Here is a 57,671-nt window from a genome sequence, read left to right as displayed (position 1 = left end):
CGATACCGATTTAGAGCTACTTCTTCAACTTGGTTTTCCTAATATTTATTTAGGAAGAAAGCAGGCACTTCAGTTTAAATTGAATTGGCCCAAGCTAAAGTTTTTTCATTAGTAAAACAATAAAAACCCTTTAGATACTCGATTGTTTGTTCTTCTATTTCTTTTTCATAAGCTTTGGTTTGTATTCAAAGGGGGATTGTAGGAATTTAAAGATATTAAAAACTTAGATAATCACTCTTCTAAATCTTGTTGTTTAAAACAAAGTAGAAATCGGGTTTATAATTTGTCTCATTTTGGTTAATTTCACACATTTAAAAAATTAAAGAGATTGGAATCTTATATAGCCGAATTAAATGATGCACAACGCGCACCTGTATTACAAAAGGATGGTGCCATGATTGTGATTGCAGGAGCAGGGTCTGGAAAAACTAGGGTACTTACATACCGTATTGCTTACCTAATGAGCCAGGGTGTAGATGCATTTAATATTTTGTCTTTAACCTTTACCAATAAAGCAGCTCGGGAAATGAAAACCCGTATTGCTAAAATTGTTGGAAACAGTGAAGCAAAAAATCTTTGGATGGGAACTTTTCACTCCATTTTTGCTAAAATCTTGCGTTTTGAAGCCGATAAATTAGGTTATCCTTCAAACTTTACGATTTACGATACCCAGGATTCACAAAGTGTAATTAGGTCTATTATAAAAGATATGCGCCTAGATAAAGACGTATATAAATATAAGCAGGTTTATAGCAGAATTTCTTCCTATAAAAACAGCTTAATTACCGTAAAGGCTTATTTTCAAAACCCCGAACTAAAGGAGGCCGATGCGATGGCTAAAAAGCCACGTTTGGGTGAAATCTACCAGGAATATGTAGAGCGTTGTTTTAAAGCCGGCGCTATGGATTTTGATGATTTATTGCTGAAAACAAACGAACTTTTAAATAGGTTTCCCGAAGTACTTCAGAAATACCAAAACAGGTTTAGATACATTTTGGTAGATGAGTACCAGGATACCAACCACTCACAATACCTTATTGTAAAGGCCCTTTCCGATAAGTTTCAGAATATATGTGTGGTGGGAGACGATGCTCAAAGTATTTATGCCTTCCGCGGAGCAAACATTAACAATATCCTGAATTTTCAGAAAGATTACGATAATGTGCAAATGTATAGGCTGGAACAAAATTACCGGTCTACCAAAAATATTGTGAATGCCGCCAACTCTATTATTGAAAAGAATAAAACCAAGCTGGAAAAAGTAGTTTGGACGGCGAATGATGAAGGACCTAAAATTGTAGTGAACAGGTTGCTTACCGATGGGGAAGAAGGCCGTTTTGTTGCAGGTTCTATCTTTGAAAATAAAATGCAAAATCAATTGAATAATGGCGATTTTGCTATTCTTTATCGAACCAACGCCCAAAGTAGGGCTATAGAAGATGCGCTTCGGAAAAAGGAAATTCCGTATAGAATTTATGGCGGGCTTTCATTCTACCAGCGAAAGGAGATTAAGGATGTGTTGGCCTATTTACGTTTACTTATAAATCCTAAAGATGAAGAAGCGCTAAAACGGGTAATAAATTATCCTGCCCGCGGAATTGGACAAACCACCATGGATAAATTAAGTATTGCCGGGAATCAATATGGAAAATCGATATTTGAAATCATTGAAAATATAGATCATCTTGATCTAAAGATCACTAAAAGTACTCGTGCCAAGCTTGATAATTTCGTGAATATGATTAAGAGTTTCACGATTCTTGCTGAAAATGCCGATGCTTTTACTGTGGCCGATACCGTGACCAAAAAAACCGGCTTGGTTCAGGAACTAAAGAAAGATGGTACCCCAGAGGGGATTGCCAGGATTGAAAATATTGAAGAATTATTAAACGGGATTAAAGATTTTGTAGAGGGACAAAAAGAATTGGCAGATGCCAATGGGTCTTTAGCAGAATTTCTGGAAGATGTAGCACTTGCTACCGATATGGATAAGGATACCGGTGATGACGATCGGGTTGCTTTAATGACCATTCACCTGGCAAAAGGCCTGGAGTTCCCGTATGTTTATATTGTTGGCCTGGAAGAAGATCTTTTTCCGTCAGGAATGAGTATGAACACCCGAAGTGAACTGGAGGAAGAAAGAAGATTGTTCTATGTGGCACTTACCCGCGCCGAAAAGCAGGCTTATTTAACCTATACGCAATCACGCTATCGTTGGGGAAAATTAATAGATGCAGAGCCCAGCAGGTTTATAGAAGAGGTAGATGAGCAGTATGTAGATTATATGATTCCGCAAGATGATTATAAATACAAACCGCTTATTGATACCGATATTTTTGGCGATGAGGTTGATAAAAGTAAATTACGACAAACTAAACCTAAAAAGGGAACCCCACCACCGGCCCATAAGCCCAGTGAATCTCAATTAAGAAAACTTAGAAAATTGAAGCCCGCCAGTCCCGAGCCTGAAAAAGCCAGAAATGAAATTAAACTGGAAGTTGGTAATGTTGTGGAACATATGCGATTTGGAAAAGGAAAAGTACTGGCTATAAGTGGTGTTGGACAGGATAAAAAAGCCGAGATTGATTTTGAAAATGGGGGGATTAAGAATTTGCTTTTAAGGTTTGCGAAATTAAAATTTATATCTTAAGCTTCGTTAAACTTCTGTTATATAAAGCCGCTTCAAGCGGCTTTCTTTTTATCTTCAAAAGAAAACTATGATTAGAGAAGGTAGTAAAGTTGAATGGAAATGGGGAAATGGTAAAGCGAGTGGAAAAGTGATTAAAACCTATACAGAAGAAATTACCAAAACCATAGATGGAAGTGAAATTACACGTAAAGGTGAGCCTGGGAATAAAGCCCTTTTTATTGAACAGGAAGATGGTAGTAAAGTACTGAAGCTTGAAACTGAAGTTTCTCAAGAAGATTAATTAAAACCAATTTTAGAAATATCTGCTCGAAAATTTGTAAATTTTCGAGCATTAAAATTTATAACTATGGCTGAATTACTTAGAATTTATAATGAAAATCCAAGTCAGAAACATATTAATAAAGTTGTGGAGACTTTAAGAAACGGCGGACTAATAATTTACCCTACAGATACCGTATATGGTTTGGGGTGTGATATTACCAACACCTCGGCATTGGAGAAAATTGCACAAATTAAGGGCGTAAAGCTGGAAAAAGCTAATTTCTCGTTTGTATGTGAAGATCTTAGTAATCTTTCAGATTATGTGAAGCAAATAGACTCTGCCACTTTTAAAGTGCTTAAAAGGAACCTTCCCGGTCCTTTTACCTTTATTCTGCCTGGAAACAGTAACCTGCCAAATGTTTTTAAAAAGAAGAAAACCGTGGGAATTAGAGTTCCCGATAATGCTATTTGTAAAAGTATTGTTTCTACTTTAGGAAATCCTATTGTTTCTACCTCAATCTACGACGAAGATGAGGTACTTGAGTATACCACAGATCCCGAATTGATTAAAGAAAAATGGGATCATTTAGTAGATCTTGTTATAGACGGTGGTTATGGAGATAATATTCCTTCTACAGTGGTAGATTTAACTTCTTCCCAACCTGAAGTGATAAGAGAGGGAAAAGGTAGTACCGAAAACTTATAGTTTAAATATATTTTTTAGTAAGTATAAAAAAAGGCCCTCTAAATTTTTAGAGGGCCTTTTCATATTTATTAGAAATTAGGTCTTATTTAGCAGACTTCATTCCTTCTTCGATCATTCCGTAGAATTGGTCTAACTTAGGAAGAACTACAATTCTTGTTCTTCTGTTTTTAGCACGACCTTCAGCAGTTTCATTTGTAGCAACAGGAACATAGTAACTTCTACCAGCGGCAGTCATTCTTGCTGGCTCTACACCAAATTCGTCCTGAAGAACTCTAACTACAGAGGTAGCTCTTTTTACACTAAGATCCCAGTTGTCTTCAAACATAGCTGTTTTGATAGACTTATCGTCTGTATGGCCTTCTACCATAAACTCGATGTCTGGCTTGTTTTTAACTACAGTAGCAACTTTACCAAGTACTTCTTTGGCACGGCTGGTAACATTGTATCTACCACTATCAAATAAAAGCTTATCTGAAATAGAAACATAAACCACACCTTTTTCAACATTAATTTCAATGTCTTCATCGGCCATATTACCTAAAGCACCTTTTAAGCTGGTTACTAAAGCTAATGTTACAGAATCTTTTTTGCTAATGGCATCACGCATAGATTGGATAGCCAAATCTTTTTCTTTAATGCTTTCTAAAGAACGTTCAAGGTTTTCTGCTTCTTTCTTAGAAAGAGTTGCCAGATCGCCCACGTTATTAAGCAGTGCCGCATTGGTGTTATTAAGTCTTGAAATTTGTTGGTTAAGGTCTTGTTTGTCCTCTAAACATGCATTTAACTTAATAGTAGCAGTGTTTAACTCATCTTGAGTTTGTTTTTGTTTTTCTTCAAGCTCTGCATATTTCTTGTTAGATACGCAAGAGGAGAACAAAAGAACGGCAGTAGCCGATAAAAGCATAATTCGTTTCATAATCTTGTAATTGTAATTAATGTTAGATGTTTCAAAAGTATCAAAAAAAGTAAAGCAGAAAAAGAAGCTTTAGCATAAGTTTGATTCCTTTTATTTTAATTTTAAAAATTCTTTTCTACGTAAGCAAAAATAAGACCAAATAATGGATTTTGTAAGGAAATAATGCTTGTTTTTTATAAGGTTCTTTCGTTTTGATCGAATTTTATTAAAGTTTGAATAGAATCCTGCATGGGCCTTAAGGATAGCGTAAAAATGAGAGAACTTACCTTCTGCAATAAATTTGATTCCTGCTACTCCATCAAGAACCATTCTAATAAACAATATACCATACACATTTGGTGCCGGTATGTTTTTTAAAAGCATATACAGGCTATTTCTAAAATTGAAAAAGGTTTTTTGGGGATTCATGCTGTCTAAGGTTGCACCACCCACATGGTAAACGGCAGAATTGCCACAAGATTTTATTTGATAGCCTAAATTATGAATACGCCAGCATAAATCAATTTCTTCCTGATGCGCAAAAAAATCCTCATCTAGTGCACCGACTTCCCAATAAACATTTTTACGTATTACCAGGCAGGCACCACTGGCCCAAAAAATAGATGCATCGTCATTGTATTGCCCATGGTCTTTTTCCAAACTGTCAAAGATCCTGCCCCTGCAAAAGGGATAGCCGTATTTATCTATATATCCTCCCGCAGCCCCGGCATATTCAAAATAATTTTTTCTTTTAAAATCCAGGATTTTAGGTTGAACAGCCGCGGTTTTAGGCTGATTTTTAAAAATTTCTATAATAGGTTTTAGCCAGTTTTCGGTAACTTCTACATCGCTGTTTAGCAATACAAAAATATCTTCATTTAATTTAGAAAGTGCCTCGTTATAGCCTTTGGCAAATCCGCCATTTTCTTTGTTCTGAATAATTTTTACCCCAGGAAATTTTTCCTTTAAAAGTTCTATAGAGTCATCTGTAGAAGCATTATCGGCTACGTATATATTGGCTTCTTCTGAAAAGCGAATTACCGAAGGCAGGAATTGTTCTAGCAAAGCGCGTCCATTCCAATTTAAAACCACTACCGCTATTGTCATTGTTTTTTATCTTTTTCAGCTGTAAAATAATCTGGGATTTCGGGCAGAAATTGATACTTTTCTTCTTTGTAGTCCAGTTTGCAAAAATAATGTTGCAGGCCGTTGGTAAGCATTAAATAGTCTGCTTTTAAACTTAAATTGTACCGGGCAATTTGGTCAAAAACTTCCTGTGTAATTTTTATATGTGGAGCTTTGCACTCTACCACTACTTTTATTTTTCCGTTAGGATAAAAAACTACGGCATCATAACGTTTGCTTAGCTTCCCCAGTTTAAGCTGCTTTTCAACATTAATATGGTTTTTAGGATATTTCTTTTCTAAAATAAGGAATCTTACCACGTGTTGTCTCACCCATTCTTCAGGGGTTAGAATCACAAATTTTTTCCTGAGTTCATCAAAAACGGCTACTTTATTTTCACTATTTTTGAACCGAAACGAATATTTGGGAAAATTAAGCGCTAACATAGGCCAAAAGTAAAAAAGAAAATCACAGCGCCGCAAGCTTCAGTATAATTTAAAATTAAAAAATCCTTCACCTACATGGAAGAAGCAAAAGAGATTGTAAATAATATTCAAAAAGGAACTGTATCTCCGCTTTATTTTTTAATGGGCGAAGAACCCTACTATATAGATAAGATCTCAGATTTTATAGCACAAAATTTACTGGCGGAGGAAGAAAAGGGTTTTAATCAAATTATTATGTATGGTCGAGATACCAACATAGATGAAATTGTAAGTAATGCCAAGCGCTATCCCATGATGGCCGAAAGACAGGTAATTATTGTAAAGGAAGCGCAAGACCTATCGAGAAGCATAGAAAAACTGGTAGATTACGCTGAAAACCCGCAGGCTACCACTACGTTGGTTTTTTGTTATAAATACAAAAGCCTTGATAAGCGTAAAAAGCTTTCTAAGGTTTTAAAGAAAAATGCAGTTTTATTTGAGAGTAAACGTCTTTACGAAAACCAGGTGGCCGATTGGATTATGAAGACTTTAAAGTCAAGAAATTATACTATTTCGCCCAAAGCCGCGCAAATGCTGGTAGAGTTTTTAGGAATTGATCTTGGGAAAATTGATAATGAACTTAATAAACTTCAACTTATTACCCCTGAAGGTACCCAAATAACTCCAGAGCTTATAGAGCAGAATATAGGAATAAGCAAAGACTTTAATAATTTTGAATTGCGAAAAGCTATTGGAATGCGAGATTCTTTAAAGGCACATCGCATTGTAAATTATTTTGCACAGAATCCTAAAGACAATCCAATGGTGGTAACCATTTCCTTGTTATTTTCCTATTTTTCTCAAATTATGCAGTATCATGGGCTCCCCGATAAATCTAAAGCGAATGTGGCCAGGCAGCTTAAAGTGCATCCTTATTTTGTAGGCGATTATATAGCTGCGGCAAAAAATTATCCTATGAAAAAAGTAAGCCAGGTAATTGGACTTTTGCACGAAAGCGATGTGAAGGGAAAAGGTGTGGGAGCGGTGAATATTTCTCACGGCGATTTGCTCAAGGAATTAATGGTAAAGATCTTAAACTAATATGAGCAAAATAAATACGTGGATTAGTGCTGCCAGGTTAAGAACATTGCCACTTTCTATATCAGGGATTATTGTGGGAACCACTATTGCAGTTAGTGAAGGTGTTTTTAACCTTGTTATTTTTAGCCTTGCACTGGCAACAACACTGGGTTTGCAGGTGCTTTCCAATTTTGCGAACGATTATGGAGACGGTGTTAAAGGAACCGATAATGAGGATAGGGTGGGGCCACAACGTGCTTTACAAAGTGGCTTAATTACTCAAAAAGAAATGCTTCAGGGAATTATTATCACTACTGTTGTTACCCTGCTTTTTGCTGTACTACTTATCTATGCCGCTTTTGGAAAGGAAAATTTAGGCTATGCTTTGTTTTTTTTCTTTTTGGGAATAGCTGCAATAGCTGCCGCCATAAAGTACACCGTTGGTAAATCGGCATACGGATATCGTGGATTGGGCGATGTTTTTGTTTTTCTTTTTTTTGGAGTTGTGGCCGTGTATGGTTCTTATTTTTTATATGCACACCATTGGAATTGGTTGGTATTGTTACCTGCTTTTAGCATAGGGCTTTTAAGCGTGGGTGTTTTAAACCTTAATAATATGCGCGATCGCGTATCAGATGAAAAGGCAGGAAAGATTACACTAGTTGTAAAATTAGGCGCGAAAAAAGCCAGGAACTATCACTATTCGCTTATACTGGTCGCTATCTTATGTCTAATTTTATTTACTGTGCTTAGTTTAGAAAGTATAAACGATTTTCTTTATATCCCGGCTCTCGTTCCATTAATCCTTCATCTTAAAAGAGTGGTGGAGAATGAAAATGCCGTACTCCTGGATCCCGAGTTAAAAATCTTGGCAATTTCTACTTTTGCCACTTCCATACTTTTTGGGCTGGGACAGGTTTGGTAGCAAGTTTAACAAAATTATATATTTGGTAATTTGAAGTAATTTTTATTGAATGCTTAAATTAGAAAAAACCATAAAAACGAAGTTATGAAAATCACTTTTTACGGACAGAGTTGTTTGGGAATTAAAATTGGGGATATCCATGTATTGGTAGATCCGTTTATTACCGGTAATGAGTTGGCAAAGGATAAAATTAATATCAAGAATATAAAGGCCGATTATATCTTATTAACGCACGCCCATCAGGATCATACCTTAGATGCAGAGGAAATTGCAAAAAACACCGGAGCTGTAATTGTAAGTAATTTTGAAATTGCCAATCATTACGAAGAAAAAGGTATAGAAGTTCACCCTATGAACCACGGAGGTAATTGGGAATTTGAATTTGGAAAAGTAAAATATGTAAATGCTGTACATACCAGTTCTTTTCCAGATGGTAAATACGGTGGCCAACCCGGAGGTTTTGTGATAGAAGGGGAGCATAAAAATATCTATATTGCCGGAGATACGGCCCTAACCATGGATATGCAATTAATACCCCAACATACCACCCTGGACTTAGCAATTCTCCCTATTGGAGATAATTTCACCATGGGAGTAGAAGACGCTATTATTGCCAGTGATTTTGTAGAATGTGATAAAGTTCTAGGCTGCCATTACGATACTTTTGGCTACATTGAGATTAATCACGAAGAAGCTAAAAGAAAATTCTTTGATGAAGGTAAAGACTTAATGCTGCTGGAAATTGGAGAAAGTTTGGAGCTTTAGTTACAACTTAGCTAAACAATAAAAATATATGCAGGCAGAATACAAGAAGTATGTCTTAAAATTTAAACGCCCCAGCGGAACTTCGCGGGGCGTTCTTACTACTAAAGAAACCTGGTTCCTAAAAATTACCGATGCCGGTAAAACCGGGTATGGAGAATGTGGAATTCTTAGAAGCCTTAGCGTAGACGACAGGCCAGATTATGAAGAGAAACTACAATGGGTTTGTAACAATATTAATTTAGGCGAAACTATGCTTTGGGAAGAATTAAAAGAATTTCCCAGCATTCAAATTGGGGTAGAAATGGCTTTTAGGTCTTTACATTCGGCCAATCCTTTTGAGATATACCCTTCTGAATTTACCCGGGGGAAATCGGCAATACCAATTAACGGATTGATATGGATGGGTGAAAAGTCGTTTATGAAGTCGCAAATCCAGGAAAAAATTGAAGCCGGTTTTGATTGTATTAAAATGAAGATTGGCGCCATAGATTTTGAGGCCGAATTGGAACTTTTAAAATATATAAGAACCGAATTTTCTCCTGAAGAAATAGAGTTACGCGTAGATGCTAATGGAGCTTTTAAACCAACCGAAGCTTTGGAGAAGCTAAAACGCTTAAGTGAATTCCAGTTACACAGTATAGAACAGCCCATTAAACAGGGGCAAACGGAAGAAATGGCTCAATTATGCGAAGAGACTCCGCTTCCTATAGCTTTAGACGAAGAATTAATTGGTGTTTTTGATGTAACGAAGAAGAAAGAATTGTTACAAACAATAAAACCGCAGTATATTATTTTAAAACCTAGCTTAATTGGAGGTTTTAAAGGTGCCCAAGAGTGGATTGATCTTGCCGGAAAACAAAATATTGGCTGGTGGATTACCAGTGCCCTGGAAAGCAATCTGGGGTTAAATGCAATTTCTCAATTTACCTTTAGCAAAAATAATAAAATGCCGCAGGGCCTGGGAACGGGGAGTTTGTATACTAATAATATAGCATGTCCGTTAGAGGTCACTAAAGGAAATATTCAATATAACCCAACAAAAAATTGGGATTTTAATTTTTAAACCATGTATATAGCTGAAGCTTTTAAATATCGCCACGAATTTTGGCGATACATCATTGGAACAATATTGGTTGTTGGTGGAGTTCTTATAGGCCAAATACCTTTAGGTGTAGCTATTTTTCTGGAGCGGGGAATGGAAATAGCATCGATGACTGAGGGAGAACTTATGCGGGTTTTAGATTCTAACTTTACCTTATTTCTAATCCTATTAACTTTTGCTGCAGGATTGGGAGTCCTGGTTTTGGTAGTAAAGTTATTGCATAACCAAACCTTAAAGTCGCTTACCACCAGCCGTAAAAAAGTTGACTGGGGACGCGTTTGGTTTGGTTTTGGGCTTGTAGCTGCTTTTACAATTAGTGTTACTTTGATAGAGTATATGCTAAGCCCTGAAGACTTTTTGGTGAATTTTAAACCGGTTCCTTTTGCTATTCTTGTGGCAGTTGCTTTAGTAATGATTCCGTTACAAACCAGCTTTGAAGAATATTTATTCCGGGGATATTTTATGCAGGGCCTGGGGGTATTGGTCAAAAATCGTTGGGTACCTTTACTGGTAACTTCAGTTTGCTTTGGAGGCTTACATTTTTTTAATCCTGAAGTAACCCAAATGGGAAACTTAATCATGGTTTATTACATAGGTACAGGATTTTTACTGGGAATTATGACATTAATGGATGAAGGTATGGAATTGGCTTTAGGCTTTCACGCCGGAAACAACCTTACCGCGGCCTTGTTAATTACCGCCGATTGGACTGCATTCCAAACCGAATCTATTTTTAAGGATATTTCCGATCCAACTGCCGGTCTTGACGTGTTGGTGCCGGTATTTATAATATACCCTCTTTTCCTTTATATCATGGCCAAAAAATACGGTTGGAGTGATTGGAAAAATAAACTTTTTGGTCGCGTAGAAAAGCCTGAAGTAATAAAACCTATTGAAGAAGTTTAAATTTATCATTACAATTTATTAACTTTCAGTATAGAGGAATGTAACATATTTGGTTTTAAATATGGCAGATAATTATAAATTACCGGAAACGCATCCAGATTTTAGGCTGAATAAGCGACATTTTACCAATGCCGAATTACATTCTATTGCTTATAGTTTTATAAAGGAAGGAGAAGCTTTTGAAGAAAAAGTAGGAAGTTTCCTGTTAGATTGGATTAAGCCTTCTAAGTATGTAGAAGTAAAAACATCGGGTTCTACCGGAACTCCAAAAGTGATAAGAATTAAAAAGGAGTTTATGATTAATTCGGCCATAGCTACTTCCCGGTTCTTCGACCTACCCGAAAAGACAACTGCTTTATTGTGTTTACCCGCTAGCTATATTGCCGGAAAGATGATGCTGGTGAGGGCAATGGTATTAGGTTGGCATTTAGATATGGTACCGCCTTCCTCCAACCCCTTAGATCAGGTTTTTAAGCGATATGACTTTTGTGCCATGACCCCGTTTCAATTAGATAATTCGGTGGGGCGGTTACATCTTATAAAAAAATTAATTGTGGGAGGTGGGGCAGTTTCCCCAAGATTGCAAAAAATGGTAAAAGATGTAGATACTAAAGTTTACGAAACTTATGGAATGACAGAGACGGTTACCCATATTGCCGCCAAAAGATTAAATCCGTCAAAAAACAAGAAAAAGTCACGCGTATTTAAGGTTTTACCTAATATTAATATTTCTAAAGACGATAGGGGTTGCCTGGTAATTAAAGCTCCTAAACTTTCAGATGATATTATCGTTACAAATGATGTAGTTGATATTCTTACCTATAAAAAGTTTAGATGGCAAGGCAGGTTAGACAATGTAATTAACTCGGGAGGAATAAAACTGCACCCTGAGCAAATAGAGAAAAAGCTTTCAAAAATTATAGATCAGCGCTTATTTGTAATTGGGATGCCCGATGATTCTTTGGGAGAAAAATTGGTGTTATTTGTTGAAAACGAATTTTCTGAAGCTCTTTTGGCTCAATTACAGCAAGAGATTAAAGCTTTAAAAAGCCTGGAGAAATATGAACGACCAAAAAAGATTTATCTTATCGAAAAATTTGAAGAAACTCACACCGGGAAAATACATAGAGAAAATACGTTTAAAAGTAAGATGAATTAAGTATCCTAATTTAATACCAAACAAAATCTTCTTATTGCTGCATTTTCATTGAATAGTCCATAGAATGCTTACCAGAGCCATAAAATAGAAAAAACAGGCTTAAAATTAGTACGATGCTAGCTTCCAACAATCTGCCGGGCTGCATAACACCTATAAAGTTTATGGCAATGGCACCAAGAATAATAGGTAATTGAACGATAATGGCCCAACGTGTAAGTAGGCCAACCGCTATAAGTACACCGCCAATTAAATGGGCAAAAGCTACATAATGCACCGTAAACATGGTGCCTCCGTAACCTTCAAGAGGCTTTATAAGGGCTATAAGGGTTTCTGTTTGAGAAATAAAGTTGATTCCTTTTATAAAAAGAAAAACTCCCAGGGCAATTCTTAAAATATCAATGAAATAATAAGTGTGCGCATTTGCCCACTTATTGAGGGATTTTACGCTTGTCATATCTCTAGCTTTAAAGTTATATTGACTTAAGTTACTGAAAATTAATGATTTGTTGTGATAATTATTTGTTATTATTTTATTTTTAGGCACAAAAAAATGGCTGATTAAGAAGGAATTAGTATCAATTTTTGAATTTAATTACTTCCTAAACAGCCATATTATAAGGCTCTAGCTTCTCTATTTTTTAAAACTGGTTTGAATATAAAATTCCAGTTCGTTTACTTTTATTTTATCTATCGCAACATTCTGCTTTATGTTTTGCCATTGGTTAGTAGGATTAATCCTTATTTCTTTTCCATCTATAAAAATATCGACAGGCATTTTGAAACCTTCAACATCTGTCACCCATTTAACCTGTGTTTTCCCATCTTTTTTTCTGAACTGCAAATTAGGTAGGGCAGCATGTCTTAGATATTGGTCAAATATTGGTTGTAAATCTACTTCAGTTGCTTCATTAAAGAAATTTTCGGTAGTTCGGGTATCAATAATTTGATGCTTATAGGTTTCAGTATAATCCTTTAAGGTCTTCCACCATAATTCATCGTTATCATAAATACTACGAATGGTATTTAGCAAATTAGCTCCTTTAAAATACATGTCTCCGGAGCCTTCGCTATTTACGCCGTAATCGCCAATAATTTTTGAGGTATTCCCAAGTCCGCTGCGGGTGCCTTTAAGGTATTCCTGCGCTTCTTTTTTACCCCAACGGCACTCTATATACACTGCTTCAGAATAAGAAGTGAAGCCTTCATGAATCCACATATCGGCAATATCTCTAGCGGTAATACTGTTGCCATACCATTCGTGACCCGATTCGTGAATAATAATAAAATCCCATTTTAGACCAATCCCGGTCCCCGAAAGATCATTGCCTTTGTAGCCCATTTTATATTCATTTCCGTAGGCCACAGCACTTTGGTGTTCCATACCCAGGTAAGGGGTTTCTATTAGCTTAAAACCATCTTCCACAAAAGGATATTCACCAAATTTTTCGTAGAAGCAATCCATCATGGGTTTTACCTCTTTAAATTGCTTTTTAGCTTTTTCCAGGTTGTAGGGTAACACGTAATAGTCTAAATCTAGATCTCCGTAGGAATCTGAAAAATGCTCGTAATTTGCGATGTTAATCATCACGTTGTAGTTATTAATAGGGTTTACGGTTTTCCAGCTCCATTCGGTAAAGCCGTTATCCAAATCTTTTTCGCCTAAAAATTGACCGTTAGAAACATTCATTAGTCCGTTTGGAACGGCTATATCCAGTTGCACTTCCTCTGGTTCGTCACTTTGATGATCTTTATTTGGATACCAAAGGCTTGCCCCGGTTCCCTGCACGGCTACGCCAATCCAGGGATTGCCATTTTTATCTTTGTCCCATACAAAACCACCATCCCAGGGTGCATTTTTTGCCACAATAGGCTTTCCGGAATAATAGAACTGAATTTCGCCCTGTTCATCTGCTTCTACCAATTCATCTAATTCGATAAAAACCGCATTATGTTTACGTTTAAAATCTAAGGCTTTATTGTTTTGAAGAATAGAATCTACGTCCATGTTCTCAAAAAGATCTATTTGAATGCTAGAAAGATTTTCTTCAGCAATAAAGCTAATGGTGTTTGAGCCCGAAATAAATTGTTTTTCGGGTTCTACTTTAAGCTTTAAATGGTATTTCTGAACATCAAAAGCGCGTTCAGGCCTTAAAGAGCCCCTTAAGGAATCGGCTTCGGTATATTTACCGTCTTTGTTGCTTAAAACCTGGGCACTTAAATTGAGTGTAAGTATTAAAAGTATAAAAGTTAATAGGCTTGGTTTCATTATTTGTTTATTATGATTTGAAATAAAAAAAGGAACTAATCTGTGTAAATTCGAAATCTGATTTTTGAATGATTAAAATTTGAATTCCTCTTTAACTCTTCAATAATTAGAAGTTTTTTTATCTCTTACTTTTCAGAAGCATTCCAGAAATATATTCCCCCTTTGGAGCCTGTCCTGAATTCACTTCGGGAGGGCAGGGGGCTTGTAATTTCATGTTTGTATCACTCCTAAGTTAAAATCCTTTTCAATAGGCGCATGGTTGGCGGCTTCAATCCCCATAGAGATCCATTTTCTGGTGTCTAAAGGATCTATTACAGCGTCTGTCCATAGTCTTGCGGCTGCATAGTAAGGAGAAGTTTGTTCGTCGTAACGTGATTTTATCGCATCAAAAACTTCTTTTTCCTTTTCCTCATCAACTTTTTCGCCTTTTTTCTCCATGGCAGCGGTTTCAATTTGTGCTAAAACCTTTGCTGCTTGTGTGCCGCCCATTACAGCAAGCTCGGCACTGGGCCAGGCTACGATAAGTCTAGGATCGTAAGCTTTTCCACACATCGCATAATTTCCTGCACCGTAAGAATTGCCCATAATAATAGTGAATTTTGGTACTACCGAATTACTAACCGCATTTACCATTTTGGCCCCATCTTTAATAATTCCGCCGTGCTCACTTTTACTGCCTACCATAAAACCGGTTACATCCTGAAGGAAAACCAATGGAATTTTTTTCTGGTTGCAGTTTGCAATAAAACGGGTGGCCTTATCGGCAGAATCGGAATAAATCACTCCACCAAACTGCATTTCTCCTTTTTTGGTCTTTACAATTTTACGCTGATTGGCGACTATACCAACGGCCCAACCATCTATACGGGCGTAACCGGTAATAATAGTTTGCCCATATCCTTCTTTATATTCCTCAAATTCAGAACCGTCTACCAGTCGGGAGATAATTTCCCTAACATCGTATTGATCGCTTCGCTTTTTAGGCAAAATTCCATAGATTTCTTCTTGCTTCTCTTTGGGTGCTGCGGCTTTTTTATGGTTAAATCCGGCTTTATCAAAATTGCCCATTTTATCCATGATGTTTTTTATGCGGGTAAGAGCATCCTTATCGTCTGTAGCTTTATAATCTGTAACGCCGCTAATTTCACTATGTGTCGTGGCTCCTCCCAGGGTTTCATTGTCTATAGATTCTCCAATGGCAGCTTTTACAAGGTAACTTCCGGCAAGGAAAATACTTCCGGTTTTTTCTACAATAAGGGCTTCATCGCTCATAATAGGAAGGTAAGCACCTCCGGCAACACAACTTCCCATTACGGCTGCAATTTGAGTGATTCCCATACTGCTCATTACTGCATTATTTCTAAAAATCCTTCCGAAGTGTTCCTTATCAGGGAAAATTTCGTCTTGCATGGGAAGGTAAACCCCGGCGCTATCTACCAGGTAAATGATGGGGAGTTTATTTTCAATGGCTATTTCCTGGGCTCTCAGGTTTTTCTTTCCGGTAATAGGGAACCAGGCACCTGCTTTTACAGTAGCATCATTAGCGACTACAATACATTGCTTCCCCGATACATAGCCAATCTTTACCACTACGCCTCCTGAAGGACAGCCACCGTGTTCTTTGTACATACCTTCACCGGCAAATGCACCAATTTCTATAGCCTTCGATTTATCGTCCAGTAAAAAATCAATACGTTCACGGGCTGTCATTTTCCCCTTGGCGTGGTGTTTTTCAATACGTTTTTCACCTCCTCCCAGCTTTACGCGTTTAAGTTTATGATTTAATGAAGAAACCAAAAGTTTGTTATGATCTTCATTCTTATTGAATTTCATATTCATATATTGTAAGTTTCGAGCTTTATTGTTATTAAATAAACTTGAATACTGCTAAAATTTTTATCAATTTTTCAGTAAAAAGCGAAAACTTCGTTCTCTTTTGGCTAAAATACAAAATAGGCTTTATTCTTAAAGTGGATTTTGAGGCTAAAATGTTCGATATTTGTACAAAACCTTTTATTATGGGAATGAATAAAAATACCATCTTCGCCTGGGCATCTTTTGCTTTGTTTTTAATTGGAGCCGCAATTATTTTATTAGGCGTACTTAAATATAGGGATTATGCTATTGGATTCTCGGTGGTGGGAATTGGTTTTTTTGCAATTTCCTGGGCTTTTAATGCTCTAAAAGGCAGGATTTAAGTTGAAATTATAAGCTATGAGTGCTGCAAAAGATCAACTGCTTAAGCATTTAAAAGGTGGAGAAGCTTTTGCTTCTTTAGAGAGTTTTATAGATAAAATTCCTTTTGAGAAACTGGGGGAGCGTCCCTATCAATTACCATATTCATTCTATGAACTTTTTTACCATGTGGTTTTTGCCCAAAAAGACATCGTAGATTATGCTATTTCAAGTGAGTACAAAGCTCCTAATTGGCCCGATGATTATTGGCCTGAACGGTTGGCGCCTGAAAGCATGGAAGCCTGGGATAACCTCAAGAAGGAATATTTTAATAATAGGGTGTTGCTGGAAAAATTCCTGCTAGATCCCAAAAACGAGCTTAATAATCCGGTTATTAATTCTGAAGAGCATAGCTTGTTTCGGGAGGTGCTTCTGGTTATAGAACATACGGCCTATCACACGGGCCAAATGCTCATTATTTTACGTCTACTGGGACTTTATAAATAGTGGGGTGGTGTGAGTTTTATTTTAGATATTTGCAAACTTAAACAGATTAAAAAAATAGTATATGGCAGATGATAAAAAAGTGATTTTTTCAATGTCTGGGGTAACCAAAACTTTTAAAAATGCGAATACTCCTGTTTTGAAAAATATATACCTTAGTTTTTTCTATGGTGCAAAAATTGGAATTTTAGGTTTAAACGGTTCCGGTAAATCTACTTTGCTTAGAATTATAGCAGGCGAGGATAAAAATTACCAGGGCGATGTGGTTTTTTCTCCCGGATATTCTGTTGGTTACCTGGAACAGGAACCAAAATTAGATGAAGATAAAACAGTTCTTGAAGTAGTAAAAGAAGGTGTGGCCGAAACGGTTGCTATTCTGGATGAATATAATAAAATAAACGACCAGTTTGGTTTGCCTGAAGTATATGAGGATGCTGAAAAAATGCAGAAACTTATGGATAAGCAGGCGGCACTTCAGGATAAAATTGATTCTTCTAATGCCTGGGAGCTGGATACTAAGCTGGAAATTGCGATGGATGCACTTCGCACACCCGAGGCCGATAAAAAAATTGCGGTGCTTTCTGGGGGAGAAAGAAGACGTGTAGCCCTGTGTAGGTTATTGCTGCAGGAACCGGATATTTTACTGCTTGATGAGCCTACAAACCACCTTGATGCCGAATCTGTACATTGGTTAGAACATCATTTAGCCCAGTACAAAGGAACCGTGATTGCTGTAACGCACGACCGTTATTTCCTTGATAACGTTGCCGGTTGGATTTTAGAGTTAGATAGGGGTGAAGGTATTCCGTGGAAAGGAAATTACTCGTCCTGGCTAGACCAGAAGTCTAAACGAATGGCACAGGAACAAAAGCAAGCCAGCAAACGTCAAAAAACGCTTGAACGTGAGTTGGAGTGGGCAAAAATGAACCCTAAAGGTCGCCAAAGCAAGCAAAAAGCCAGGCTTAAAAATTACGATAAGCTATTGAGCCAGGATCAAAAGCAAATGGACGAACAGCTGGAAATTTATATTCCAAATGGTCCAAGACTGGGCACCAATGTGATTGAAGCCAATGGCGTGAGTAAAGCTTTTGGTGATAAATTGCTATATGAAGATTTAAATTTTAAACTTCCGCAGGCTGGAATTGTAGGGGTTATCGGTCCTAACGGTGCCGGTAAAACCACAATTTTTAAAATGATTATGGGAGAAGAGCAGCCAGATAAAGGAAGTTTTGAAGTTGGTGAGACTGCAAAAATCGCTTATGTAGACCAGGCACATTCTAACATTGATCCTGAAAAAACTATTTGGCAAAACTTTAGCGACGAGCAGGAATTAGTTATGATGGGTGGCCGCCAGGTAAACTCAAGAGCTTATTTGAGCCGATTTAACTTTAGCGGAAGCGAACAAAATAAGAAAGTAAATATGCTTTCTGGTGGAGAACGCAACCGACTTCATTTAGCGATGACGCTTAAAGAAGAAGGTAACGTGTTACTGCTTGATGAGCCTACCAACGATTTAGATGTGAATACCCTTAGGGCACTGGAAGAAGGTTTAGAGAATTTTGCCGGATGTGCAGTAGTTATATCTCACGACCGTTGGTTCCTGGATAGAATTTGTACACATATTTTAGCCTTTGAAGGAGACTCTCAGGTTTATTTCTTTGAAGGAAGTTTCTCTGATTATGAGGAGAATAAGAAAAAACGTTTAGGTGGCGATATTATGCCGAAACGTATTAAATATAAGAAATTGGTGAGATAAGCCAATTTCACCCTGAGTTTATTTTAAGGTTTAAAATGCTTATTAACAATAACTTTGATCCTGAAACAAGTTCAGAATGACGTTAATTTGATTTATAAATAAAAGCCTCACAGTTTTTTAAATCTGTGAGGCTTTTTTATACTATTCTTTCTCTGGTTTCTTTTTCTTCTTTGGAGGCATTGGACCACGAAGGTGAATTATGAGTCCGTTAAGGAAATTCCGAAGAAATTGATCGCCACATTCTACATATTTTGGGTGGTCTTCGGCTCTAAAAATTGCACCCAATTCACTTTTGGTAACTTTAAAATCTACCAAAGCACAAATTTTTACAATATCGTCGTCTCTTAATTTGTGAGCGACCCGTAATTTTTTAAAAATATCGTTGTTTGTTAATCCCATAGTGCAAAAATAGTTTTTTCCCAGGTTTAGTTTTTAGTTTTTCAGGTTTAATTGGTTTTCAATGGCAGTAATTTTAGCTATATCGGCTTTGTTCTCTATTGTTGATTTGGCGTCTGTAAGAAAATTTTTAGCCTCATTATCAATTATTTTATAATAGTCTTTATGAATAGCTTTTTGATTTTTCAGGTAATAAAAGAGCATCCCCACTTTTTGTACGATAATAATATCATGTTTGCAATACGCTCTTATGGGAGCCAGAACCTGGTATAATAATTCTTTGAAATCTACACTTCGCATCTTTATTAGCACCTGGTCTTCAGTTTTTAAAAATTCGGTATCTTTCTTTTGCATTCTTAACGCAAGTAGCTCGGTTAAATAGTCTATGGCGTTTAAGGCGGTTCCGGGATCGTTAATGCCCGGCGACATAGCTTTTACTATAACTTCGGTAATTTGTTTAAATGCCAAAACGTAGTTTGTACTAACCAACTCGCCGCGTGCAAGGCTAAAATTAGACAGTACTTTTTTTACGGTTTCTTCGTCTAACTCTTTTTTTGATTTAAAAAGGGGGATTCCGTTTAAAATAAAAATTCCTTTTACGGGTAAGATTTCAATTTGAGTTTCTTTTTCCTTGCAAATATCCAGGAGGTTTTTTGAAGATAAATTTTGAAAATATCCGCTTTCCTGTGAATGATACTCGTGCCAGTTCTTGGTTTCTGGAAAATCCTGAACTTCTTTTTTTTCATTCTTCACTAACAAATTTAATCGGCTCTTAGCCTGACGAAAAATGCGATCCAGGATATTGTTAATTTGAATACTTTGCGAAATATTGTGAATAAAATAGATAAAAGATCCTATACAAATAACAGTAAAAATAATTCCTACCAATACTGAAAAACCTGGTATTTGATGTGAATCTCCTTCGGGCTGAATTGAAACGGCCACAAAAATACAATAGAGTATTGTAGCCAGGTAGATCCCCAGGATAATTTGGTGATTTTTATCAGAGATAAGTCCGGGTAGTAGTCTGGGCGAATAATTACTGGAGGCCTGGTTTAGTAAAACCATTACCATAGAAAAGCTAAAAACCATCATAGAAATAAGTCCGGTAATACAAGCGGTTAATATACTTAATGCTGTATTTCCATTATTTACTACCAGCATTGGGATATGTTCTATCAGGTATTTTGAAATGCCTTTATTTTCGATATAGATGAGTATAAAAGCGAATAAAAAACCTAGAATAGCAAATACACTGGGGTAAAATGCAATTTTGCTTTGCAGGTTGAAAAGGATGATATAAATGCGATTAAAAAAATGCTTCATAGAATTTTTTGGAAAGGTACTTAAATATGCTTTAAGATATGTTTCTTTATTCATTTTGTCAAAATGACATTTATTTTCACCGTATAGGTGTCAAAAAGACATGTTGTTTGAATTGGAATTTAATTTGCTAATAGATTATCAGAAGAAGTAAAAAAATAAAGTTTAACAAAAATTATAAAGCTATGAGTTTAATTAAAAGAAATGAGGCCAACTGGCTGCCATCTGTTTTTGACGATATGTTTAAAACCGATTGGTTAGGAGGAACTACAAATGTGAACAGTATTGGAACCAGCATTCCTGCTGTAAATATTCAGGAAACCGACGACCATTTTAAAGTAGAGGTTGCCGTACCTGGTAAAACCAAGGAAGATTTCAACATTGAATTAGATAATGATGTTTTAACCATTTCTTCTGAAGAGAAAAAAGAAAGTGAAACTTCAGAAAAAAATGGAAGATACACCAGAAAGGAGTTTAGTTACAGTACTTTTAAAAGAGCATTTGGCTTACCAGATTCTGTGAATAGCGAAAAAATATCAGCTTCTTATGAAGATGGAGTTTTGGCGATAGAACTTCCAAAACGAGAGGAAGCTAAAGTGCAACCTAAACGAATGATTGATATTTCGTAATTTTAATAGTTGATTTAGTTAGTTAAAAAAACGTCCCTTAGCGGACGTTTTTTTTATGCGGGTATTTTACGTATTTAAAAATGCTTTAATCAAAGCCGGAAAAGGGATTTATGGGGTAAAGATATACGCAATTGTATTTTTATTCGTTAAAAAGAAACCGGGAACTCTATAATTATTTTATATAATATGATATATTTACCCACAAGAACAGACCTACTAAATCTATTTTTATGAATAAATATTTTGTACTAATTTTTATTAGCATTTTTTGTGTCTCTGTCTCTCAGGCACAGGAATATAGTTTTGGAATAAAAGGAGGTGCCAATTACTCTATGACCGGCGAAATTGACGGTAGTTCCTCGGGAGGTGCAGGTTTTTTTGATGGAGTTGTTGAAGGGCAACCCAAAGTTGGTTTCCATGCAGGGGTATTTTTTGAATTGAATTTTGGGAAGTTTTTTGTGCGTCCTGAGGTGATATTCAATTCTATGGAGATGGAATTCGAATTTCCCGCGCAAAATTCAATATACGCGGTAGAAAAGTTAAGTATTCCCCTCTTATTTGGATATAATGTTTGGGGGCCTATAGATGTTTATGCGGGGCCTGCTTATCAAAACATTATGAATGCCACCATTGAAGGTACCGAGCCGGTGAACCAAACTATAATTGTGCAAAACACCCCTCTTGCTGTGCAGGCCGGAATTAAAGCTAGCATAGGAAGGTTTGAATTGGGCGTGAGATACGATAGGTCTTTGGCAAGTCAGGAATCACAAGGCCTTGACTTTAATAATGGACAGTATGGTATTAATTTGACCGAATATGATGATTTAAGGGTAAACCAATTTCTATTAAGCCTTAGTTTTAAGATTGGCGACAGCGAATCTAATACAGGCCGAAGGAGAGGAAGAGGCTGTTATTTCTAAATAACATGTCTTAAGATAAAAAAAAGCCTTAATTGTTAATTTTTCAATTAAGGCTTTTTTTGTTGGTGTTTTTTATAAATATAACGCTTAAAATTATTAAATTGATAGGTGTATTTACATGCTTAATTTATTAAAATGAAAGATTTGTATTCCATAAAGCCAAAAAAGCGGAAACGCCTTATTTTAATATTAAGTATATTCTTTGCTCTTTTATTAATTACAGAATTTATAGAAAAACAGAGTTTAAAAAGTATAGACCAGGATTTTTCTTCCCTTTATCAAGATAGGCTTTTACCTGCCTCCCAAATGTATGAACTCTCCAGGATACTCCACGAAAAAAGAATGTTTTTTGAAAATATTGAAGATGGTGGTGATTTTGTGGCCAAATTAAACTTAGAGGAAATTGAAGCTTATAATGCCCGGATTAATCAGCTAGTAGAAGAATATGGGAACACTTATTTAGTAGATAGGGAAGCTATTTATTTTGAAGAGTTTAATAAACATTACCAGGAATATCTAATACTGGAAAATACCATACTTAAAAATCTACAGGAGAACGATTATAATACGGCGCGTTATCTTATTAAAAAGAATACCAACGAATATTTTAAAATATTGGATTTAGATTTGCATAATATGGCGCGCATTCAGCCAGAGGTAGGAGAAGAACTTTTGGCTCACTACAAATCTAACTCAGGTATGCATACACTCCTAAACTATTTTAAAATTGCTTTAACCATTCTAATTGGCATTTTTATCCTGCGACTTCTTGGTTTAGAAGAACTGCTTCGCCGTCCCAAACAGAAGTTTGAATTAAATTAGGCGTTTTTATTAGAGTAAATTGTAGGAATTTTCTTTAAAATTTTCAAAATTGTCAAGTTTTTTAATTTTTTTTCTTTTGTTTTTCTTTAATTAAAATGCTTTCTTTTTTTGGATAAAGATTGATTTTTATCAATAAAACGTTTCGTTTTTACGTATGCTTTTTTAGGGAGTGCTTATTTTTATTTTGAATGATAATGCTGATTAACAATGTTTTAGGTATTATATCGAAAAAACATCAAGTGGATGCTAATTATATGTAAATTTATGTAGGAATAAGATGCCTCCACCTTCTATTCCTATTTCCCCCCAGCTACCCTTAATTTTAAAATATTAAAATTTACTATCCCAATAGAATAGCAATAAAGCTGTGCTAACGGTATAAAATATAGAAGTCCCCATTTTCTATTTTATCTAAAATTGAACTTATTATTTCAGAATTAAAGTGAACCCCCGGTATCATTATAAATGGGACTCACTGTGACGAAGTCATGATAAATTTTGAAGATTTAAAATACTCTTACCACCCCCCGCAATAGATGAATTTTGAGCATTTTACAAAATGTTCTTCATCTAAACAATTACACTATTAATCTAATATTAAAATTGTGAAGGGGTCTTATTTTATTATTCCATTATCAGTTGTTATTCATTTAATGATTATCAATCTGAGTTTGTATTTTCTAACACCCGAAACTTATACCGAAACCTTGGCTATAAGTATCAATATTTCCTGGTTGTTAATAGGTGTTGGGCTAAATTTTTACAGCATTGATAGAAAAGAGAAATTTAGACATAAATTTCACAAGTTTTTACGGCACTTTTTTGTTTTTGTGCTTTCTTACTTTAGTGTATTAGCTTTCCTAAAGATTGACTTTGATCCGAAAAAACAAATTTTAGTTTTATTGTCGTTGTTGTTTTTCCTGTTGTTTTACAGGTGGTTCTTTTTTGAGATTAGAAAATTCTATCGTCAGGGTGGTGGTAACTCATTGAAAGTGATAATTCTAGGAAATGACTCGAATCTAACTCGGCTTGAGAATATTTTTAATGATCCGGATTATGGGTATAGATACCTGGGGTATTTCCACAATAAAAAAGAAAAGCGGGCTGTAGGTAATTATCTTGGTAGTTTTGAAGATTGTTTTCGTTTTATAATAAATCAGGAGGTAGATGAGATTTATTGTTCAGTTAGCCGATTTTCTAAAGAAGAACTGCTTAGAATTAGAGCGTTTTCAGACAATCACTTAGCTAAATTAAAATTAATTCCAGATAATAAAGGGGTTTATTCAAGTTCTATGGAATTTGAAATTTTTGAAAACTTGCCCATTCTTAATTTAAGAAAATCCCCACTTGAAAAAAACTATGCAAAATATGGTAAGCGCATTTTTGATATAGTCTTTTCATCTTTTGTAATTATATGTATTCTTTCATGGTTAATACCACTGCTTTTTATACTAAACCTTTTTGAGTCTAAAGGGCCGGTTATCTTTAAGCAATTACGTCACGGGAAAGACAAAAAGATTTTTTGGTGCTATAAGTTTAGGTCTATGGCCGTAAATACTGAGGCTAATAGTAAAATGTGTACACGTAATGATTTAAGAGTAACTAAAATTGGAAAATTTCTGAGAAAGACCAGCATAGACGAATTACCACAATTTATAAACGTGTTTCTTGGCGATATGAGTGTGGTTGGTCCCAGGCCCCATATGGAGCTTCATACCATAGAGTACGAGCATAATGTAGATAAATACCTGGTAAGGCATTTTGCAAAACCCGGTATAACCGGCTTAGCCCAGGTAAGGGGATATCGGGGCGAAATTATAAGAAAATCAGATATTATTAATAGAACCCGAATGGATATTTTTTACCTGGAAAAATGGACGGCATTATTAGACCTGAAAATTATTTACCAAACTATTTATAATTGTTTTTACGGCGAAGAAAAAGCTTATTAAATGTTAGCAATCCTTTTTATAAAATTAGTCACCTCCTATGAAAAATTCAACTTCACCCTTAGCGCTTGTCCCTAAAAAAAGCTTTCAATTGAAGATATTAATCTTTATCTCCATAATTTCACTAAGCTCTTGCGTGAATGTTAAGAAAGCCACCTATTTTAATGATATTCCCGATACCGAATTCAGGTCTAGATTTGAAAATATGGAACCTGTAATTCAGGAAAACGATTTGCTTAGTATCTCGGTTAGTAGTTTAAACCCTGAAGCTACCGAAGTTTTTAATGCATCTAATGTTTCGGTAACGCAAACTTCAACAGCTACAGGAACTACTACTCAGGCTTCAGGTTACCTGGTAGACCACGAGGGATTTATTAGGTTTCCAATTTTGGGTAGCCTAAAAGCAGCAGGAAAAACAAAACAGCAATTACGGGAAGAAATAACAGAAGAATTAATAGACCGAAAACTTTTATTAGAACCAATAGTAGACGTTAGGTACCTAAATTACCGGGTTTCAGTATTGGGAGAAGTAAAGAATCCATCGGTTGTGACTATTCCTAGCGAAAAAGTAACCTTACTAGAAGCATTGGGACTTGCCGGAGATCTTACCGTTTATGCAAAACGCGACAATATTTTGCTAATACGGGAAGAAGGAAATGTAAAAAAGTTAGTCCGGCTTGACTTAACTTCGGAAGAAATATTTACATCGCCATATTATCACCTTAAATCTAATGATATTATTTATGTGGAAGCTAACAAATCTAAGGTCGCTTCTACAAGTAGAATCAATCAATGGTTACCTATTATCATTAGTACCCTCTCCCTCGCTGTCATTGCTTTTGACAGGTTCCTATAATTAAATAGCAAAGCCATGAAATACAATTCTAAAACCGGAAAAGAGGATAATCTTTTCAGGTACATCATAAAAACATTTTTTCCTTTTTGGCCTTTATTCCTGGTGCTTGTTGTGGTTTGTGTTGCCGCAGCCTGGGGGTATTTAAAATATACCACTCCGGTTTATGAGGCATCTGCTTCCATTATGATTAAGGACGAAAAGAAGGGGGTAGATGATTCTAAAATAATGGAAAGTATAAATCCTTTTGATTCTAAAAAGATTGTTGAGAATGAAATTGAAGTTTTAAAGTCCAGGGATTTAATGAAAGGCGTAGTGAAAAACCTGGGGCTTTATGCGCCTATTTATGAAGATGCCGGAATTAAAACGAAATCGGCTTATACTTCCAGCCCAATTAAAGTGATTGTTGAAAATCCTGAGAAGATAGGCTTTGCAGATGAAGAACCTGAAAAGCATTTTTTTGAATATAATTTTAAGAAAGAAAAGGTTATTTATTTAGGAAAGGAGTATAGTTTGAATACGTGGTTAAATATTTCTGGTGGGCATAGTATTATGTTTACCAGGAATGAAAACGTCAATAAAACAGCACAAGACCCTTTGTTTTTTTATTTATTGAATCCTAAAATAATTACTGCAGGTTTAATTGATGAATTAGATATAAGTACTTCCAATAAGCTTTCATCGGTAGTTAATTTAAGCATAAAGGATCAGGTACCAGAAAAAGCCGAAGATATTCTTAACCAATTAATTTGGCAGTATAATCAAAAGATTGTTCAGGACCAGAATGAACTTGCGTTAAATACAATGACTTTTATAGATGAAAGAATAGAAAATGTAGAAGAAGATTTAGCCGAGCTTGAGTATAAAATACAGGAATATAAATCGAACCAGGGGGTAATAGATTTGAGTGAGCAAGGTAGGTTATACCTTGAAGATGTTGGTGAGAACGATAAGCAAATTTCAGAACTGGAGCTTCAGTTGGCGGTATTAAATAATGTTGAAAACTATGTAATCTCAAAAGGTAGCGCCGGGGGAATGGTTCCTTCTACACTTGGAATTAGCGATCCCATATTATCGCAGCTTATAGAGAAGCTGTATGACCTTGAAGTAGAATATGAAAGATTAAAGAAAACAACTGGGGAGAATAATCCGATTTTAATTTCTATTTCTAATCAAATATCTAAAATAAGGCCCAGTATATTAGAAAACGTAAAAAGTCAAAGACAGAATTTAGAGTCAAGGCTAAGTAGCTTAAATTCTAACAATATAAGGTTTAACTCTACTTTGAGGAATATTCCGGGAAAGGAAAGAACCCTTTTGGAAATAAATAGACGAAAAGCAATTAAGAATAATTTGTTCTCTTATCTTCTGCAAAAGAGGGAAGAAGCAGCCCTGGCCAATGTGCCAACAAATGAAAATAGTGCGATGATTGATAAAGCTGAGGCTTCTATAAAACCGGTAAGCCCTAAGCCACTTTTCACCTATTTAATTGCGATGTTTCTTGCTGTGGGAGCAGGTAGTGGGTATGTGGTTGGAAAAGAAATTCTTAGCGGCAAAGTTTTGTATAGGTCAGATATTGAGGATCACACCAAAATACCGGTGATTGCAGAACTGTTTTACGCTAAAAACTCAAAGGCGAAGAAATTTACAAAACCAAAGGAGTTTGTGCTAATAGAACAGTTTAGGCAGTTGGGTGCGCGGCTGGGCTTATACCGTCAGGATATTCATGATAAGAGAATATTGGTAACCTCTGGAATTTCTGGGGAAGGGAAGAGTTTTGTGAGTTCTAATTTGGCTTTTAGCCTGGCTCAAACCGGAAGGCGGGTAGCGCTTGTTGATATGGATTTCAGAAAACATCATACATCAGAATTATTTGATGTATCTAATTCTAGCGGAATTATTGGTTACTTAAAAGGTGAAGAAACTTATAAAAATATTATTCATCCCTCTAAGGTTAACCCCAACCTTTTTGTAATTGGTACCGGAGCCAAAGCAGATGATTATACTGAAATTCTCCTAAACGGAAACCTGGCTTCTTTAGTGGATACACTGTCTAATGATTTCGAATATGTTATTATAGATACTGCTCCTGTAAATATTTTGGCCGAAGTAAACCTTATAGCAGAGTTTTGCGAAAAAACCTTATTGGTTATAAGGCATGGCTATACTTCAAAAGAATCTCTTAAAAGGCTGGACGAATCTGCAGGCATACAGGCCCTTAAAAATGTTTCTATAGTTTTTAATGGTCTAAAAAATAGAGGAATGATTGAAACCGATTATGGCTATGGTTATGATTTAAAACATAGAATGGCTTCTTATGCTAAACAATAGCGAAAGCAATACGATTCTATGGATACTTCTAATTAACCAGAACTATAAAGAATAATAGCCAGAATTTTGATTTTGGTTTCTCGTATGATAAAAAAAATCCTGGGTAATATAGTATTTAAAAATTTCTCCTACCTAACCATAGGTACTATTATAGCTCAACTTATAAGTTTGGTTACGGTACTTAAAATTACCAGTATTTTAAATCCTGATGATTATGGCCTGTTTACTTTTCTTATAGCTCAGGGAATGCTGTTATTAAGAATTGGGGATTTAGGAAATAGAAATATTGTAATAAGAACCATTGCCAGAGATTCATCACATACTAATGATTTATTGGTTAATGGGGCAATTCTAAGGGTACTGGCCATAATGGCTCTATCGTTTATTTACTACATTTATAATTATTACTTCGGAAGTTTATCGTTTAATAACCTGTTTTTAATTTTTGTTTTCTCGCTGTTTGGTTGCTTTGCAAATTTATTTGAATTAATCTTTCATGGAAATCAAAAAATGCTGCCTTCTGCGGTTATTAATCTAACCTATAGCCTTATTTGGTTTGTAATTGTATTTTTTATTCTCGACGAAGGCATAAGTATTAGCTTTATTTTTTTGCTTTATATTTCAATAACACTGGTAAAGGCTATTCTTTACTTAGCTTTTATTAAATATTATAAGTTATTTAAAGGCAAGGTTCAGAACTTTAGGGTTTCTGCTAAGCAAATAATTAAGGAAAGTTGGCCGTATTTTGCGATGATTCTTATTCTATTGCCTTTAACCAGTCTTGCCAATAATTTTTTAGATATAAATTCTACCAACAACGAAATTGGATATTTTAATTTATCTGAAAGATTGTTAGGCCCTATATCACTGGTAGTGGGAATGTCTCTAAGTGCTATATTTCCAAATTTATCGGCCATGTGGAGTAATAACAGGTCTAGATTCTATAAGTATTTATCTATTGGTTTTGGGGTGTATATGATTGCCTCTATGCTTATTTGCTTCATATTTACCCTTTTCTCTAAAGAAATAGTGATATTATTATTCCCTGATGGATACTTACCCGCAATTAAAGTCTGCCAAATGCAGGTGTGGTATTTATTTTTTACATCGGTAGATAGTATGGTAGGTGTAGTACTGGGAGCAGCAAATAAAGAAAAGCTTATTTTAAGATTTAGTATTGTTTACTTTCTAGTATGTACTCCCGTACTCTTTTTTAGTAGTAAATATGGTGCGCTTGGAATTTCTTATGGCTATGTAGTTTCTTACGGTGCCTGTTTAATTTATGTATGGCTCACATTTAAAAAATCTTTAAATATAAAGATTAAGTACGACCTTAGAATTTGGTTACTCGCTATAAGCTTATTTGTAATATCATATTATCTAGCTTCAGGGATATCTTTATTCTATAAATTAATAATATGCTTTACTATTTTAAGCTTATTGCTTCCATATTCTTTTAAAATCTATAAGCCTTTATTTGTTAAATGAAAAGACATTTTGAAATAGCTTTTGTTTTTCTGCTGATTATTATTTCATTAAAATTTTTTGATGCACGGTTTTTAGATAATAGTCTTCTTAATTATTTATTGTTTTTAACCCTTATAGTTACAGTTTTTATTTCTGTTCCCTATGTATTACCGACTAATAAAGGATTTGTTTTTCCTGTGCAGTTATTGCTTATAGCTATGTTTATTTCTATAATAATGGCGGGCTTATATTGGGATCAAAGCTTGTTGGATAGTCTAATAGCAGTAGCACCATATTTAATTGTATTTATTTTTTTTTATTTATGGCATATTCAATTTCCCGTAAATATTCTAGAAAAAATAATTGTATTTTATGGTTCACTGTACATCCTTTTATACGTATTCGAGTTTATAACCAGTGGCACCGTTTATTTTGGAAAACCGCTGTGGGGAGATGAATTTTTAGTTTCTCGCGGAATTACAAGAATTATATTTCCGGGAGGTGGTGTGTTTGTTTTAACCAGTTTTATTGCGATTAATAAATTAACCTCCCAGGATAAAAACAAGTGGTTTTGGCTGCTTTTAGCAATTGCCGGAATTGTTATCCCGGTAATGCAGGTAACACGGCAATTTATAGTGGGAATACTTTTAATTTATCTATATCACGTAATAAGAAGTATTAGAACTTGGAAGAAATTAGTGGTATTTGCTTCTTTGGTTAGCATTATAATTTTTCTACAATATGTAAACCATCCAATTATTGATGGATTAATAGACTCTACCCGTAATGATGCTAATTTAGGTTCAAATTATATTCGTGTTTTGGCGGGAGAATTTTTTTTAACCGATTTCTCTCCGAATTTAAGCACTCAAATTTTGGGAAATGGGGTGCCGTATTTTGGAGTTTCAAATTTTGGCCTGTATGTAGATAGTTTAGGGGTAACACAGGAATATTTTTTATCTGATGTAGGTATTATAGCAGTCTATGTTATGTTTGGTGTACTCGCCATTATAGCCTACTTACTTATTTTTATAAAAAGTTTTATAATTCCGCTTCCGGGAAATTTTCAATACTTAAAATACTATTTGTGGTTTATGCTTTTAACCAGTTTAACCTGGTATACTACTTACCACTATCACTATTTAATAATTACGGTTTACGTGCTATATATGTACCAGGCCGTTTATCTAGGGCAGGGAAATGGTAAATCACGAGAGCCAGAGCCAGCCAAAGAGATAGATCGTGAAATGATGATTTCCAAATGAAAAATCCGGTTTTAACAGTAGCAATGCCAACCTATAATGCCGAAAGGTATATTGGTGAAGCTATAGAAAGTGTGCTTAATCAAACATTCAGGGATTTTGAATTGCTAATAATTAATGATGGCTCTTTAGATGATACCCATAGCGTAGTTTCTTTATATAAAGATGCACGTATTAGATTGATTAATCTTGAAGAAAACAGAGGGGTAGCCCACTGTAGAAATCTTGCTTTGCAGGAGGCCAGGGGCGAATTTATTGCCTGGACAGATAGTGATGATCTTAACGAACCTACCCGATTTGAAAAACAACTGAATTTTCTACAAAATAACTTAGATTTTGGCGGCTGTGGTACCTGGCTTTCCAGGTTTAAAGACTCTAAAACGTATTATGTAACAAAGGCTTTTAAAAGTTCTGAAAAGATAAAAGTATCACTTCTATTTAAACCGGCCAGTGTTCCAAATGCAACCGCAATGCTTAGGTTATCGGAAATAAAAAAGTACAATTTAAAATATGATGAGGGGCTTCAAATAAGTGAGGATTACGATTTTATTTTTAATTGCTCTCAATATTTAAAGTTTTCTAATATCCAGGAAGTTCTATATCATTATCGCGATTCTGAAACCAGTATTATGAAATCCTTTGAAGATAGAGAAGAACAAACTTTTCATATTTTAAAAACAGTTTATAAGAAGGCTTTGGCAAATTTGGATATTCGTGCTTCCGAATATGAATTGCGTTTACATCATGCTATTTGTTCAAGAAAAATTTTCTCTAAGTTTTCTCATTTTCAGGAATGTTGTTCGTGGTTAGAAAACTTACAGCTTGCGAATCATCAAAAAATGGTATATGATACTCAGGTATTTAATGATATTGTGGCCGAGCAATTTTTCTTTTTGTCTAAAAAAGCTTCTGGTTTTGGTTTAAAGACCTTATCCTTCTTCATTAAAAAATCACGAAAAAATCGGTGGTCTATAAAACCAATAGCCTATTCTAAGCTAGCCCTTAGATGTGTTTTGAAATATGATAAATTTGAATTTAAATTAACATGAAAAACTTATGGAAAGTTTCATTTAAGAGGAAATATTAGTTTTTTGATGATTAATATAATGATCTAATTTGTTGAGAATAGCACTATCCTGTGCAACATCAAATTTTCTTGCAAATAGATAATTTTTACTGGCTTGTTTTAATTCTTCAAAATCATTTTCTTTAAAAGTTACCGGTAATTCAACATCATTTCTGAGCCAGTTAGTATAGGTATTTGTAGTTTTTATTTGCTCTTTTTCTTTTAGTTTATTTACAATACTCGCAAATAAAGTTTCATCGGGAACATGGGTATAAGCATGGTACTCTAAAAGGTCTGGGTTTTTCTTTAAATAATTAATTATTTCAATAGCTGTTTCCACGGGGAGGGCCCACCAGGTGTCACCGCCTTTAGGTTCCAGGTAATTTGGATGAATTCTTTTAGGCTTAAATACTGTATTAACTGTAGTTGTAAAACCAAGGTTTCTTAGTAGATAAAATATGTGTTTAAAATTACGAAGTGTTAAGAACCTGGAGTCGAAAATAGGAAAGATGCCTCTGTTTAAACGTTTATTGGGAAGGTGGAAATTATATCTTTCAAATCTATTTGCCCATTCCGGCCAAATATCTTTAATCTCTTCCGCTACAATGTAATTATTTCCATAATTTGATTGATAAAAATTATAGATGTGTTCATTATTATTAAGTGGATAATCCTGCCCAGATAGAAGCACACAATAAGTATTGGAAGTGAATTTTTTAATTACCTTATTAAGAAGAAGAAGTGTGACTTTACAGATCCCAATACTGGACCAGGGCGTTATCATTCTCTTTTCTTCTTCAATGAAGAAAACATTTTTATAATTTATAAATGCCTGTTTAAAGGGAACATCATCTGCAGTTTTGTCTATATGAACAAAAAAATAAACATTTTCTGCATCTAGTTTTTTTACCATTCTATGAAACTGAGATGGATTTTTGTGAGCGAGAATTAGGTAGCTTATGTTCATGGGGATTACTCTAAAGGCAATAGGTTTTATAATTTAATTACTTCTTTTCACTTAAGTAGGCGCTTTGGTAAGCTATTTAAATTTATAAAAAAAAGGGGGCTATCTCAAATTATTTCTCTGATTAATAATAAGATATGATTTCCTTATTTAAGGTTTTTGTATAATTATATAGATACCTGAACACTGAATTAAACATGTTAGAAATAGATACGGTTGGTGAATTTCGGCTAATACTAAGGCACTTTTAATTTGAAAAAGGAAAAGAAAAAAATACTTATACTGGGGTCTGCGCAGTTTGGTTATTCTACAACAACCTATAAATATTGTGAATTTGCTAGGCATGATTTTGATATAACCTATGTAGGTTGGGATTACAAATTACCAAAAATAGAATTATCTCTTGTTAAAGTGAAATATGTAAGCAGAAAGGGCAACCTGTTAAAAAGAAATTTTAAACTTTTAAAGGCTTTTTATAAAGAGATTTCGCTGGGATATAACCTTGTGCTAACAACTTATGTAAGAGGAATTTCTTTGGTGAAACTTCTAAATCCGGGAGCTAACGTTTTAATGTATGTAGATACTTTTGGCGTGATGCCAAATGCCAGCAAAAGATATGTCTATGATCTTATGCTAAAATTTGAAACCTCTTTCTTTAAAAATGTAGCAGTGATTAATAGTGGGCTCGGCAAACTTTTAAATAGAAACAAATATGAGATACTTCCGCTGGGTGGGGCAGTCTTCAATACAAATCATAAGTCTTTTGATAGCCTAAAACTATTATACGTGGGCACTTTTGATAATAGAAATATGATAGACTGCGTGAAAGGTTTCCACAAATTCCTGGAGAGAACAGGTTATAAGAATGATAGTATTAAGTTTGAAATTATTGGGGACGGGCCAAATAACGAATTAGAAGAACTAAAGGCTTATGTAGAATCTTACAGGCTTTCACCTTATATAAGTATACTGGGGTATATACCTCAAAAAGATTTAAAACCTTATTTTGAGAATGCAAATATAGGTGTGTCTTATGTGCCCATATTGCCATATTACGAATATCAAACCCCCACCAAAACTTTTGAATATTTAATTTCCGGTTTGCCCGTAATCGCAACCGCGACTTTTGAAAATAAGAAAATTATTAGACCCTGGTCTGGTGTTATTGTTAAGGATAACCCTAATTCGTTTTGTGAAGGAATTATAAAGCTTCAGGAGAATAAAAAGGAGTTTTGTAGTGAAAGAATTATAAAAGCATATTCCAACAATACCTGGGAGAATGCCGTGAAAAATCATTTTATTCCTTTGGTGAGAAAGCTTGCCAATTAGCTTTCTTAAGAAGAAAGTAACAGATAATTATAGACCTTTTGAGAAATAATATTAAAAATTTTTACGCCTCAATTATTTCCAGGTTGCTTATTCTTTTTGGGCTTTCAAAAAGGCTTAAAAACAAGGCGCTTCGTGGGGAATTTATAATTTCGATTTACTTTCATGCACCAGATGCCTCCCTATTTGAGTTTTGCATTAAATGGTTAAAAAAAAACAAATTTATTTTTCTATCTGAAAAAGATATTGTGGCCATTGCAAATAACAAGAAACCCTTTCCAAAGAGCGCAGTGGTTATAACTGTAGATGATGGCTGGTTAAGCAATGAAAAAAATGTTATTGAAATAGCCCAAAAACACCAGGTGCCCATTACAATTTTTGTAGCTACAGATGCTATTGAAAATGGGAATTATTGGTGGCCATATATTACAAAAGCCCAGGATTTAGGAATGGATTTTCCTTCCGTCAAAAAGTTAAAGCAAGTTTCAAATAAGGAACGAGAAAGATTAGTAGCCAAAGTAAAAAAGAAAATTAGTTTAGAAAGGCAGGCTTTAGATTTATCGCAACTAAAAAAGGCATCATATTCCAGGTATATAAATATAGGTGCCCACACGGTTCACCATCCTATTCTTATAAATTGTGAAGATGGGGAGTCTTTCAGGGAGATTAAGAATTCTAAGTTTCAAATTGAAAAATGGTTAAACAGGCAGGTTTTTTCTTTCGCCTATCCTAATGGAGATTATTCCGAAAGGGAAATCAATTATTTAAAAAAGCTAAATTTTTCTTCAGCGTACACTACAAAGCCAGACTACCTTACTAAAGAAAAGCTTCAGAAAATTTATGAACTACCGCGATTCTGCATTTATGAAGGAATATCTGAAGCTGAAGCTATTTGCCGAATGATGGGGATATGGCAGCGGTTTTTTAAAGATTAATAATTATAAAATACCATTCTGTAGAAGTTTATGAATGTTCTATATGTAACCAATATGTATCCTTCAGAAGCTACACCTTTTGAAGGAGTGTTCATCAAAGAACAGGTTGAGTATTGTCATAAAGTATATGGTATCAACTATAAACTGTTTGTTATTGATCGTTCCCGGCACAAATATTTAAATTATTTCAGCAGTATTTTTAAAATTAAGAATATTATTTCTAAAGGTAATTTCGACCTTATTCATATACATTTTGGCCTGGCCGGGATTTTCTTACTACTAAATCCTTTAATTAAAGTACCTGTAATTGTAACCTTTCATGGTAGCGATATAATTTCATTTAAAAAAAGGGAGGGATTAATGCAGAAAATTAGCCACATGGTTGCTGCCAGGGCCGATAAGATTATTATTCTAAATGATAAAATGGCCTCTAAACTCGGGAAATATCAAAATAAATCGGTTAAAATTCCCTGCGGGATAAATACAAAAATATTTAAAGTAGCACGTAATAACTTAAAGAACAAAAAACTAGTAATTGGATTCCCTTCAGATAGAAACAGGGAAGTGAAAAATTACCCTTTGTTTAAAGCAGTGGTCAATATTTTGCTTGAAAAGGGATTTCAAATAGAAACTTTAGAATTTGCCAATTTCAGTAGAATAGAAATGGCTCAAAATTTAAGCCGATTAGACTGTCTCTTAATGACCTCCTTTAGTGAAGGCTCTCCCCAAATTGTTAAAGAAGCTATGGTTTGTGGTGTACCCATTGTTACCACCAGGGTAGGGGATGTAGCAAATTTATTAAATGGAGTAAAAAACTGTGCCGTAGTAGATTCTTTTGATGCTTGCCTGCTGGCAGAAAAAGTATGTGAAATACTAAAATTAGCTCCCAAAGACAGGTTTACTAATGGTAGTGAAAAGATAACACAGTTGGCTTTGAACCAAGAAAAAGTTTGTTCTAATATTTATGATGTCTACCAAAGCCTTTTGGTTCAATAAATCAGCTTGCGGCAAATCAGGGCTTTTTAAGACGATTTTTCCATTAAAAATTTGAACTTATGAGAGATAAAAGGAAAAAAATTATACTTATTTGTTCTGATGGGGGGCACCTTGCTCAAATTTTAGAGTTAAGGGATATGTTCCTAAATTACAATTACCTAATTGTTACAGAAAAGTCTCCGGCTACAATTCCATTAAAAGAAAAGTATAATATTAAATACTTAAAAGGTAGGTCTAAAGGGCAAAAAAGAAATCTATCTTTTATTTTTAGTTTACTTGTAAATACTTTTCTCTCCCTAAAAATTTTAATGCAGCATTATCCTAAAGTTATTATTACAACCGGAAGTCATACAGCCATTCCCATGTGTTTTTTAGGGAAATTGGTAGGAGCTAAGATTATTTGGATTCTTAGCTACGCCAGAATAAATTCAAGGGCTTTTTCGGCAGATATAATTTATCCGATAGCCAATAAATTTATAGTTCAATGGCCGGGAGTACAGAAATTTTATAAGAAAGCCATCTATCTTGGAGGGATATATTAATTATTCAGACTAACATTTTTACTATGATACTAGTACTATTGGGCACTTTTCCAACTGCTTTTAAACGGCCACTTGTTGAAATAGACAGGCTTTGTAAAGATGGCATTATAAACGAAAAGGTAATTGTACAAAGCGGGCATACCCGGTTTGATTCGAACTATTTAGACATGCGACCTTTTATTGCCCCCGATGAGTTGACCGGACTCTATAAACAAGCCCGACTTGTAATTACACAGGCCGGTACCGGATCTTTAATTAAAGGAATGAAGCTGCAAAAAAAGATAATTGCTATTCCCAGACTGGCAAAATATAAAGAAGTGGTAGATAACCATCAGAAAGAGATACTACAAGAGTTTACCAAACAGAATTATATCTTACCCTGGACCGAAGATATGGCTTTGGAGGACATACTACCCAAAGTAGATGCTTTTGAGCCAACAACCTACGTTTCCACGAAGCAAAATATAATAGATCATTTAGAAGAATATATCGATTCTTTGTAAAGATTTATAACCTTAAATAATTAGAACCTTATGATAAAAGTCGGCTTAATAGGTGCGGGAAAAATGGGCATCTCTCATTTAACAATTTTAGGTGCTCATCCAGATGTAGAGGTGGTTGGGGTATGTGAAACTTCTAAACTTGTGCTTAGTGCACTGGAGAAATATAGTAGCTTCAGCTGTTATACAGACTATCAACTAATGCTGGAAGAGGAAAAACCCGATGCAGTATTTGTAGCTACACCTACCAAATTTCATTTTGATTTAGTGAAAGAACTTTTAGCCAGAAACATTCACGTTTTTGTTGAAAAACCTTTCTGCTTAAGTTCGGAACAAGGACTGGAGCTAGCTAGCCTGGCATCGAAGAAAAATGTAGTAAACCAGGTAGGTTATCACAATAAATTTATAGGCACTTTTAAAGAAGTCAAGAAATTGGTAGAAAATGGTGCCATAGGAGAGATTAACCATTTTCTGGGTGAGGCCTATGGGCCGGTGGTTACAAAGAAGAAAGAAGGAACCTGGCGTTCTAACCCAACCGAAGGCGGAGGCTGCCTAATGGATTATGCCTCTCACGTAATAGATCTTATTAACGATATTCTATCGCCTGTAACAGCCTGTAAAGGAAGTATTCTAAAATCTGTTTACTCCAAAAAAGTAGAGGATGCCGTCTATGCTATATTGGAGCTTTCCAATAAAACCACCGGAGTACTTTCTGTAAACTGGAGCGACGAAACTTACAGAAAAATGTCTACTTCAATTACCATAAATGGCAATAAAGGAAAAATAATATCTGATGCCAACGAACTAAAAGTCTATTTTAAAGAAAATCAATGCCCTACAGGCTACTCTAAAGGTTGGAATGTAAAATATGTAACCGATTTAACCGAGCCGGTAAATTTTTACCTCAGAGGAGAAGAATATTCAGCACAGGTCGATTATTTTATAAAAGCCGTAAAGGGAACGGTTCCTAATAATGTAAATAACTTTCAAAGTGCCTGGCTTACCGATAGGGCTATTTCAATAATAAGGAATCAAAACTAAAATAGGATGGATAGAATATTATACGGAGACAATCAGTTTTTTGCGGTAAATCATATTTCTGATGCCAAATCTATGGCGCAATCTATAAAATTTAAAACCGATGAAGCTATTATAAATACGATAGATGCTGCCAGGGCATCGGGTCTCAATACCTTTATGTGTACAACTCATGATAGAATAGCCAACATTTGTGATATAATTAGGGCTAATCCCGGGAAATATGAAAACTTTAAAATTTATCCTTGTATGCCTTATGCCCATAAATATGCCAATGCCGTAACCGAATTGGGGATTCAAGGTACTATTAAGCAATATGTTCCCGGAAATTTCTTTGGTACCCTATTTAAAGGAGGAATGGCATTTGTATCAAAAGATTTTCTAAAGATTATGGAACTGCTTATCGATGCCGAAATGAAAATGTTTAAAGGAATTAATACCCCGGTTATTTTTCTGCAAAACGTAATCACCGATCTACTCTTAGGGTTGGGAATGGTTGAGGTGTTGAAAGGTTTTTACGATTATATAAAAAATAAATACGATGCAGAGCCCGGATTTATCACTATGAATATGCCCAGGTTGTTAACTATGCTTGAAACCGCCGGAATAACAAATCCTATTATTTGTTTTTCCATGAATAAGCTTAATTTTAGAATGAGTGGAGGAAAAGGTTTATACGAAGAAACACTTAAAATTCGAAAATTTAGGGCCATTGCCATGCAAGTCTTAGGTGGTGGGGCAATCCCTCCCAAAGAAGCCTTAGAATATGTTTGTAAATTTCCTAATATTGAGGCCATTCTTTTTGGAGCATCTTCCAAAGCAAATATTGAAAATACGGTAGCTACAATTCATCATTTTGACAGCCAGAAAGTAAGTTTTTAGATAAGAAAGGTAGCAGCCTGTGCCAATTAATTGGCACCCGGCTTTACTTCATCGTAGCTGCTATTTTCATTTCCTATACGCACCTCATCATAATAGATTACCTTTTGGGAAGAGGTTGGTGTCCATTCCCATTTATAAATACCAAATTTAAAATAAGGGTATTTTTCATCGTTATAAGTATTCGGCAGATTTTGTCTGTCAATTACTTTTTTACCATCTTTCCACACCTCCAATACTCCGGTATTGGTATGGGAGTATTTAATATGCACTACCCAATCAACCCATTTATCTTTAGGTATAGTTCCCAGATCTATATAGATAAGTCCGTCTGAATGTCCATTCTCCATAATACGATCGGTATCCCATCTTAACATCCATTTTAATTTACCTTCGGAAGCGATTAATGCATTGGAAGGGCTTCTGTTGGTAGCTTCTCCTTCATCGGCTTGAACATGCCATTGTGCAATAATTTCCCCGGTAGCATCAGTAGTATAGCTAGTTGGGAAAAATTGTGAAAAACCATACCAGCCCTCTTTCTTTGTTGTTCTCTGAGCCTGGGACATTTCTGATCTATGACCACCCCAAATTTGAGGATCATTTTTTCTGATTTCAAATCTACCGGCAGTAGCACCTTTCCTTACAATATCTTTTTCAAGCTGAAAACTATGGTTTTTGGCATATTCCAGGTAAAAATTTCCCGCCTGTGGATTTGTTTCCAGGGCAATATTTTCAAAACTTTCCTCTAAAATTAAATTTGAGGAAATTTGATCTATAGGTAGGGGAGCGAAAAAACTAAGTGTTTGCTTTTTACCAATGCTAAACTGATATCCCTGTAAAAAAATAAAAACCGAAAAAAGTAATAAATAGCAAATGTATTTCATGACAACATAGATAGTACTCGATAATCGTGATAATACACACAGACTTATCTCAAAATCGAAATGAAATCATTTAATACCGCTCGTTGGCTTGCTAACATTTTTCTAAAGAGAAGCGTATAGTAAATGGAGATTTTCTGCTATGAAATAGGCATTAGCCTATTCTAACTGCATCTACATTACCGGTTTTTAATCAGTTATAGAAAATTTTGAGCTTTGAGGCTAAAGCAGTCTATAATCAATTATATAATTTCAAATCTATAAGTAAGATACTAAAAAAAATAAATGACTTAACTGATAGTCAGTGATTTGTGATTCGTTGAAGCGAGTAAAATTTAGGAAAGAAATAGCTAAACCTATTATGTTATTGTTGGTTTGCTATTTAGAAAGCTTATGTGGGAATTTAAATTGGTAGGAACCGGCACGTGAACAGTACCGGTTCTTAGTTATCAAATATATTATTTACCAAATAGCTATTTTGCTTCTTTAGAAACGATTTCCACCAGCTCGTATCTAATAGAAAAACCACCGGCCGGAGGATTCTTTATTTCTGTTTTTTTCACTTTAAGACCATATACAAAACCGGGCTCATAGTTAAAACCTTCAATACCATCAACAAAGTAAAAATTCTCCCAGTTTTCGGTACCAATCATATTACCTTCCTGAACAAGTAAGCAGGTGCCTTCCATTTCTCCCACACAATTAACGGTATAACTGTTTATCATCATGTTAATTCCATTGTCTATTGTACTTGTACTAGTTGCAACCTCATCGTAACTACTATATCTATTACCTATTTTAACCTCATCGTAGTAGATGGTTCTTTGTGTTGAAAGATTTCCCCAAGACCATTTATAGACACCAAATTTAAAATAAGGATATTTTTCATCATTATAAGTATTTGGCATGTTTTGCCTATCAATTACTTTCTCGCCATCTTTCCATACTTCCAATATACCGGTATTGGTATGTGAATATTTAATGTGTACAACCCAATCAATCCATTTGCCTTTAGGTATGGCTCCAAGATCTATATAGATTAGTCCGTCTGAGTAACCATCTTCCATAATACGATCGGCATCCCATCTTAACATCCATTTTAATTTACCTTCTGAAGCGATTAATGCATTGGAAGGGCTTCTGTTGGTAGCTTCCCCTTTATCTGCCTGTACATGCCATTGTCCAATTACTTCTCCAGAGGCATCAGAAGTATAATTAGTTGGGAAAAACTGTGAAAAGCCATACCAACCTTCACTTTGTGTAGTACTTTGTGCCTGTGACATCTCAGTTCGGTTACCACCCCAAATTTGAGTATCACTTTTTTTGATTTCAAATCTACCTGAATTAGCACCTTCTCTTACAATATTTTCCTCTAGCTGAAAACTATGGTCTTCGGCGTGTTCAAGGTAAAAATCACCCGATTGTGGATTCTTGTTTAAATCGGGGTTTTCAAAATTTTCTATATAAATTAAATTGCCAGAATCTTGATATAAAGGTGGTTCCGATTCTAAATCTATAGACTCCAGAGAGTCTTCGGCAGTAGTTTCTTCTAAGGTTTCATTATCCGGTGAACAGGCAGCTATGGCAAGTAACAAGACATAAAAAAGTTTTTTCATTATAAATAATTTAAATATTACTAATAGTTTCTAATCTTACACAGGTATTGCTTTATCAATAGACGAATAATTGGCTAATAGAACAATGGTATCATTTTCTATTATGCACTGAAAATTATCATCCATGATGTTAATAACTGTGTATGTTTTTAATTTTTGGATTATTTGATTTGTGCTATTTGATTTTTACACAATAAGAAATTGGTACAAAAAGTACGGTAATTGAGCATTTCATAAACTTGTAGGGATAGGGACATTTTACTATATTTTTTTTACGAAAAATTTTGCGCGAAACTAATTATTAAAACCGATAAAACAAGTGATTTAATCATTTAAAAATGATGTTAACCTCTATAAATCAATTTTTTATGAAATATGTAAGAGAATACTTATACATCGGTATGTAAAGATATAGTCAATATTATGCCAGGAAATTTTAGCTTAATAATTGCGAAATAAACCCGCTGAATTTAGAAGCATAACGCGGATAATTTTATTTACTAAGTTTTGTGTTTAATGCCGAAAAGGATAATTATTGTGTAGACTTTTTGACTTTAGTGTGAGTATTTTCCACAGAAAAAATTATGTATCGACAATAGCCGAAAAAATGTTGAGAGAAAGTAGGCTAGCGAATAAAAATTTATTTGAAATTAACGTCTGAAGCTTTGTGTTGGAATTGAGCAAAAATAGATTCGGTAATTGAGCTGAAGGGTTAACCTGAGATGGAATGGACTTAATTAACCAATTTCTTTCTTAGCAGGCACTATATGTACTTTGTTAGCCAATTAAAATAATCCTTTAAAGCTCTTTAATTCGGGATTAAAATTATAGTCTATTTCTTCCTGATTCTTTTCGTTATAGCATACATCTAATAGCATCATCCCCAATCTTTTGTTTTGATATTCCAATATAAAATCAAAGGGATAATCTTCATGAAAAATTTTCTTGGAGTTTGCTACAGCTTTTAATAGGTTTTCTGAGTCTACGGGCAAGTCTAATATTTTTGATAGTACGAGTTTTATCTTTTTATCAGCTACAATATTTTTTTCAGTTTTTAGAATGCTACTTATCTCTGTATGGGCAGCTTGAGGAAAGTTTTTGGGTGTAGCTACCAGGCGATTCCAGAAAGAAATCAAAACGCTAAACAAGTTTGATTTTTTACTGTTATTGTTTTCGTGTGGCTTTTTGAGCTCTTCTTCTTTTTTATTTTCTAAAACCGAATTTAGATCCTTAAATGAATATGAGTTGGGAGCGGGCTCATTAACCAGATAAGAGTTGTTTCGCATAGGTACTAATCTGTTTTATAGTGGTTTAATATATGAAAAAAATGTGCAAGATTAAGCTTTTTTGTAAAATTTAATGATAATTTTCCAAATTATTTATAGAAAAGTAGGTCTAATTTTTAGTAAATAAACTTATTTTAAAATACCCGTAAGGTCTTGTATTGTATAAAAAAAAGAGGTTGTTTGAAAAAAATGTTATTAGAAAATCTCACAGCTCACTAAAGACGAAATATTTTTTATCATATAGAGTAAGCAGAGTTTATTTCAATACTTATTAATTTATTGAAGCTTCGGTTTCAATATGGAGATACTAATTTCCAAAATTCTTCAAACAACCTCTCCCTTTTTATATAGTTTAATAGTTTACTCTAAATCAAACCTGTCCAGGTTCATTACTTTATCCCAGGCTTTTACAAAGTCTTTTATGAATTTCTCTTCTGAATCTATAGTTGCGTATACTTCAGCCAAAGCTCTAAGCTCCGAATTTGATCCAAAAATAAGGTCGGCACGGGTACCAGTCCACTTTACCTTATTAGTAGCACGATCGCGGCCTTCAAAAACGGTTTGAGAATCTGAAGTTGCTTTCCAGGTGGTTTTCATATCAAGGATATTCTTAAAAAAATCGTTGGTAAGCTGTCCCGGTCTCTCTGTGAAAATGCCATGCTTAGATTGATCAAAGTTTGCATTCAAGGAACGTAGGCCACCTACTAAAACTGTCATTTCGGGAGCAGTTAAAGTTAGCAATTGAGCTCTATCCACCAGCATTTCTTCAGCTGAGGTAGAGATTTTATCTTTCTTCTTAAAATAGTTACGGAATCCATCAGCATTTGGCTCCAGAGGTTCAAAAGCTTCAACATCGGTTTGCTCTGCTGTAGCATCAGTTCTCCCCGGAATAAAAGGCACATCTACATTGTGACCCGCTTCCTTAGCGGCCTTTTTAATAGCAACACAGCCTCCAAGTACAATAAGATCGGCAAGGGAAACTTTTTTATTTCCAGATTGAGCACTATTGAATTCCTGTTGAATACCTTCAAGTTTTGTTAATACCTCTTGTAGCTGCGGAGGATTATTGACTTCCCAATTCCTTTGTGGTTCTAAGCGAATACGTGCGCCATTAGCACCGCCACGTTTATCCGAGCCCCGAAACGTTGAAGCGGAAGCCCAGGCAGTTGATACTAATTGAGATACAGATAAGCCTGAGTTTAGAATCATTTTATGAAGCTCATCTACGTCTTTATCGTTTATTAAATCATGGTCTACAGCAGGTATTGGGTCTTGCCAAATAAGTTCTTCGGTAGGTACTTCCGGTCCCAGGTAGCGCGAGGTTGGTCCCATATCACGATGTGTAAGTTTGTACCAGGCTTTTGAAAAAGCTTCGGCAAATTCATCGGGATTTTCATGAAAATGTTTAGATATTTTTAAATATGCGGGATCTTCTTTTAAAGAAAGGTCGGTGGTTAGCATAAAAGGTGCGTGTTTTTTATTGGCATCGTGCGCGTCTGGAATAGTTCCGGCACCTGCACCATCTTTTGGTTTCCACTGGTAAGCACCGCCTGGTCCTTTGTGACATTCCCAATCGTATTTAAAAAGATTATCAAAAAAACTATTGCTCCATTTTGTGGGGGTTTGCGTCCAGGCCCCTTCAATTCCACTGGTTATTGTATTCTCTGCATTTCCGGTACCAAAACTGTTTTTCCAACCAAGTCCCATTTCTTCTATACCGGCTCCTGCAGGTTCAGCAGCCACATATTCATTGGCATCTGCAGCACCGTGGGTTTTTCCAAAGGTATGCCCGCCGGCAATTAATGCTACTGTTTCATAATCGTTCATCGCCATTCGGCCAAAAGTCTCTCTAATATCTTTAGCCGCTCCAATAGGATCTGGCTTTCCGTTGGGTCCCTCCGGGTTTACGTAAATTAGCCCCATGTGGGAAGCCCCTAATGGATTCTCCAGGTCATCCCCATTCTGGTATCGCTCTTTGTTTCCCAACCATTCACCTTCAGACCCCCAATAGATATCTTCTTCAGGTTCCCAAATATCTTCACGCCCACCGGCAAAACCAAAGGTTTTAAGTCCCATAGACTCAAGGGCCACGTTACCGGCAAGGATCATTAAATCGGCCCAGGAAATTCTATTGCCATATTTTTGCTTAATTGGCCATAGTAAAAGTCTGGCTTTGTCCAGGTTGGCATTATCTGGCCAGGAATTTAAAGGAGCAAATCTTTGCGAACCAGAGCTTGCCCCACCACGGCCATCGCCAATACGGTAGGTACCTGCACTATGCCAGGCCATACGAATAAAGAATGGCCCATAATGTCCATAATCTGCTGGCCACCATTCCTGGCTGTCGGTCATAAGATTGGTTAGATCTTTTTTAACCGTTGGCAAATCAAGGCTTTTAAAAGCTTCAGCATAATTAAAATCTTTATCCATTGGGCTGGATAGATTGGAATGTTGCCTTAGTATATTCAGGTTTAAAGCATTTGGCCACCAATCTCTATTACTTGGTCCCATTCCTGCTGTTTTTTCTACAGCCCCACCCATAAATGGGCATCTGCTAGATTCGTTTACATCCCAAACTTTATGATTATCGGGATTTTTTGACTGCTTATTCTCCATAATTGAATAGTTTTAGAAGTTTTGTTTTTTAAAAATACTATAATTTTTTCTTATGGTTATTTTATTTCTATACCAAATAACTATAGTCTTTAAATGAAAACTATAGTAGACCAACTTACTGGAATTTATTCCTTTATTAAGTACGCATATGAATGTACTAAACCAAATCGTTTATTTAAAGGCGTATGTCTGGTAATTTGAATTGTATACAATTAAAGAGGTTTGCTTTTTCTTATCCATTTAAGAGCGAAGTGGCTTATTCTATATCAAAGCTGAAATTGTTTTGGGTATTATACTTTTCCTGCTTTCCTATAGCTAATAAATAACGATCATGGGCAGCTTTTCTTAACCATTGTACTTTATAGTCATTTTTTAGAGAGCTGTGGAGGGCAGCTTCTGTTGCTAGTTTTGAAGCTGTTTTATAATCTATACTATCCTTACCATGATGATAAATGAAGGCTGCATAGAATTTATCTCGTGGTTTTTTTATGGTATTTATTTTTCTAATATTTTTTACCTGGTTCAACCTTTTTAAGTCTCTGTGTTCTAAATTGCTAAAATAACTCAGAAAAGACCTAAGTTGCATTCTATCTTTTTGGTCGCTTTCGTAAGCAAATTTTAATTTCTCACTTAGGCTTCCCTGGTGAATTACAGCTTTATCATAAGGTCTAATTAGCGAAATGCACACTCCAGAGATACAAATCAACATAAGCAATAAAGAGTTTCTAAAATAGTACGCTTTTATTGGCACCGCCAAAGGGTGTAATACCCCGAGGCTTGCCTCGAAATTAAAAATTTGTTTCCAACGAATGCCTCTTGAGCTTGCCCCGAGGTAGTTTACCTTTCTAAAAAGCTGAAGAAGTCTAAGCAGGATTAAAAAAATAGCAATTACTAAAATGACTGCTATTAAAATAAACTCAAAAGAATTGAAGAGATAAGAAAGCGTGGTAACTATTATTAGGCCTAAGAAAATAGTAAGTTTTCGCATAAGTTTGTTTTGCTTTAATAGAATAGTTATTTCGCAGAAATATGGATAGTAGTTTATAGAATGACGTTAGAGTTTTGTAAATGTTGCAGATGGTATAGGTCTTAATTTCCTGAAAACTTTACGAAATTATTTTAATTTCAGTTTGTTAATTACACTTATCTTGGCCCTTTAAACAAAAAACTATGGCTTCAGGAATATTTGCCCTTTTAGATGATATTGCAACTTTAATGGACGATGTTGCGGTGATGAGTAAAGTGGCAGGAAAAAAAACGGCTGGTTTATTGGGGGATGATTTAGCCGTTAATGCCGAAAAAGCTTCAGGTTTTGTGTCTTCTAGAGAACTACCTGTGTTGTGGGCTATTACAAAAGGCTCCTTTTTAAATAAACTTATTATCCTACCACTGGCTTTCTTGCTTAGTGCATTTCTACCTTCAGCTATAACTATTATACTGGTTATTGGAGGTCTTTACCTGGCTTATGAAGGTGCCGAGAAAATTCACGAATATTTCTTTCCGCATACTCATAAAAAAGAGAAGCCAAAGCTGGAAAAACTAAGCAAAGAAGAAGCATTAAGCCAGGAAAAAGATAAAATTAAATCGGCTATTTTAACCGATTTTATACTTTCTGTAGAGATAATTATTATTGCTCTTGGAGCTGTAGGAAATGAACCCTTATTAACAAAAGTGCTGGTAGTTAGTGTGATAGCCATTGTGGCTACAGTAGGTGTTTATGGAATTGTAGCTTTAATTGTAAGAATGGATGAACTTGGTACTAAACTTATAAACCTGAATGAGGAAGATAACAGCTTTTCAGATAAATTTGGACGCTTTTTGGTTAGTGCATTGCCCAAGGTAATTAAAGGCTTATCTATTATTGGGACTATAGCCTTACTTTTAGTTTCGGGAGGTATTTTTGTACATAATATTCATTTTTATCACGATTTAATTGAAAATATACCCTTTCCCGGAATTATTGTAGAATTTTTAACCGGCCTGTTTGTTGGTTTTATAGTGCTACTACTTATAAATATAGCAGTAAAAATTTATAAAAGTTTTTCGCCGGAGTCCAGCCAGTAGGTTAATTTAAGTTCTAGAATAGCTCTATAAATTGAATGCTAATAAAAAAGCCGGTTTACATTTTGTGTAAACCGGCTTTTAGTTACCTAATAGTTTGTATTATTTTTCTTGAAGTTCCAGTTGTGTTGCCGGAATTTCACTTACACCTTCTTTAAGGTAGCTGTCAAACCAACGCATCATTCTAAGCATAAAGTCATACCTGGCGGTAGCTTTTCTGTTTCCGTGGCCTTCGCCGGGGTAAAGTACCAGTCTAACAGGTGTTTCTGTTCTGGTTTTAAGATGGCGGTACAACTCAAAAGATTGTCCGGGATCTACACGGGTGTCTTCTTTACCGTGTAGTATAAGAAGTGGGGTTTCACCCTGATCTGCATAAAAAATAGGGCTACGTTCAAGGTAGAACTTATAATCCTCCCAAATTCGCTGACGACTATGTACAAGAAACATTTCTTCAGGAATATCACTGGTGCCCCATTTTGAAATATTGTTGCTAATACCTACCGACATTACCCCGGCAGCAAATCTTTTTGTATGTCGGGTAGACATCCAGGCAGTGGCATAACCTCCATAAGAACCACCGGTAACTCCTACTTTATTTTTATCAATATTATAATTTTCAATAAGATAGTCTATACCGTCTATAATATCATCAAACTCTTTTCCGGCAGGATCACCCTGACTGGATTTAGCGAACTCGGCACCTCTACCTGTACTTCCTCGGTAGTTAGGATAGAAAACTGCATATCCATTTGCCGCACCCACCTGTCCGGGCATACTGTATGCTGTAAGCCAACCATTGTCATAATGAGCTTCAGGACCTCCGTGTACTACAGTAATAAGGGGAGTCTTTCCCGATTTTTCTAAAGGATGAATTAAAATTCCCTGTAACTCAAGACCATCTTTAGCCTTGTAAGTAATCACTTCTTGTTTTCCTAACTTCCTGTCTTTTAACCAGGGATTAGAGTCTGTAATTTTATTAATTGACGAGTTTTTGGTATTTAAAACAAAAAGCTCTCTCGGATGTTCGGCTGCATTTGCAGTAAAAGCTATATGCTTATTTGTAGCCGCAGAAAACCCGGTGATATTTAGGTTTTGAGATGTGAAGACCTTGCTAATTTTATCATTAATATTCAGGTTGAATAAGCTACTATAAACTCCTTCACTTCCAAGTAAAGTAAGGTTTTTATTATCTTTCCAGCTAAGCGAGTGAAATTGCCCCTCAAAATCTTCCTGAAGCATCTGCGGAGTACCACCTGAGGTCTCAGCTATAAAAATACGACCATCAATAGGATCGTGCTTATCTTCACCGGCAATAAAAGCTATTCTTTTACCATTGGGACTCCAATCTATGGCTCCTAGTTTACCTTTATGCTCAACCTGGGCAGTAACTTTTAAAGTATTGGCGTCTACAAAATAAATCTTCTGGCTTGTATAAAAATCGTCAACCAAAGAAGAAGGTGCAGCGGTTACCATAAGGTTAGAAGCTTCCGGGCTCCATTGTACCGAAGTTACATGGCCTTCTACTTCTAACTTGTTAGCATTCTTATTAGTAAGATCTACAATATATCCAGATGCCTGCTTTAAATTAGTTTCGTAGATCTCGGGTTGATAGGGAAGCATATTGTCCTCGTCTTTTTTAACTGCAGAGACGAAAGCAAGCTTATTTCCGTTGGCCTGCCAGTTATAAGAAGAAATATTTCCTTCAAATTCATAAACTTTTTGCGCTTCACCTCCCTGAAGGCTAATTTCATATAAAGCCGTAGTCTTATCGTTTTCTTTTTTAGTGGTAAAACTAATACTATTATGTCCCGGTCTCCATTGTAGATTAGAAACGCTATATTCGGTTATAAATGGTGTAGTTGTTTTGGTTTCCGTATTATAAACGTATAGTTGGGTAGATGCAGGTACATTTTCTTTTTTAGGATTTGCCGGCACCAAAAGTTGGTAGGCTATATGTTCTCCGTCGGCAGAAATTACTGCATTTGAAATTTGACTGATGTTTGCTACATCTTCTGGACTAAGCCCACTTTGCTGAGCGAACAGTCCCTGAAAAACAAAGAATAAAACAAACGTAATAGATCTTTTCATGTTAGATTTTATTTTTTTAAAATTGTGTCTAAAGATATTGCAAAATGGCAAATTGCACAAGTAAACATTTAGTGCCTAAAGCTGCTTTTATGCTTATAAAACAGGCGCTTATTTGTTTATTTACTATCTCGTTTTTATTTGCTTTTAAGCTTTAAATTGTATTTAAATAATTGCCTTTTGGGGTTTCTGGAGGATTAAAAGAATGATATTGTTATTTTAAATTGAAAAAAAGCTAAGAATTCTTTAAAAGTATAGGCTGTTAAGTTTAGGAATTTTTATTTTCGATTTTTTAAATTAAATAGAATAATACAAATTTATTTATTAAAAATTGATGAATAACAAAAGTGAGCCTTTGATTGATAAATGCTTAGCTTTTGTGTAATTTTATAAAAACCTCAATCTTATGAAGAACTTACTTGTGGCTATAGACCGACGTAAAGACGCGGAACAATTAATTGGACATGCTATAAAAATCGCAAAACTCACAGACGCAAAAATTTGGATTATCCATGTAATGGAGGGAGAACCTGATGATTTTTTAGCCAGGGAAGCGGGGCCGCAATATGTTTACGAGAAAAGGGCAAAAGAGCGTAAAGACTCCCAATTACAGATTGAAAGTTGGGTTGAAGAGGTAAAAGAAAAATATAGTATAGATATAGAAGGTTTCTTGATTCAGGGGGAGGTAGTAAAATCTATAAAGAAGATTGTTGCAGAGCGTAATATAGACCTAGTTTTGGCTGGTCATAAAAAGAGGAACTTGCTTTACTCATTATTTACAGCCAATAAGAAGAAAGACCTTATAGACGATCTTAGGATTCCGTTGTTGGCAATTCCTTTGCCTTAAACTAGTTTTAGTTTTAATTAAAAGATAAGGCTGGCCATTATTTATTTTTGGCCAGCCTCTATAATTAATTCACTTTTAGAAGTATAGAATACATTTTAATCTATCTTTCTAAAATTTCCCTGTCCATCAAACTCCAGTTCAATACCATTGGCTAATTCAATTTCCTGCTCTTTTTTCTGTTTTTCCCATCCAATTACCTGTACATCCGCATAATTTTTTTCTAAATAAGAAATGATTTTTGAAGGTAGCGCTTCAATTGGTATAACGGTGTTATCCTGACTTTCTATTTCAATAATATTTCCATCTTCATCAAAATCCAGTTCAACCCCGTTTGCGAGTTTTACTTCATATTTTTCGTCTTCCCATATTTGCCAGTTACTATTTTCTTTTATTTCCACCGTATTTGATGAAAAGTGTTGTTCAATAAAACTCTTAGCTTTTGAAGGTAAATTTTTGGCGTCTGCCTGTGCAAACATTCCAAAAGAACAGAGTGCGAAAAATCCTGATAAAATTACTTTTTTCATAATAATTGTTTTTAAAATTCTATGCGAAGTAAAGGTTGAAAACTGGAAAGAATTAGGAACGACCGGAGGTGTAATCTTAAAATTTTCTCAAAACTTGTAACTCGCTAATAGAGATTTGCCACCTATAATTATTGAAAAATAGAGACCTGCCTTAAGATAAAAATCCTTCTATTTATTAATGACTTGTTGGCCTTCTGTGGATAATTTACTTTAGAAAAAGATTAAAATAGGGCAAAAAAATAATGTTTCCCATTTCTTTTCAGTTTTGTTCTTCATATTTGCATTCTATGGAGAATTGCAAAAAAAGATGCAATTTTGAATTTTTTAATTTATATCGCCTTTTTATATGTCTTATATCTTTAAAATGTCAAACAGAAGAATGAAGCTTAAATATTTAGTTTTTACTTGCATATTCCTAATTTCTGGTTTTTATCTTAGTGCTCAGGAAACAACTTCAAATAGTTTTGGGAATGGAATAATTAATTCAGTGGCAAAAGATAGTTCCTTCAGTATTAAATTTGGAGCACGTTTTCAGTCATTATATATAAGCAATTGGAAAAATTCTGAATTGGAAGGTTTTAAATCGGAAAGTTCGAATTTTCTTATTCGTCGTGCCCGTTTAAAATTTAATGGATTTGCTTATTCTCCAAAGTTAGAATATAAGATCGAATTAGGTTTATCTAATAGGGATATTTCAGGAGCTTCTAAATTTACAAGTGATGCCCCAAGGTATGTGCTTGACGCTGTTTTAAAGTGGAATTTCTACGAAAATTTTGTGCTCTGGGCAGGACAGGCAAAACTACCGGGAAACCGCGAAAGGGTGGTTTCGTCTGGGAACCTTCAGTTTGTAGATAGATCTTTGTTAAATGGCCAGTTTAATATAGACCGGGACCTTGGTTTACAATTGCACCATAAAATAGACCTTGGTAACCAGATAGTGATAAAAGAGGCTTTTGCTCTTTCACAGGGGGAAGGAAGAAATGTGGTTACAGGAAATTTGGGCGGTTATCAATACACCGGCCGTTTAGAGGTTTTGCCATTTGGAGAATTTAAGGACTATAGCGAAGCCTCGTTGGAAAGGTACGAAACCCCTAAACTAGCAATGGGAGTTACCTACGATTATAATAATAAAGCCGTGAAGACTCGTTCTAATATGGGAGAATATATGTTTACCGAGAATGGCCTGCATCGTACCAATATTACTACCTTTTTTGCAGATTTTATGTTTAAGTATAAAGCTATTTCAGTACTTGGGGAGTTTGCTCATAGGGATGCCGATAATCCAATTGCAATAGAAGAAGATGGCACGCCTACCGGTGCCGTTGTAAATGTTGGTAATTCCTTTAACCTCCAGGGAGGCTATTTATTGGATAATAATATTGAGTTTGTAGGAAGGTTTACCAATGTTCATGAGACTATTGCCGGGGCTCGTTTTCCAAATTTAAATCAATATACATTGGGTGTTTCTAAGTATATATCAAAACACAAGCTTAAAGTACAAACAGATATAAGTTTTAACGATAATCCAGATCCGGGAATGAACCAGGTGGTATATAGGTTGCAGGTAGATTTGCACCTGTAAATTTATGCCTTTTATAGCCTTTAATATTATTTATAGGGCAAGCAGCTCGTATTCTTTTATGTTGAAACCTCATTAAAATTGACTTTATATCATGAAAATTTTAATTATAGAAGACGAATTGGATATGCTGCAGAATATGAAAGATTTTCTGGAAAAAGAGAATTTTGTTGTAGAAACTGCCAGTAGTGTTTTTGAAGCACAAAATAAAATTGGGGTATATGCGTACGATTGTATTTTGCTTGATATAAACTTAAAGGATGGGAGTGGTTTTAGCCTTTTAGAAGATCTCAAAAAAAAGGAAATAGAGGATGGGGTAATTATTGTTTCTGCAAGAAATTCCCTGGACGATAAACTTCAAGGACTTAACCTGGGGGCCGATGATTATCTGGCGAAACCCTTCCATATGTCCGAATTAAACGCGAGGGTAAAGGCAGTACTAAGAAGGAGCCATTTTAGGGGTAATAACATAATTAAGCTTGGAAATCTTTGTATAGATATAGACGAGCATCAAGTAGATATAGATGAAGAGGTACTGGCTTTGAATAGAAAGGAATTTGAAATTTTGTTATTTTTTGCATCCAATAAAAATAGGCTTGTTAACAAATCAGCACTGGCAGAGCATGTATGGGGCGACCATATAGACCAGGCTGATAATTTTGAGTTTATCTATTCCCAAATTAAAAATTTACGTAAAAAACTAAATGCCGCCGGAGCAAATATAGAGATTAAAGCGGTTTACGGTATTGGTTATAAATTGGTAGAAGGGTGAAATTATTAAATTATACTACCAGTTATTTTTCAGCAGTATTACTAATTCTTTTAGGAATATGGGCTGTGATATTTTATGTAGAAATGCTAGATGAAATATACGATAGCCTGGATGATGGTTTAAATAACCAGAAGATGCTAATTATAAACCGCGTAAAAAATGATCCCGAAACTATAAAGCAATTAGATTTTAAAGAGGCTAGTTATAAAATTAAAACAATTAATAAGGAGCGGGCATTAAGGTTTAAAGATTCTTATCGCGATACGCTTATGTATATGCACAACGAAGAAGAATTTGAGCCGGTAAGGTTGTTAGAAACTGTGTTTAAAGAAGGGGACGGGTTCTATAAGTTGCAAATTTTTACTTCTATGGTAGAAGAAGACGACCTGATAGAAGACCTCTTATTTTCACTTATATTACTTTATATAGGTCTAATTTTAAGTATTGTTTTACTTAACAATTGGATTCTTAAAAGAGTTTGGAATCCCTTTTATAATCTTTTACAGCAACTTAAAAATTTTAGACTTGAAAAAGATCAAAAAATACTTACTATTTCCTCTAATATAGAAGAATTCAATTTACTGAATACGCGCATTGAACAAATGCTGGAAAAATCTATATCTAGTTATAATAGTCAAAAGCAATTTATTGAAAATGCAGCGCACGAGTTGCAAACCCCTTTGGCCATAAGTATTAACAAACTGGAGCTACTCGTAGAAAATGAAGAGCTCAATGAGCAGCAAATAAAGTTAGTGGCTTCGGTTTTAAATAATTTGGAAGGATTAACCCGAATGAACAAATCTTTGTTGTTGCTTTCTAAGATAGAAAACCGGCAATTTCCTGATGAACAGGAGATAGACTTTGTAGATTTGGTAACCAATCTTAAAAAAGATTATAAAGACCTGGCCAGCCATAAGGAAATGGAGATTAAAATAGAAATGACTTCATACTTAAAGCATACTATGAATAAAGATCTGGCAGGAATTTTAGTCTCTAATTTGCTTAAAAATGCCATTATACACGGTAAAGAAGGGAGTGAAATTATTATTGAGATCTCTCAAAATAGTTTTAGAATAAGTAATGTTTCCAACCGGAAAGCTTTAGATGAATCAAGATTATTTTCACGTTTTCAGAAAAATTCTGAGTCTGCAAACTCTAATGGAATTGGATTGGCTATCGCACAAAGCATTGCCGAAAAATACCAAATTGAACTAAGGTACTCCTTTACAGAAAAGCATAATTTTCACCTTGATTTTTAAAGTCTCTGGTACCTTGTTCTTCATAGTTCCAGTTTTTTCGGTTTTTGTGTTTCATTTTTAATTGAAAACATTAAAAATGAAAAGACGATTTTTATAGCCTGGATTATAGCTTTGAGGTTTATAGCTTGCAGAAATGATGATTTAAGCAATGCTAATATTCTTTCTAGCTAAAACTTAAAAGAAGCAAGTGCTTGTTAAACTGAGGGCTGAAGATTTTTTATAGGTCGAGGTATGTAGTTTTCAATGAAAATGAATTACATAGATAGACCAAAAAAGGCTGTCCAAAAAATTGGACAGCCTTCAATTTTCCCCTATAAGCTAATCAGGGCAGGTTTTTATCAAAAATAATAAAGGTTTAAAGCTCTTTTACTGTAATATTTTTCCAGTAAACCTTAATACCACCACCATCATGTATTTGAAGGGCTATTTTTCCATTTGCCTCTCCAATTTTCTCATCAGAAAAATCAACCATTTCCACGCCGTTTAGCCAGCTGGTTACCTGGTCGCCTTTTACTTTTATTTTTAACTTGTTCCATTCACCGTATTTAAGGGCATCTTCTTTTTCCTGATCTGGCTTAATAAGCCAACCACGACCGTAAGATTCATAAATCCCCCCTGTGTGTAGGTTAGGTGGGGCTACTTCTACCTGCCAACCGGCTATTTTTGTACCTTCAATTTCAGACCTTATAAAAACACCGCTGTTACCATCGGCCTCTTGTTTAAACTCCAGGTTTAGTTCAAAATCTTTGTAATTGTTATCTGTAGCAAGGTATCCATATTCTTTATCTGGACCACTTTCAGAAATCAATAAACCATCTTCAACATACCATTTTTCGGTACCGTGTATTTTCCATCCATCCAGATTTTCTCCATTAAAAAGTTCCTTTCCAGATTGACAACTTGTAAGTGCGATGCTTAGTAAAATAGCAACTAAACTAATTTTTTTCATGTTCTATTATTTTAATACTTAATTAGCCATTTAGTATATGGCAGGGGTAAGGTTATAATTTTTTAATTTTAATATTTTTAAACCAAATTGGGCTGGCGTGATCTTGTAAACCAATATAGCCAGATTTAAATTTTGCATAGTCGGGACTATCTTTCCATTTTCCGGAGTCTCTTTTCTCCTGCCATTCTTCAGATTGTGGATTAAAAGAAAGCAACATTTCTCCGTTTAGCCAGTGTTCTACACGTTCTGGGGTATATACTATTTTACTGGTATTCCACTCTCCTACAGGGTTTAATTGTTTCTTAGTGGTATCAGGTTCATACATGGCATAATCGGCTGCTGTTTTGTTGAGCGGTTTTAATTCTGAAAGATTTTCAGTATGGCCCAGGCTCTTGTTGTAACCGGTAAGATCGTGTATGTTTTCGTAGTTTTCGTCGTCTATAAGCTGGTATTCCGGAGCTACTTTTGCCGGATTTGCATAGCCTTCTTTTACGTGATAAAAAATACCACTATTACCACCTTCTGGAATTTTCCACTCCAGGTAAAGTTCAAAATTATCAAACTCTTCGGCGCCATAAATAATATCTCGTCCTCCTGTGTAGTCTTCTTCTTTGCCTAATTTGGTTTTATAGGTTAATACATTGTCTTCTATTACCCAACCCGGTGGCATTTCTTCTTCACCATATCCTCTCCAGCCGTCCAGGCTGCTACCGTCAAATAAATACTGCCAATCTTCATCTTTTTGCTGAACTTCAGCAGTATTTTCCTGGCTCTTAGTTTCGGATTGCTCCTGTTTTTTATCTGAATTTTTACAAGCTATGGTTGAAGCCGCCAACAGCATGCACATCATTATTTTTTTCATTTGGTATTTTTTAAGTTGAAATCGGGCAGGGAATACTTTTAAGATTCTACTACCCGTTTCTATTTTATTCCAGTTTAATTAGTGTTATTGGTTTAACCTAATTTCATTTTTTCCGGATCCCAGTTTATAAATTCATTCTTTTTATAGCTTTCATTACATAATAAAGCCGGTGCGGCTGCACGGAACCCAAAAGCAGGATCTTGGGCTACCGAGCCATTTTCACGAATTGCCATAAAGAAATTGGCAAAATGGTCATAATGCGCTCCTTTGTAGCCATCTTCTGCCCGGTAAACGGTTTCTAAAGGTGGAACCAGTTTTTTACGATCTGGCCTGCCTGAATTTTCTTTTGCTTTTTCTGCCAGGAAAGGATCATCACTTCCTCCACCGGCATTACGCCTTAAGATAAGGTTATCCCAACCTATGTCCATAGAACCCTTACTTCCTACCAGTTTTAAGAAAGTACTTCCGCTGGTACCGTCAACAAAATTACAACGCAAGGAAAGGTTAAATGCCGGGTGTTGTTTTGTATCGGGGTAATCAAACATTCCTAAAAGTACATCCGGTACTTCACGCCCGTCATCCCAGTGGCGCAATCCACCGGTTGCCGCAATTTTATTGGGGCCATACGAATTGGTAATAAAATGAAGACTGGAGAATAAATGCACAAATAGGTCGCCGGCCATACCCGTACCGTAGTCAAGGTAATTTCTCCATCTAAAGAACCTTAAAGGGTCAAAAGGCATGTCTTTGCTTATAGAAGTATACTTCTCCCAATCTACGGTTTGGGTAGAGGCATCTTTGGGGATTGGATACTGCCAGGCACCCAAGGCCGAATTCCTGGCCCAAAAGCCTTCAGCATAATTAAGCGTTCCTATAGCACCAGCTGCCAATAGTTCTCTGGCCTTTTCATTACCCAAAGAAGACATTCCCTGGCTACCTACCATGTAGATTTTTCCAGATTTCTTCCAGGCTTTTATGATATCGTTTCCTTCTTCTACACTATGTACCATTGGTTTTTCACAGTACACGTGTTTACCTGCATTAAGCGCATCAACACTCATTTTTTTGTGCCAAAAATCGGGGGTGCCAATTATTACCGCGTCAATATCACTGCGGTTTAGCACTTCTTTATAATCTTTGGTAAGGAACAAACTGCTGCCCCAACGTTTTTTAGCATCTTCTAAACGCCCATCGTATAAATCACATACGGCCACAAGTTCTATATTCTCGTGTTTTAATGCCGTATTGGTATCGGCAACACCCATTCCCCCGGCGCCAATTAAAGCGATTTTAAGAACTTTGTTTGTTGAAGTTTTTGCAGCTCTATTCAATAAATTTACTTCTTTCGCTTCTGCAGCAAAACTGGACGGGATTACGGCCGCAGTTGCGCCCACTATTCCTAAATTCTTAATAAAGGAACGTCTGTTATTTTTCAT

General features: G+C 35.2%; 52 protein-coding genes. 33 read left to right on the top strand and 19 right to left on the bottom strand.

What is annotated here, in order from left to right; all coding sequences use genetic code 11:
• Positions 1–328 precede the first annotated feature (328 nt).
• From I6U49_RS07670 to I6U49_RS07660, 3 genes are all read left to right on the top strand, one after another.
• Positions 329–2,650 (top strand): ATP-dependent helicase, encoded by a 2,322-nt coding sequence (locus I6U49_RS07670; protein WP_198628222.1) that lies wholly within the window; start codon positions 329–331, stop codon positions 2,648–2,650.
• 67 nt (positions 2,651–2,717) lie between these two features.
• Complete coding sequence (locus tag I6U49_RS07665) at positions 2,718–2,930, top strand: hypervirulence associated TUDOR domain-containing protein (protein WP_198628221.1); 213 nt, start codon at positions 2,718–2,720, stop codon at positions 2,928–2,930.
• A gap of 66 nt (positions 2,931–2,996) precedes the next feature.
• Positions 2,997–3,617 (top strand): L-threonylcarbamoyladenylate synthase, encoded by a 621-nt coding sequence (locus I6U49_RS07660; protein ID WP_198628220.1) that lies wholly within the window; start codon positions 2,997–2,999, stop codon positions 3,615–3,617.
• An 82-nt stretch (positions 3,618–3,699) separates the two neighbouring features.
• Here I6U49_RS07660 and I6U49_RS07655 read toward each other — a convergent pair whose 3' ends face one another.
• The 3 genes from I6U49_RS07655 to I6U49_RS07645 form a co-directional block, all read right to left on the bottom strand.
• Entirely contained in the window at positions 3,700–4,533 is an 834-nt protein-coding gene (locus I6U49_RS07655) for an OmpA/MotB family protein (RefSeq protein WP_198628219.1), read from the bottom strand.
• A 90-nt stretch (positions 4,534–4,623) separates the two neighbouring features.
• A complete protein-coding gene (locus tag I6U49_RS07650) occupies positions 4,624–5,619 on the bottom strand; it encodes a glycosyltransferase family 2 protein (protein WP_198628218.1) in 996 nt (331 codons plus the stop codon).
• Entirely contained in the window at positions 5,616–6,083 is a 468-nt protein-coding gene (locus I6U49_RS07645; protein WP_198628217.1) for a type I restriction enzyme HsdR N-terminal domain-containing protein, read from the bottom strand. The genes I6U49_RS07650 and I6U49_RS07645 overlap by 4 nt, the downstream gene beginning before the upstream one ends.
• 75 nt (positions 6,084–6,158) lie before the next feature.
• Here I6U49_RS07645 and holA point away from each other — a divergent pair, with 75 nt between their 5' ends.
• The 6 genes from holA to I6U49_RS07615 all read left to right on the top strand — a co-directional run bounded on the left by holA (position 6,159) and on the right by I6U49_RS07615 (position 11,999).
• The gene (holA, locus tag I6U49_RS07640; RefSeq protein WP_193710563.1) at positions 6,159–7,163 is read left to right on the top strand and encodes a DNA polymerase III subunit delta; all 1,005 of its coding nucleotides are present in this window, start codon (positions 6,159–6,161) and stop codon (positions 7,161–7,163) included.
• A gap of 1 nt (position 7,164) precedes the next feature.
• Positions 7,165–8,067 carry a 1,4-dihydroxy-2-naphthoate polyprenyltransferase gene (locus tag I6U49_RS07635; RefSeq protein WP_198628216.1) on the top strand — a complete coding sequence of 301 codons (903 nt, stop codon included), beginning with the start codon at positions 7,165–7,167 and terminating at the stop codon, positions 8,065–8,067.
• Between the two features lie 84 nt (positions 8,068–8,151).
• Positions 8,152–8,832 (top strand): metal-dependent hydrolase, encoded by a 681-nt coding sequence (locus tag I6U49_RS07630; RefSeq protein WP_193710565.1) that lies wholly within the window; start codon positions 8,152–8,154, stop codon positions 8,830–8,832.
• Positions 8,833–8,860: 28 nt separating this feature from the next.
• The gene (locus I6U49_RS07625; RefSeq protein WP_198628215.1) at positions 8,861–9,895 is read left to right on the top strand and encodes an o-succinylbenzoate synthase; all 1,035 of its coding nucleotides are present in this window, start codon (positions 8,861–8,863) and stop codon (positions 9,893–9,895) included.
• A 3-nt stretch (positions 9,896–9,898) separates the two neighbouring features.
• Positions 9,899–10,840 (top strand): CPBP family intramembrane glutamic endopeptidase, encoded by a 942-nt coding sequence (locus tag I6U49_RS07620; RefSeq protein WP_198628214.1) that lies wholly within the window; start codon positions 9,899–9,901, stop codon positions 10,838–10,840.
• Between the two features lie 61 nt (positions 10,841–10,901).
• Entirely contained in the window at positions 10,902–11,999 is a 1,098-nt protein-coding gene (locus I6U49_RS07615; RefSeq protein ID WP_193710568.1) for an AMP-binding protein, read from the top strand.
• A gap of 31 nt (positions 12,000–12,030) precedes the next feature.
• On the opposite strand, the gene I6U49_RS07610 is transcribed toward I6U49_RS07615, so the two are convergent.
• From I6U49_RS07610 to I6U49_RS07600, 3 genes are all read right to left on the bottom strand, one after another.
• On the bottom strand, positions 12,031–12,453 hold the full coding sequence (locus I6U49_RS07610) for a DoxX family protein (protein ID WP_193710569.1): 423 nt from the start codon (positions 12,451–12,453) through the stop codon (positions 12,031–12,033).
• A 177-nt stretch (positions 12,454–12,630) separates the two neighbouring features.
• Positions 12,631–14,265 (bottom strand): M1 family metallopeptidase, encoded by a 1,635-nt coding sequence (locus I6U49_RS07605; protein WP_198628213.1) that lies wholly within the window; start codon positions 14,263–14,265, stop codon positions 12,631–12,633.
• 210 nt (positions 14,266–14,475) lie between these two features.
• The gene (locus I6U49_RS07600; RefSeq protein WP_198628212.1) at positions 14,476–16,104 is read right to left on the bottom strand and encodes an acyl-CoA carboxylase subunit beta; all 1,629 of its coding nucleotides are present in this window, start codon (positions 16,102–16,104) and stop codon (positions 14,476–14,478) included.
• A gap of 179 nt (positions 16,105–16,283) precedes the next feature.
• Between I6U49_RS07600 and I6U49_RS07595 the strand changes: the two genes are divergently transcribed.
• The 3 genes from I6U49_RS07595 (at position 16,284) to ettA (ending at position 18,700) form a co-directional block, all read left to right on the top strand.
• Complete coding sequence (locus I6U49_RS07595) at positions 16,284–16,463, top strand: CAL67264 family membrane protein (protein WP_193710572.1); 180 nt, start codon at positions 16,284–16,286, stop codon at positions 16,461–16,463.
• Positions 16,464–16,479: 16 nt separating this feature from the next.
• A complete protein-coding gene (locus I6U49_RS07590) occupies positions 16,480–16,947 on the top strand; it encodes a DinB family protein (protein ID WP_198628211.1) in 468 nt (155 codons plus the stop codon).
• A 61-nt stretch (positions 16,948–17,008) separates the two neighbouring features.
• On the top strand, positions 17,009–18,700 hold the full coding sequence (gene ettA / locus I6U49_RS07585) for an energy-dependent translational throttle protein EttA (RefSeq protein ID WP_193710574.1): 1,692 nt from the start codon (positions 17,009–17,011) through the stop codon (positions 18,698–18,700).
• Positions 18,701–18,841: 141 nt separating this feature from the next.
• Here the strand turns inward: ettA and I6U49_RS07580 are convergent, their stop codons facing one another.
• Both I6U49_RS07580 and I6U49_RS07575 read right to left on the bottom strand, forming a co-directional pair.
• Positions 18,842–19,099: a DUF1456 family protein gene (locus tag I6U49_RS07580; protein WP_193710575.1), complete on the bottom strand. Its 258-nt coding sequence runs from the start codon at positions 19,097–19,099 to the stop codon at positions 18,842–18,844.
• A 33-nt stretch (positions 19,100–19,132) separates the two neighbouring features.
• On the bottom strand, positions 19,133–20,476 hold the full coding sequence (locus I6U49_RS07575; protein WP_317191853.1) for a DUF2254 domain-containing protein: 1,344 nt from the start codon (positions 20,474–20,476) through the stop codon (positions 19,133–19,135).
• A 128-nt stretch (positions 20,477–20,604) separates the two neighbouring features.
• Here I6U49_RS07575 and I6U49_RS07570 point away from each other — a divergent pair, with 128 nt between their 5' ends.
• The 9 genes from I6U49_RS07570 to I6U49_RS07530 all read left to right on the top strand — a co-directional run bounded on the left by I6U49_RS07570 (position 20,605) and on the right by I6U49_RS07530 (position 31,701).
• Entirely contained in the window at positions 20,605–21,048 is a 444-nt protein-coding gene (locus I6U49_RS07570) for an Hsp20/alpha crystallin family protein (protein ID WP_198628210.1), read from the top strand.
• A gap of 230 nt (positions 21,049–21,278) precedes the next feature.
• A complete protein-coding gene (locus I6U49_RS07565) occupies positions 21,279–21,968 on the top strand; it encodes an outer membrane beta-barrel protein (RefSeq protein ID WP_198628209.1) in 690 nt (229 codons plus the stop codon).
• 135 nt (positions 21,969–22,103) lie between these two features.
• A complete protein-coding gene (locus I6U49_RS07560) occupies positions 22,104–22,790 on the top strand; it encodes an MCP four helix bundle domain-containing protein (RefSeq protein WP_198628208.1) in 687 nt (228 codons plus the stop codon).
• 605 nt (positions 22,791–23,395) lie between these two features.
• Entirely contained in the window at positions 23,396–24,742 is a 1,347-nt protein-coding gene (locus tag I6U49_RS07555) for an exopolysaccharide biosynthesis polyprenyl glycosylphosphotransferase (protein ID WP_198628207.1), read from the top strand.
• Positions 24,743–24,779: 37 nt separating this feature from the next.
• Positions 24,780–25,595 carry a polysaccharide biosynthesis/export family protein gene (locus tag I6U49_RS07550; protein ID WP_198628206.1) on the top strand — a complete coding sequence of 272 codons (816 nt, stop codon included), beginning with the start codon at positions 24,780–24,782 and terminating at the stop codon, positions 25,593–25,595.
• Between the two features lie 15 nt (positions 25,596–25,610).
• Positions 25,611–27,923: a GumC family protein gene (locus I6U49_RS07545; RefSeq protein ID WP_198628205.1), complete on the top strand. Its 2,313-nt coding sequence runs from the start codon at positions 25,611–25,613 to the stop codon at positions 27,921–27,923.
• Positions 27,924–28,007: 84 nt separating this feature from the next.
• On the top strand, positions 28,008–29,411 hold the full coding sequence (locus tag I6U49_RS07540; protein ID WP_193710583.1) for an oligosaccharide flippase family protein: 1,404 nt from the start codon (positions 28,008–28,010) through the stop codon (positions 29,409–29,411).
• The gene (locus tag I6U49_RS07535) at positions 29,408–30,655 is read left to right on the top strand and encodes a hypothetical protein (protein ID WP_198628204.1); all 1,248 of its coding nucleotides are present in this window, start codon (positions 29,408–29,410) and stop codon (positions 30,653–30,655) included. Before I6U49_RS07540 ends, I6U49_RS07535 begins: the two co-directional genes overlap by 4 nt.
• Positions 30,652–31,701, top strand: coding sequence for a glycosyltransferase family 2 protein (locus tag I6U49_RS07530; RefSeq protein ID WP_198628203.1), 1,050 nt, complete (start codon positions 30,652–30,654; stop codon positions 31,699–31,701). Before I6U49_RS07535 ends, I6U49_RS07530 begins: the two co-directional genes overlap by 4 nt.
• 21 nt (positions 31,702–31,722) lie before the next feature.
• Here I6U49_RS07530 and I6U49_RS07525 read toward each other — a convergent pair whose 3' ends face one another.
• Positions 31,723–32,685, bottom strand: coding sequence for a beta-1,6-N-acetylglucosaminyltransferase (locus I6U49_RS07525; RefSeq protein ID WP_198628202.1), 963 nt, complete (start codon positions 32,683–32,685; stop codon positions 31,723–31,725).
• 249 nt (positions 32,686–32,934) lie between these two features.
• Here I6U49_RS07525 and I6U49_RS07520 point away from each other — a divergent pair, with 249 nt between their 5' ends.
• From I6U49_RS07520 to I6U49_RS07490, 7 genes are read left to right on the top strand one after another with little or no spacing between them, the layout of a single operon-like run.
• Positions 32,935–34,011, top strand: a complete 1,077-nt coding sequence (locus I6U49_RS07520) for a glycosyltransferase (RefSeq protein WP_198628201.1) — start codon at positions 32,935–32,937, stop codon at positions 34,009–34,011.
• Positions 34,012–34,049: 38 nt separating this feature from the next.
• Entirely contained in the window at positions 34,050–34,943 is an 894-nt protein-coding gene (locus I6U49_RS07515; protein ID WP_198628200.1) for a polysaccharide deacetylase family protein, read from the top strand.
• Between the two features lie 30 nt (positions 34,944–34,973).
• Entirely contained in the window at positions 34,974–35,939 is a 966-nt protein-coding gene (locus I6U49_RS07510) for a glycosyltransferase family 4 protein (RefSeq protein WP_198628199.1), read from the top strand.
• 59 nt (positions 35,940–35,998) lie between these two features.
• The gene (gene pssD, locus I6U49_RS07505; RefSeq protein WP_198628198.1) at positions 35,999–36,481 is read left to right on the top strand and encodes a PssD/Cps14F family polysaccharide biosynthesis glycosyltransferase; all 483 of its coding nucleotides are present in this window, start codon (positions 35,999–36,001) and stop codon (positions 36,479–36,481) included.
• A gap of 23 nt (positions 36,482–36,504) precedes the next feature.
• Complete coding sequence (locus I6U49_RS07500) at positions 36,505–36,984, top strand: glycosyltransferase (RefSeq protein ID WP_198628197.1); 480 nt, start codon at positions 36,505–36,507, stop codon at positions 36,982–36,984.
• 30 nt (positions 36,985–37,014) lie between these two features.
• Positions 37,015–38,022: a Gfo/Idh/MocA family protein gene (locus I6U49_RS07495; protein WP_198628196.1), complete on the top strand. Its 1,008-nt coding sequence runs from the start codon at positions 37,015–37,017 to the stop codon at positions 38,020–38,022.
• A gap of 6 nt (positions 38,023–38,028) precedes the next feature.
• Entirely contained in the window at positions 38,029–38,901 is an 873-nt protein-coding gene (locus I6U49_RS07490) for a hypothetical protein (protein WP_198628195.1), read from the top strand.
• Positions 38,902–38,927: 26 nt separating this feature from the next.
• On the opposite strand, the gene I6U49_RS07485 is transcribed toward I6U49_RS07490, so the two are convergent.
• The 5 genes from I6U49_RS07485 to I6U49_RS07465 form a co-directional block, all read right to left on the bottom strand.
• Entirely contained in the window at positions 38,928–39,782 is an 855-nt protein-coding gene (locus I6U49_RS07485) for a polysaccharide lyase (protein WP_198628194.1), read from the bottom strand.
• A gap of 470 nt (positions 39,783–40,252) precedes the next feature.
• Positions 40,253–41,395: a heparin lyase I family protein gene (locus I6U49_RS07480; protein ID WP_198628193.1), complete on the bottom strand. Its 1,143-nt coding sequence runs from the start codon at positions 41,393–41,395 to the stop codon at positions 40,253–40,255.
• Positions 41,396–42,180: 785 nt separating this feature from the next.
• Positions 42,181–42,681 carry a hypothetical protein gene (locus tag I6U49_RS07475; RefSeq protein WP_198628192.1) on the bottom strand — a complete coding sequence of 167 codons (501 nt, stop codon included), beginning with the start codon at positions 42,679–42,681 and terminating at the stop codon, positions 42,181–42,183.
• Between the two features lie 360 nt (positions 42,682–43,041).
• Positions 43,042–45,297, bottom strand: a complete 2,256-nt coding sequence (katG, locus tag I6U49_RS07470) for a catalase/peroxidase HPI (RefSeq protein WP_198628191.1) — start codon at positions 45,295–45,297, stop codon at positions 43,042–43,044.
• 256 nt (positions 45,298–45,553) lie between these two features.
• On the bottom strand, positions 45,554–46,285 hold the full coding sequence (locus I6U49_RS07465; RefSeq protein ID WP_198628190.1) for a hypothetical protein: 732 nt from the start codon (positions 46,283–46,285) through the stop codon (positions 45,554–45,556).
• Between the two features lie 182 nt (positions 46,286–46,467).
• Between I6U49_RS07465 and I6U49_RS07460 the strand changes: the two genes are divergently transcribed.
• Entirely contained in the window at positions 46,468–47,361 is an 894-nt protein-coding gene (locus tag I6U49_RS07460; protein WP_198628189.1) for a DUF808 domain-containing protein, read from the top strand.
• A gap of 99 nt (positions 47,362–47,460) precedes the next feature.
• Here I6U49_RS07460 and I6U49_RS07455 read toward each other — a convergent pair whose 3' ends face one another.
• Positions 47,461–49,446 (bottom strand): S9 family peptidase, encoded by a 1,986-nt coding sequence (locus I6U49_RS07455; RefSeq protein WP_198628188.1) that lies wholly within the window; start codon positions 49,444–49,446, stop codon positions 47,461–47,463.
• 403 nt (positions 49,447–49,849) lie between these two features.
• Here I6U49_RS07455 and I6U49_RS07450 point away from each other — a divergent pair, with 403 nt between their 5' ends.
• A complete protein-coding gene (locus I6U49_RS07450) occupies positions 49,850–50,290 on the top strand; it encodes a universal stress protein (RefSeq protein WP_198628187.1) in 441 nt (146 codons plus the stop codon).
• A 95-nt stretch (positions 50,291–50,385) separates the two neighbouring features.
• Here I6U49_RS07450 and I6U49_RS07445 read toward each other — a convergent pair whose 3' ends face one another.
• Complete coding sequence (locus I6U49_RS07445) at positions 50,386–50,814, bottom strand: PepSY-like domain-containing protein (RefSeq protein ID WP_198628186.1); 429 nt, start codon at positions 50,812–50,814, stop codon at positions 50,386–50,388.
• A gap of 379 nt (positions 50,815–51,193) precedes the next feature.
• On the opposite strand from I6U49_RS07445, the gene I6U49_RS07440 reads away from it, so the two are divergent.
• The 3 genes from I6U49_RS07440 (at position 51,194) to I6U49_RS17190 (ending at position 54,424) form a co-directional block, all read left to right on the top strand.
• The gene (locus I6U49_RS07440) at positions 51,194–52,396 is read left to right on the top strand and encodes a porin (protein ID WP_198628185.1); all 1,203 of its coding nucleotides are present in this window, start codon (positions 51,194–51,196) and stop codon (positions 52,394–52,396) included.
• Between the two features lie 91 nt (positions 52,397–52,487).
• On the top strand, positions 52,488–53,165 hold the full coding sequence (locus tag I6U49_RS07435; protein WP_198628184.1) for a response regulator transcription factor: 678 nt from the start codon (positions 52,488–52,490) through the stop codon (positions 53,163–53,165).
• The gene (locus I6U49_RS17190; RefSeq protein WP_317191852.1) at positions 53,162–54,424 is read left to right on the top strand and encodes a sensor histidine kinase; all 1,263 of its coding nucleotides are present in this window, start codon (positions 53,162–53,164) and stop codon (positions 54,422–54,424) included. The genes I6U49_RS07435 and I6U49_RS17190 overlap by 4 nt, the downstream gene beginning before the upstream one ends.
• A 355-nt stretch (positions 54,425–54,779) precedes the next feature.
• On the opposite strand, the gene I6U49_RS07425 is transcribed toward I6U49_RS17190, so the two are convergent.
• From I6U49_RS07425 to I6U49_RS07415, 3 genes are all read right to left on the bottom strand, one after another.
• Positions 54,780–55,373: a 3-keto-disaccharide hydrolase gene (locus I6U49_RS07425; RefSeq protein ID WP_198628183.1), complete on the bottom strand. Its 594-nt coding sequence runs from the start codon at positions 55,371–55,373 to the stop codon at positions 54,780–54,782.
• Between the two features lie 52 nt (positions 55,374–55,425).
• Positions 55,426–56,235, bottom strand: coding sequence for a DUF1080 domain-containing protein (locus I6U49_RS07420; RefSeq protein ID WP_198628182.1), 810 nt, complete (start codon positions 56,233–56,235; stop codon positions 55,426–55,428).
• A 92-nt stretch (positions 56,236–56,327) separates the two neighbouring features.
• The coding region (locus I6U49_RS07415; RefSeq protein ID WP_198628181.1) for a Gfo/Idh/MocA family protein at positions 56,328–57,671 on the bottom strand (1,344 nt) is incomplete at its 5' end.

It is taken from the genome of Salegentibacter maritimus, from assembly GCF_016236915.1.
Lineage (GTDB): Bacteria > Bacteroidota > Bacteroidia > Flavobacteriales > Flavobacteriaceae > Salegentibacter > Salegentibacter maritimus.
This window is presented reverse-complemented; position numbering and strand designations above follow the sequence as displayed.

Coding starts and splice junctions, on each gene's coding strand:
- I6U49_RS07665 (WP_198628221.1), top strand. CDS start 2,718: ATGATTAGAGAAGGTAGTAAAGTTGAATGGAAATGGGGAAATGGTAAA.
- I6U49_RS07660 (WP_198628220.1), top strand. CDS start 2,997: ATGGCTGAATTACTTAGAATTTATAATGAAAATCCAAGTCAGAAACAT.
- I6U49_RS07655 (WP_198628219.1), bottom strand. CDS start 4,533: ATGAAACGAATTATGCTTTTATCGGCTACTGCCGTTCTTTTGTTCTCC.
- I6U49_RS07650 (WP_198628218.1), bottom strand. CDS start 5,619: ATGACAATAGCGGTAGTGGTTTTAAATTGGAATGGACGCGCTTTGCTA.
- I6U49_RS07645 (WP_198628217.1), bottom strand. CDS start 6,083: ATGTTAGCGCTTAATTTTCCCAAATATTCGTTTCGGTTCAAAAATAGT.
- holA (WP_193710563.1), top strand. CDS start 6,159: ATGGAAGAAGCAAAAGAGATTGTAAATAATATTCAAAAAGGAACTGTA.
- I6U49_RS07635 (WP_198628216.1), top strand. CDS start 7,165: ATGAGCAAAATAAATACGTGGATTAGTGCTGCCAGGTTAAGAACATTG.
- I6U49_RS07630 (WP_193710565.1), top strand. CDS start 8,152: ATGAAAATCACTTTTTACGGACAGAGTTGTTTGGGAATTAAAATTGGG.
- I6U49_RS07625 (WP_198628215.1), top strand. CDS start 8,861: ATGCAGGCAGAATACAAGAAGTATGTCTTAAAATTTAAACGCCCCAGC.
- I6U49_RS07620 (WP_198628214.1), top strand. CDS start 9,899: ATGTATATAGCTGAAGCTTTTAAATATCGCCACGAATTTTGGCGATAC.
- I6U49_RS07615 (WP_193710568.1), top strand. CDS start 10,902: ATGGCAGATAATTATAAATTACCGGAAACGCATCCAGATTTTAGGCTG.
- I6U49_RS07610 (WP_193710569.1), bottom strand. CDS start 12,453: ATGACAAGCGTAAAATCCCTCAATAAGTGGGCAAATGCGCACACTTAT.
- I6U49_RS07605 (WP_198628213.1), bottom strand. CDS start 14,265: ATGAAACCAAGCCTATTAACTTTTATACTTTTAATACTTACACTCAAT.
- I6U49_RS07600 (WP_198628212.1), bottom strand. CDS start 16,104: ATGAATATGAAATTCAATAAGAATGAAGATCATAACAAACTTTTGGTT.
- I6U49_RS07595 (WP_193710572.1), top strand. CDS start 16,284: ATGGGAATGAATAAAAATACCATCTTCGCCTGGGCATCTTTTGCTTTG.
- I6U49_RS07590 (WP_198628211.1), top strand. CDS start 16,480: ATGAGTGCTGCAAAAGATCAACTGCTTAAGCATTTAAAAGGTGGAGAA.
- ettA (WP_193710574.1), top strand. CDS start 17,009: ATGGCAGATGATAAAAAAGTGATTTTTTCAATGTCTGGGGTAACCAAA.
- I6U49_RS07580 (WP_193710575.1), bottom strand. CDS start 19,099: ATGGGATTAACAAACAACGATATTTTTAAAAAATTACGGGTCGCTCAC.
- I6U49_RS07575 (WP_317191853.1), bottom strand. CDS start 20,476: ATGAATAAAGAAACATATCTTAAAGCATATTTAAGTACCTTTCCAAAA.
- I6U49_RS07570 (WP_198628210.1), top strand. CDS start 20,605: ATGAGTTTAATTAAAAGAAATGAGGCCAACTGGCTGCCATCTGTTTTT.
- I6U49_RS07565 (WP_198628209.1), top strand. CDS start 21,279: ATGAATAAATATTTTGTACTAATTTTTATTAGCATTTTTTGTGTCTCT.
- I6U49_RS07560 (WP_198628208.1), top strand. CDS start 22,104: ATGAAAGATTTGTATTCCATAAAGCCAAAAAAGCGGAAACGCCTTATT.
- I6U49_RS07550 (WP_198628206.1), top strand. CDS start 24,780: ATGAAAAATTCAACTTCACCCTTAGCGCTTGTCCCTAAAAAAAGCTTT.
- I6U49_RS07545 (WP_198628205.1), top strand. CDS start 25,611: ATGAAATACAATTCTAAAACCGGAAAAGAGGATAATCTTTTCAGGTAC.
- I6U49_RS07540 (WP_193710583.1), top strand. CDS start 28,008: ATGATAAAAAAAATCCTGGGTAATATAGTATTTAAAAATTTCTCCTAC.
- I6U49_RS07535 (WP_198628204.1), top strand. CDS start 29,408: ATGAAAAGACATTTTGAAATAGCTTTTGTTTTTCTGCTGATTATTATT.
- I6U49_RS07530 (WP_198628203.1), top strand. CDS start 30,652: ATGAAAAATCCGGTTTTAACAGTAGCAATGCCAACCTATAATGCCGAA.
- I6U49_RS07525 (WP_198628202.1), bottom strand. CDS start 32,685: ATGAACATAAGCTACCTAATTCTCGCTCACAAAAATCCATCTCAGTTT.
- I6U49_RS07510 (WP_198628199.1), top strand. CDS start 34,974: ATGAATGTTCTATATGTAACCAATATGTATCCTTCAGAAGCTACACCT.
- pssD (WP_198628198.1), top strand. CDS start 35,999: ATGAGAGATAAAAGGAAAAAAATTATACTTATTTGTTCTGATGGGGGG.
- I6U49_RS07500 (WP_198628197.1), top strand. CDS start 36,505: ATGATACTAGTACTATTGGGCACTTTTCCAACTGCTTTTAAACGGCCA.
- I6U49_RS07495 (WP_198628196.1), top strand. CDS start 37,015: ATGATAAAAGTCGGCTTAATAGGTGCGGGAAAAATGGGCATCTCTCAT.
- I6U49_RS07490 (WP_198628195.1), top strand. CDS start 38,029: ATGGATAGAATATTATACGGAGACAATCAGTTTTTTGCGGTAAATCAT.
- I6U49_RS07485 (WP_198628194.1), bottom strand. CDS start 39,782: ATGAAATACATTTGCTATTTATTACTTTTTTCGGTTTTTATTTTTTTA.
- I6U49_RS07480 (WP_198628193.1), bottom strand. CDS start 41,395: ATGAAAAAACTTTTTTATGTCTTGTTACTTGCCATAGCTGCCTGTTCA.
- I6U49_RS07475 (WP_198628192.1), bottom strand. CDS start 42,681: ATGCGAAACAACTCTTATCTGGTTAATGAGCCCGCTCCCAACTCATAT.
- katG (WP_198628191.1), bottom strand. CDS start 45,297: ATGGAGAATAAGCAGTCAAAAAATCCCGATAATCATAAAGTTTGGGAT.
- I6U49_RS07465 (WP_198628190.1), bottom strand. CDS start 46,285: ATGCGAAAACTTACTATTTTCTTAGGCCTAATAATAGTTACCACGCTT.
- I6U49_RS07460 (WP_198628189.1), top strand. CDS start 46,468: ATGGCTTCAGGAATATTTGCCCTTTTAGATGATATTGCAACTTTAATG.
- I6U49_RS07455 (WP_198628188.1), bottom strand. CDS start 49,446: ATGAAAAGATCTATTACGTTTGTTTTATTCTTTGTTTTTCAGGGACTG.
- I6U49_RS07450 (WP_198628187.1), top strand. CDS start 49,850: ATGAAGAACTTACTTGTGGCTATAGACCGACGTAAAGACGCGGAACAA.
- I6U49_RS07445 (WP_198628186.1), bottom strand. CDS start 50,814: ATGAAAAAAGTAATTTTATCAGGATTTTTCGCACTCTGTTCTTTTGGA.
- I6U49_RS07440 (WP_198628185.1), top strand. CDS start 51,194: ATGAAGCTTAAATATTTAGTTTTTACTTGCATATTCCTAATTTCTGGT.
- I6U49_RS07435 (WP_198628184.1), top strand. CDS start 52,488: ATGAAAATTTTAATTATAGAAGACGAATTGGATATGCTGCAGAATATG.
- I6U49_RS07425 (WP_198628183.1), bottom strand. CDS start 55,373: ATGAAAAAAATTAGTTTAGTTGCTATTTTACTAAGCATCGCACTTACA.
- I6U49_RS07420 (WP_198628182.1), bottom strand. CDS start 56,235: ATGAAAAAAATAATGATGTGCATGCTGTTGGCGGCTTCAACCATAGCT.